The 57,671-nt window shown below is 48.4% G+C and carries 49 protein-coding genes and 1 tRNA gene; 17 read left to right on the forward strand and 33 right to left on the reverse strand.

The window, feature by feature from the left end:
- Positions 1-302: 302 nt before the first annotated feature.
- The 6 genes from JHJ32_RS17465 to ald form a co-directional block, all read right to left on the reverse strand.
- Entirely contained in the window at positions 303-464 is a 162-nt protein-coding gene (locus tag JHJ32_RS17465; protein ID WP_176146088.1) for a hypothetical protein, read from the reverse strand.
- An 11-nt stretch (positions 465-475) separates the two neighbouring features.
- Positions 476-793, reverse strand: coding sequence for a hypothetical protein (locus JHJ32_RS17470; protein WP_139378525.1), 318 nt, complete (start codon positions 791-793; stop codon positions 476-478).
- 143 nt (positions 794-936) lie between these two features.
- The gene (locus JHJ32_RS17475; RefSeq protein ID WP_079715519.1) at positions 937-2,703 is read right to left on the reverse strand and encodes a hypothetical protein; all 1,767 of its coding nucleotides are present in this window, start codon (positions 2,701-2,703) and stop codon (positions 937-939) included.
- A 927-nt stretch (positions 2,704-3,630) separates the two neighbouring features.
- Positions 3,631-6,447: a TonB-dependent receptor gene (locus JHJ32_RS17480; RefSeq protein ID WP_079715518.1), complete on the reverse strand. Its 2,817-nt coding sequence runs from the start codon at positions 6,445-6,447 to the stop codon at positions 3,631-3,633.
- 94 nt (positions 6,448-6,541) lie between these two features.
- Positions 6,542-7,789: a hypothetical protein gene (locus tag JHJ32_RS17485; RefSeq protein WP_079715517.1), complete on the reverse strand. Its 1,248-nt coding sequence runs from the start codon at positions 7,787-7,789 to the stop codon at positions 6,542-6,544.
- A gap of 186 nt (positions 7,790-7,975) precedes the next feature.
- Positions 7,976-9,088: an alanine dehydrogenase gene (gene ald, locus JHJ32_RS17490; protein WP_079715516.1), complete on the reverse strand. Its 1,113-nt coding sequence runs from the start codon at positions 9,086-9,088 to the stop codon at positions 7,976-7,978.
- 420 nt (positions 9,089-9,508) lie between these two features.
- Here ald and JHJ32_RS17495 point away from each other — a divergent pair, with 420 nt between their 5' ends.
- Genes JHJ32_RS17495 through JHJ32_RS17505 form a run of 3 tightly spaced genes read left to right on the forward strand, consistent with a single transcriptional unit; the run spans position 9,509 to position 12,014 of the window.
- Positions 9,509-10,186, forward strand: coding sequence for an ABC transporter ATP-binding protein (locus JHJ32_RS17495; protein WP_079715515.1), 678 nt, complete (start codon positions 9,509-9,511; stop codon positions 10,184-10,186).
- A 24-nt stretch (positions 10,187-10,210) separates the two neighbouring features.
- Positions 10,211-11,527 (forward strand): ABC transporter permease, encoded by a 1,317-nt coding sequence (locus JHJ32_RS17500; RefSeq protein WP_079715514.1) that lies wholly within the window; start codon positions 10,211-10,213, stop codon positions 11,525-11,527.
- A gap of 4 nt (positions 11,528-11,531) precedes the next feature.
- Entirely contained in the window at positions 11,532-12,014 is a 483-nt protein-coding gene (locus tag JHJ32_RS17505) for a hypothetical protein (RefSeq protein ID WP_079715513.1), read from the forward strand.
- A 22-nt stretch (positions 12,015-12,036) separates the two neighbouring features.
- Here JHJ32_RS17505 and JHJ32_RS17510 read toward each other — a convergent pair whose 3' ends face one another.
- From JHJ32_RS17510 to JHJ32_RS17550, 9 genes are all read right to left on the reverse strand, one after another.
- The gene (locus JHJ32_RS17510) at positions 12,037-12,750 is read right to left on the reverse strand and encodes a 16S rRNA (uracil(1498)-N(3))-methyltransferase (RefSeq protein WP_079715512.1); all 714 of its coding nucleotides are present in this window, start codon (positions 12,748-12,750) and stop codon (positions 12,037-12,039) included.
- A 12-nt stretch (positions 12,751-12,762) separates the two neighbouring features.
- Positions 12,763-14,076, reverse strand: coding sequence for a hemolysin family protein (locus JHJ32_RS17515; RefSeq protein ID WP_079715511.1), 1,314 nt, complete (start codon positions 14,074-14,076; stop codon positions 12,763-12,765).
- Positions 14,076-14,627 carry an inorganic diphosphatase gene (locus JHJ32_RS17520; protein WP_079715510.1) on the reverse strand — a complete coding sequence of 184 codons (552 nt, stop codon included), beginning with the start codon at positions 14,625-14,627 and terminating at the stop codon, positions 14,076-14,078. The genes JHJ32_RS17515 and JHJ32_RS17520 overlap by 1 nt, the downstream gene beginning before the upstream one ends.
- Position 14,628: 1 nt before the next feature.
- A complete protein-coding gene (locus JHJ32_RS17525; RefSeq protein WP_079715509.1) occupies positions 14,629-15,300 on the reverse strand; it encodes a DedA family protein in 672 nt (223 codons plus the stop codon).
- A 106-nt stretch (positions 15,301-15,406) separates the two neighbouring features.
- Positions 15,407-15,820, reverse strand: coding sequence for an HIT family protein (locus JHJ32_RS17530; protein WP_079715991.1), 414 nt, complete (start codon positions 15,818-15,820; stop codon positions 15,407-15,409).
- 123 nt (positions 15,821-15,943) lie between these two features.
- The gene (gene greA / locus JHJ32_RS17535; protein ID WP_079715508.1) at positions 15,944-16,417 is read right to left on the reverse strand and encodes a transcription elongation factor GreA; all 474 of its coding nucleotides are present in this window, start codon (positions 16,415-16,417) and stop codon (positions 15,944-15,946) included.
- Positions 16,418-16,546: 129 nt separating this feature from the next.
- The gene (locus tag JHJ32_RS17540) at positions 16,547-17,239 is read right to left on the reverse strand and encodes a winged helix-turn-helix domain-containing protein (RefSeq protein ID WP_079715507.1); all 693 of its coding nucleotides are present in this window, start codon (positions 17,237-17,239) and stop codon (positions 16,547-16,549) included.
- Between the two features lie 40 nt (positions 17,240-17,279).
- Positions 17,280-18,947: a sensor histidine kinase KdpD gene (locus tag JHJ32_RS17545; protein WP_200121845.1), complete on the reverse strand. Its 1,668-nt coding sequence runs from the start codon at positions 18,945-18,947 to the stop codon at positions 17,280-17,282.
- On the reverse strand, positions 18,944-20,788 hold the full coding sequence (locus JHJ32_RS17550) for a S9 family peptidase (protein WP_233632734.1): 1,845 nt from the start codon (positions 20,786-20,788) through the stop codon (positions 18,944-18,946). Before JHJ32_RS17550 ends, JHJ32_RS17545 begins: the two co-directional genes overlap by 4 nt.
- Positions 20,789-20,983: 195 nt before the next feature.
- Here JHJ32_RS17550 and JHJ32_RS17555 point away from each other — a divergent pair, with 195 nt between their 5' ends.
- On the forward strand, positions 20,984-21,283 hold the full coding sequence (locus JHJ32_RS17555; RefSeq protein WP_200121846.1) for a DUF4286 family protein: 300 nt from the start codon (positions 20,984-20,986) through the stop codon (positions 21,281-21,283).
- A gap of 4 nt (positions 21,284-21,287) precedes the next feature.
- Positions 21,288-21,836 (forward strand): dTDP-4-dehydrorhamnose 3,5-epimerase, encoded by a 549-nt coding sequence (gene rfbC / locus JHJ32_RS17560; protein WP_079715503.1) that lies wholly within the window; start codon positions 21,288-21,290, stop codon positions 21,834-21,836.
- Positions 21,837-21,855: 19 nt separating this feature from the next.
- Here the strand turns inward: rfbC and JHJ32_RS17565 are convergent, their stop codons facing one another.
- From JHJ32_RS17565 to JHJ32_RS17610, 10 genes are all read right to left on the reverse strand, one after another.
- A complete protein-coding gene (locus JHJ32_RS17565) occupies positions 21,856-22,263 on the reverse strand; it encodes a DUF983 domain-containing protein (protein ID WP_079715502.1) in 408 nt (135 codons plus the stop codon).
- Positions 22,264-22,272: 9 nt separating this feature from the next.
- Complete coding sequence (locus JHJ32_RS17570; protein ID WP_233632735.1) at positions 22,273-22,551, reverse strand: hypothetical protein; 279 nt, start codon at positions 22,549-22,551, stop codon at positions 22,273-22,275.
- A gap of 35 nt (positions 22,552-22,586) precedes the next feature.
- Positions 22,587-23,282 (reverse strand): RluA family pseudouridine synthase, encoded by a 696-nt coding sequence (locus JHJ32_RS17575; RefSeq protein ID WP_079715501.1) that lies wholly within the window; start codon positions 23,280-23,282, stop codon positions 22,587-22,589.
- A gap of 38 nt (positions 23,283-23,320) precedes the next feature.
- Entirely contained in the window at positions 23,321-24,775 is a 1,455-nt protein-coding gene (locus tag JHJ32_RS17580) for a bifunctional 2-methylcitrate dehydratase/aconitate hydratase (RefSeq protein ID WP_079715500.1), read from the reverse strand.
- A gap of 95 nt (positions 24,776-24,870) precedes the next feature.
- Positions 24,871-26,028, reverse strand: coding sequence for a 2-methylcitrate synthase (gene prpC, locus JHJ32_RS17585; protein WP_200121848.1), 1,158 nt, complete (start codon positions 26,026-26,028; stop codon positions 24,871-24,873).
- Between the two features lie 25 nt (positions 26,029-26,053).
- Positions 26,054-26,941 carry a methylisocitrate lyase gene (prpB, locus tag JHJ32_RS17590; protein ID WP_200121850.1) on the reverse strand — a complete coding sequence of 296 codons (888 nt, stop codon included), beginning with the start codon at positions 26,939-26,941 and terminating at the stop codon, positions 26,054-26,056.
- Positions 26,942-27,006: 65 nt separating this feature from the next.
- The gene (locus JHJ32_RS17595; protein ID WP_200121851.1) at positions 27,007-28,092 is read right to left on the reverse strand and encodes a Gfo/Idh/MocA family protein; all 1,086 of its coding nucleotides are present in this window, start codon (positions 28,090-28,092) and stop codon (positions 27,007-27,009) included.
- Between the two features lie 248 nt (positions 28,093-28,340).
- Positions 28,341-28,760: a hypothetical protein gene (locus tag JHJ32_RS17600; protein ID WP_200121852.1), complete on the reverse strand. Its 420-nt coding sequence runs from the start codon at positions 28,758-28,760 to the stop codon at positions 28,341-28,343.
- A 99-nt stretch (positions 28,761-28,859) separates the two neighbouring features.
- Positions 28,860-29,255: a hypothetical protein gene (locus JHJ32_RS17605; protein WP_200121853.1), complete on the reverse strand. Its 396-nt coding sequence runs from the start codon at positions 29,253-29,255 to the stop codon at positions 28,860-28,862.
- 266 nt (positions 29,256-29,521) lie between these two features.
- Positions 29,522-30,346: a universal stress protein gene (locus JHJ32_RS17610; RefSeq protein ID WP_079715494.1), complete on the reverse strand. Its 825-nt coding sequence runs from the start codon at positions 30,344-30,346 to the stop codon at positions 29,522-29,524.
- A gap of 189 nt (positions 30,347-30,535) precedes the next feature.
- Here JHJ32_RS17610 and panB point away from each other — a divergent pair, with 189 nt between their 5' ends.
- Both panB and JHJ32_RS17620 read left to right on the forward strand, forming a co-directional pair.
- Positions 30,536-31,351 (forward strand): 3-methyl-2-oxobutanoate hydroxymethyltransferase, encoded by an 816-nt coding sequence (gene panB / locus JHJ32_RS17615; RefSeq protein WP_079715493.1) that lies wholly within the window; start codon positions 30,536-30,538, stop codon positions 31,349-31,351.
- A 102-nt stretch (positions 31,352-31,453) separates the two neighbouring features.
- Positions 31,454-32,524, forward strand: a complete 1,071-nt coding sequence (locus tag JHJ32_RS17620) for a mechanosensitive ion channel family protein (protein ID WP_200121854.1) — start codon at positions 31,454-31,456, stop codon at positions 32,522-32,524.
- Here JHJ32_RS17620 and obgE read toward each other — a convergent pair.
- The 3 genes from obgE to JHJ32_RS17635 form a co-directional block, all read right to left on the reverse strand.
- Positions 32,514-33,512 carry a GTPase ObgE gene (obgE, locus tag JHJ32_RS17625; RefSeq protein ID WP_200121855.1) on the reverse strand — a complete coding sequence of 333 codons (999 nt, stop codon included), beginning with the start codon at positions 33,510-33,512 and terminating at the stop codon, positions 32,514-32,516. The genes JHJ32_RS17620 and obgE overlap by 11 nt on opposite strands.
- Positions 33,513-33,515: 3 nt before the next feature.
- Positions 33,516-34,091 carry an adenylate kinase gene (locus JHJ32_RS17630; protein ID WP_079715490.1) on the reverse strand — a complete coding sequence of 192 codons (576 nt, stop codon included), beginning with the start codon at positions 34,089-34,091 and terminating at the stop codon, positions 33,516-33,518.
- Positions 34,092-34,157: 66 nt separating this feature from the next.
- A tRNA-Arg gene (locus tag JHJ32_RS17635) sits at positions 34,158-34,231 on the reverse strand.
- A gap of 157 nt (positions 34,232-34,388) precedes the next feature.
- On the opposite strand from JHJ32_RS17635, the gene JHJ32_RS17640 reads away from it, so the two are divergent.
- Together JHJ32_RS17640 and JHJ32_RS17645 are read left to right on the forward strand one after the other, a co-directional pair.
- On the forward strand, positions 34,389-35,225 hold the full coding sequence (locus JHJ32_RS17640) for an alpha/beta fold hydrolase (protein ID WP_079715489.1): 837 nt from the start codon (positions 34,389-34,391) through the stop codon (positions 35,223-35,225).
- A 74-nt stretch (positions 35,226-35,299) separates the two neighbouring features.
- Positions 35,300-36,421: an MBL fold metallo-hydrolase gene (locus JHJ32_RS17645; RefSeq protein ID WP_079715488.1), complete on the forward strand. Its 1,122-nt coding sequence runs from the start codon at positions 35,300-35,302 to the stop codon at positions 36,419-36,421.
- A 15-nt stretch (positions 36,422-36,436) separates the two neighbouring features.
- Here JHJ32_RS17645 and JHJ32_RS17650 read toward each other — a convergent pair whose 3' ends face one another.
- Entirely contained in the window at positions 36,437-36,685 is a 249-nt protein-coding gene (locus tag JHJ32_RS17650; RefSeq protein ID WP_139378522.1) for a hypothetical protein, read from the reverse strand.
- A gap of 361 nt (positions 36,686-37,046) precedes the next feature.
- Between JHJ32_RS17650 and JHJ32_RS17655 the strand changes: the two genes are divergently transcribed.
- Both JHJ32_RS17655 and JHJ32_RS17660 read left to right on the forward strand, forming a co-directional pair.
- Positions 37,047-37,970, forward strand: a complete 924-nt coding sequence (locus JHJ32_RS17655) for an AraC family transcriptional regulator (protein ID WP_079715486.1) — start codon at positions 37,047-37,049, stop codon at positions 37,968-37,970.
- A 37-nt stretch (positions 37,971-38,007) separates the two neighbouring features.
- Positions 38,008-43,593, forward strand: a complete 5,586-nt coding sequence (locus JHJ32_RS17660; protein ID WP_200121857.1) for an alpha-2-macroglobulin — start codon at positions 38,008-38,010, stop codon at positions 43,591-43,593.
- Between the two features lie 35 nt (positions 43,594-43,628).
- Here the strand turns inward: JHJ32_RS17660 and JHJ32_RS17665 are convergent, their stop codons facing one another.
- Positions 43,629-44,636: a D-alanine--D-alanine ligase gene (locus JHJ32_RS17665; protein ID WP_200121859.1), complete on the reverse strand. Its 1,008-nt coding sequence runs from the start codon at positions 44,634-44,636 to the stop codon at positions 43,629-43,631.
- Positions 44,637-44,890: 254 nt separating this feature from the next.
- Here JHJ32_RS17665 and JHJ32_RS17670 point away from each other — a divergent pair, with 254 nt between their 5' ends.
- The 5 genes from JHJ32_RS17670 to JHJ32_RS17690 all read left to right on the forward strand — a co-directional run bounded on the left by JHJ32_RS17670 (position 44,891) and on the right by JHJ32_RS17690 (position 50,369).
- Positions 44,891-45,649, forward strand: coding sequence for a PASTA domain-containing protein (locus tag JHJ32_RS17670; protein ID WP_079715989.1), 759 nt, complete (start codon positions 44,891-44,893; stop codon positions 45,647-45,649).
- A 37-nt stretch (positions 45,650-45,686) separates the two neighbouring features.
- On the forward strand, positions 45,687-46,733 hold the full coding sequence (gene mltG, locus JHJ32_RS17675; RefSeq protein WP_079715483.1) for an endolytic transglycosylase MltG: 1,047 nt from the start codon (positions 45,687-45,689) through the stop codon (positions 46,731-46,733).
- Positions 46,733-47,140, forward strand: a complete 408-nt coding sequence (locus JHJ32_RS17680; RefSeq protein WP_079715482.1) for a thioesterase family protein — start codon at positions 46,733-46,735, stop codon at positions 47,138-47,140. Before mltG ends, JHJ32_RS17680 begins: the two co-directional genes overlap by 1 nt.
- A gap of 2 nt (positions 47,141-47,142) precedes the next feature.
- A complete protein-coding gene (locus JHJ32_RS17685; protein ID WP_200121861.1) occupies positions 47,143-48,138 on the forward strand; it encodes a YihY/virulence factor BrkB family protein in 996 nt (331 codons plus the stop codon).
- Between the two features lie 101 nt (positions 48,139-48,239).
- Complete coding sequence (locus tag JHJ32_RS17690) at positions 48,240-50,369, forward strand: response regulator (protein WP_200121863.1); 2,130 nt, start codon at positions 48,240-48,242, stop codon at positions 50,367-50,369.
- Between the two features lie 48 nt (positions 50,370-50,417).
- Here the strand turns inward: JHJ32_RS17690 and JHJ32_RS17695 are convergent, their stop codons facing one another.
- From JHJ32_RS17695 to JHJ32_RS17705, 3 genes are all read right to left on the reverse strand, one after another.
- Positions 50,418-52,169: a M14 family metallopeptidase gene (locus tag JHJ32_RS17695; protein ID WP_200121864.1), complete on the reverse strand. Its 1,752-nt coding sequence runs from the start codon at positions 52,167-52,169 to the stop codon at positions 50,418-50,420.
- Between the two features lie 12 nt (positions 52,170-52,181).
- Positions 52,182-53,852, reverse strand: coding sequence for a M14 family metallopeptidase (locus tag JHJ32_RS17700; protein ID WP_200121866.1), 1,671 nt, complete (start codon positions 53,850-53,852; stop codon positions 52,182-52,184).
- Positions 53,853-54,133: 281 nt separating this feature from the next.
- The gene (locus JHJ32_RS17705) at positions 54,134-55,057 is read right to left on the reverse strand and encodes an OmpA family protein (protein WP_370584535.1); all 924 of its coding nucleotides are present in this window, start codon (positions 55,055-55,057) and stop codon (positions 54,134-54,136) included.
- Positions 55,058-55,519: 462 nt separating this feature from the next.
- Between JHJ32_RS17705 and rpsA the strand changes: the two genes are divergently transcribed.
- Complete coding sequence (gene rpsA, locus JHJ32_RS17710) at positions 55,520-57,463, forward strand: 30S ribosomal protein S1 (protein ID WP_079715477.1); 1,944 nt, start codon at positions 55,520-55,522, stop codon at positions 57,461-57,463.
- Positions 57,464-57,671 lie beyond the last annotated feature (208 nt).

Below are 57,671 nucleotides of genomic sequence, written 5' to 3' on the forward strand. Positions count from 1 at the left end.
AAAAAAAAGCCCCGCTTCACAGCGGGGTCTTTCCATTTAACCAAACCTAACAAAATGAATGCTGCTCTATGTTTCTTTTTACATCAGCAAAAGTAGGGTCGACATATTATCCCTCAATTAAATCGGGATTAATTTATTATCAATCCGCTTGCTTCTCCTGCCGTTATCCGTGCGCGATGCGGGTCTCATCCGAGGCGGATCTCAGGATTTCCCAGATCCGCCTCGGATGAGACCCGTATCCAGTCCGCATTACGGTAGAAGAAAGGGTGGAGAAAGGCGGACGGTTTATTTCTGCTTCTTATCTAGGCGGCGCGGACTTTGCGAACCAAGCCGATGGGGACTTCGGCTACATTGGCTGCCCGCTCATCGGATAAGCCAAGTTTGACAATAAGATTCACCAGATTGCTCTTCCATTTTTCAACACCTTTCTTCTCGCTCCGCTTCTTTTCAGTCTCGATTAACAATTGCTCAATTCCTATGGTATCACTGCCTCTGGTAAGTTGTTATTTTTCCATTTCAAAATAGTGTTTGTTTCCTTGAATTCAAAATTTACGTAATAGGTCATAAAGATAACCAGTGACCTAATTTTGTCCTTTGGGATATCCCAGCAGAGCATAGCATACATCAGGAGACGTTTGGTTTCCAGCAACACGTTGTCGCGCTCACGCCGGTCTCCAATCCTTTTCCCTACAAAGGCTGCCTTGGCTACCCGAATATCGTTTGCATCTATTCTATCATATGTCAAATAGAAACCTGCACCTGACCCGTGGGCAATGTGAATCCCTAATTTCATCACTTCTAATTCACGACACGATTGCCTTTTCCTGACAGCAAATTTGCAGTCAACAAAAACAAAAATGGCCCCCGAGAGGCCAATGGTTGTTTTCTATTATGTTTTATACAACGCTAATTATTGGACGTGGGTAATTCCTATGGCTAATAAAAATGTTCAAAAGGTTGTGGACAATAATCTAGCGGACGACCCGTATGTGGCGTAAAGTCAAATGTCGTCAGGTCAACCACTTTAAAGATAACTCTTTCTCTCGAATCCTCCAATGGATAATTCGGATCAATGATTTCGTAATGAATTTCTATTCCGATCTTTGGATGGTTTAACCTGGTAGGGAAAGGGTTATAATTATCAGTTATCAAGGGATGGATATATCTTCCATAGGTGATTTGCGCATCATCAATATCTCGGCGTCTGTCAGCGTTTACAGGTAAGCTATGTGGACTATCGCCAGTGACCCCGCCATTTAAACTTGCATCAGCCCATTGCAAAAAATCAAAAGAGTTATATTCACTGCCTAGTCCAATTTCCGATATAATATTATTGACTAAGTATGTATCGAACTTGACGAGTTTGACTTTTCCAAGCAAGTCTGGATTATGATAAAATGCATCAACGAATTTGTCAAACCTAAAAGCTGTATTATACGTAAACAAGTGCAAATCTCTCATTCGATAAAAATAACAACCCATATCATACAGAGTTCCCCTAGCAAACAAATGAAACCGATCCGGCGCTCCAATTAACCCTGTGTCATATTGGTATATCGGTCTATATCGGTTAGCTGTCAACGGCGCTTTTGGGTCTTGATGAAATTGAATGCTATATAGATTATTTGTAATCGTAGCTGTCCCCGTGGTTTGAACAATACCTGAATACTGGTAGACAGTCTGTGTTGCGACTGTTGACTTCTTTCCACCGGAAAAAGATCTAATTAACCCCACAACGCTTTGTACGACACCTACTGCAGCTGCTACCGTCCCAACCACTGATTGAGGAGCAACGTTTCCTCCTGATGCTGCCTCACTTTGGACAACATATTGACTGGCTGACTTATTAGAATCTCGCTTCCCCAGTAGATCGTTAATAGCATCCAAAAGCGATTTTGTGGAACCAATATATTCATAACCCTTCGTCATGGCATTGTGAAAATCCGAAGTAACGCCTGCCCCTCCCACCGAAGATCTCGCGTTCAACGTAGAGAAATCCGTTCCTAGTGCTAAATCTGCTTGGCTCGCCCCGTATACAGTCAATTTCAATTCGCTGTATTTGGTATCATAAGTCATCACAAAATCAAAATTTAACCACGTATCTGAAGCATCCTTCTTGGTCACAACGATTTGTTTGGTACTTGGGTTGGTATTGTTCTTTACAAATTCGTCCGTAGGAGCAAAAAAGGAAAGCGACGCATTGTAATTAGCTGCGTTGTTAAAACCCAACTCCGCTACGTAATAGGTCTTCGAAGGTTCGCCTTGATTACGAACCCTATAATTATAAACGAAGAAGCGCAACACGCCTGAATATTTATTGTACAATGCGAAGAAAGGAGTTTGCGTTGGCCGTTCGGGGGTACCAAAGTCTTTTAAATATAACACCCAACCTAATTCGGGACGGTAGTCCCTATCTTCATTGTTTGCGGGATTACCAGCAGTAAACCAAGGCAAAGTTACTTCCACACTACTGACGGGCTGGTTATTCGCTCGCTGACCATAATAAATTTGTGTTGTTGTGACATTCGGATCAGAAAAATTCCAGTTTGCATCAAGATTGGGATCATTGGGGTCCGTAATGGACAGCGGAGCTATATCCAAACTTAAATCTTCTTGAATAACATCAAGGCGATCAAACTTTTTTTGACAAGAGCCTAGTAACAGAAGCCCCGACATTGCGAGGAAAAATACATTTCTTTTCATAGTTCCAATACTTATTTGTCGTCTTTAATTTATGCACACTACTTGACTTTTATGTAAAATATTAGTAAAGAAAACTTGAATTTTGAACGCACTCAAATTACCCTTATAGTAAAGCTTTTCCAAACAAGAAGATATTCTATCCTTTAAAAAACAGCGAATCGGCACGAGAAACCGCTACGAATACGTTATATGTCACAACCTAAGCGGAATAGTTTCTTACCCCGAGACAAATGGAAAGTTACTTTTAATCAGCGTAGGAAATACTGTTTAGCACCATGTATCAAATACGTTGCCTGAAGAGTGCCAATACCACATTGGCTTCTATCAACCATTTATTATCGCTGACAGACTCGCCCTTGATTGATCCGTCCGTCGGTCCAATGCAACGAAATTACAATTCGGACACATGGTAATGTGAACCACCTTCCAGTTGCGCATCTCCGATTTCCGCAAGTAAAAGATCTCACCAGCCTGCGACACTTCGAAGAAGAGGACGGGATAATTCGCATCACCTCTCTCAGTTGAATCATCCTTCCAGTAGTATTACATAAAGACCTTGTTTTCTCCGTCTACCGGAACAAACCGTCCAATCGAGTGTTTTCCCGGCACACAAAGTTCCAAGTCTCGCATTCGGTCAGGTCATTTGGAGAAAGCCAGCAATGTTATCATTGAATTTCTCACATGATACCCATGCAATGGTACTTAATGGGGTCAGTACCTCAAAAAGCCTGTCTCGTTTTCTCATAATTCGTGTTTACTGGTAAACGAAGACAACCACAATAATGGACAATCTCAATAACTTTTTATACGATCCACTGATGCTTGGAATACAATAAAAAATACAAGTAAACAGCAAGTAACAAAGACACAAAAAAAGCTGTATCAAAGTAAAATGATACAGCCACTTAACCCATCTCTATTCACCAACTAAAAGCTCCAGCTATATCCCAAGCTGAAATTTCGGCCGGGGTTCCTAAACTGGAATGCTTGTTTAGCTGCCCCATAGGATTCGTATAAGCTTTCTCGATTATCATCCAAAATATTCTCTACTTTTACACTTATCGTCCCCCTTTGACTTCCGAGTTTCTTGGAAAAATTGAAATTTAAACTATGAAAGGGTTGTACGTATACATCGGGGTTTTGTGCGAGTCCAACCACTTCTAATGTCTTCCCCTGAACATTGTAAAACAGCCCAGTTTCCAAGCCGATATCACTATTATTGTAATTCAATCCTGCGTTGATCAAGTAAGGAGATTGCCCCTGTAGTTGTCTGGTATCATCGATAACTTCGCCTTCCCGAGCAAACATCAAACGCGAATCATATTCCATACCTAACCCTTTGCTCATGGCGATACGCGACTCAATAAAAGACACATTTACATTCACACTTAATTTTTCCAAGCCATCGGAAATAAAACCTAGATTTTTTCTTCCTTCTAGCTCGACACCGAACACATCGGCTTCAGGCGCATTTCTAGGTGTCACATTAGTTGGGGCGATATTGGAATAAGCAACCAACTCGATGGGATCTTTAAATCGCTTGTAAAAACCGCTTAAAGCAAACAGTTGTGCGTTGTCGCCAAAAAGCTCATAACGTACATCGATATTATTGATATACGTAGGTTTCAAATCTAAATTTCCTAGAAATGTAAGATCAGTAAGCAGGTCGGCAATTTGTACCGGTGATATTTCCTTAAACGTAGGTCGTGCGGTAGTACGGGAGTAAGCGACCCTTACGTTACTTTGAGCAGTCAACGCATAAATCAAGTTAGCTGAGGGAAACAGATCTAGCTTCTCGATGGTCTTTTCATTGTCGTAATTTATAGTACCGGTACTGTTCTGCCCTGTTAGCAGAGATGTAAATTGCTCAGCCCGAAGGCCAATGACAGTCCTTAATCGGTCGCCTATCTTTGCTTCATTAGATACATAAATTGCTGCAGTTAGTTGCGTAGCGTCAAATGTGTTCGCCGGCTGAAAATTCCCGCGAACAAAGTACCCCGAATTAGTCTCCGGTGTCCACACATTTTCGTCTGCTAATATTGCGTTTGGATCGCCATTCAAGTCTCCTGTACTCACGGCCCTATAAGCTATGTTATAGCTTTGAATCGAATAATCCCGTTGCTTGTAACTATATAAACCACCGAATTTGAGTGAAGCTCCTTGGGCAAACAATTGGTACTTTTTCGTAAAGTCTAGTTTTCCCACCAAATTCATCTCATCTAAATCTCGCCAAACCCGATTGGGAAATCCAGCATCTGAGCCAATAGTATATCCATTACTTCCCACAATAAATGTAGTTAACCGCACATCTTTATCATAAACTTTTGCTAAAGTCGGCGACAGTTTCCATTCGGTTGTAAATGAAGCATCTGAATTTGTATGTTTGCCTCCCAATTGCAAATTCGAAACCGAACGTTGTGTATATTCTAGATTGTTTTTAACTACGTTAATCACATTGGAAATCTCAGTACGCTGATCGAACAATGCTGCACGGCTTTCGCCATTTTGTATATGCAGCAAATTAAGCACGTATTTAGATCGCTCTGTCTTGTAAGATATGCCAGCCAATACCGAGCCCAGCACCCCCCGCACCCCCAGATCCCCCCACCTTGTCCGATCAGAACGGAGTTCGAGCTCACTATTATTCTCGGGCTTTTGATAAACACCATTCCTAAATCCTTCATAGAAAGTAGTCGTGTTTTTATATTCGATGGACGCGATAACTCCTAATTTATTGACACCGATATTGTATTGATTACCATAGTTAGCTCCTATACTAAAATCTGCAAAACTATTTTGCCGGTCTGCCGCCATAATCGGATTAAAGGAACGTGTTATGCCTTCCAACGTGCCATTATCACCTGCAGGGCTCGGAATGGTCATGCTCGACGAAATCGGCAATTTCCTAGTTCCATCATCAAACCCCAGAAAATCTGTCCCACCACCGGCATAACTCAAATAGTTGTTTTTAAAATGCATATCTGGATTGAATCCACCGGAAATTGATATATTAAACTGCCGTTGCGTTGGAAAATCCTTCGTTACAACATCGACTACACCTCCCGTAAAATCAGCAGGAAGCTCAGCAGACGCCGATTTGACAACGACAATATTTTCCAGAATGTTAGTTGGAAAAATATCCATTTGAACAGTATTCTTATCTGGATCGAGCCCCGGAATATCCATTCCATTCAGAATCGATTTTGTATAACGATCGCCTAACCCCCGCACATAAACGAATTTACCGTCCTGAATAGAAACTCCTGGGACCACCCGCACAGCGGATGCGATACTACTTGCCCCGCTACGATTGATACTCTGCAACGACAATCCATCCATTAATGTCGATGCATTACGTTGCATGTTTAACAACGAAATCTCTGTATTTTGCCTAGCTGTAGTAGTAACGACAACCTCCCCCAACATATCTGCACTTACCACCATTGCGACATCTAAATGAACAACGTCTCCCGCTTTGACCTCAACAGACTCAACCTCTTTGGTTTCATATCCGATAAAAGAATAAACGATGGTATAGATACCTGGTGCGAGTTCAAGCGAATAATCTCCCTCAAAATCGGTCGCTACTCCAATAGTTGAACCCTTCACTGCAACACTCACACCCGAAAGGTTTTCGGTAGTTCCGCTTTCCGATACGGTGCCAACAATACGTCCTTGTTGAGCAAACAACATAGACGATAAACATACATTCCCAAATAAAAGGAACAAAATTCTTTTTAACATATTTCGGTTTGGAAAAACTATTTTTTTAAAAGAATGTCCATCCCCTTAAAAGATTTGGAGATGGACATGCTTTTCATTTATTTTTAACTGATAACTAGTATGCGCCCTTGCTCGCAGCGTATGTCCAAGAGAACACTGAAAGATTTGCACCTACAGATGCTTCGTCTGCTGAAGTAATAGCCGTCACGTTGTTTGTAAATTTGGACGCTGACGCTGCGGGAAGCGCCACTCTGTCGTTTGCGGCGATAAGACCATCAATAGTAGCACCCTCCGCCAATACCACCTCCCAATTAGAAAAGGCGATCCGATCATTTACAAGTTCAGCTTGAGAGTCAGCACCGTTCACACGTACCCAAGCATTAGCATTGACGCCGTGCACCAATATGTTATTCAAATTACATAGCACTCCATCACGAAGGTCTGCAATGATATCGCTTTCACTATTTCCAATAACGGTAACATTTTCTATGGTGAATGGAGCCGTAGTTGGAAGCGTTTCACCTTCTGGACCATCAAGCTCCAACGCAAATCCAGGTTCAGATCCTCCTTGAATGACCACCGCATTTGAAATGGTTCCGGAGTATGCCTGATCAACATCCAAACCATCATCCTGTTGTGCCCAAACCAATAAATTCGATGCATTGACGGTACCACCAAACCATTCGATACCGTCATCCTGATTACCTACTACTTCGATATTACTGATGGTTGTCCCGGCACCAACACCTCCTAACGTTAACCCATTGATTTCATTATCCTGGCCGATTGTAATCCCCCCATGGCGAATAGATACAAACTGCAGCGACCCCGAATTGTCATCCGGATCGTCTCCACCATATTGACCATAAGGCTCATTGGCAGGAATACCCTCGATTTGAGCTGTTAAATTTCCACCGGTTACAGAAATTGGAGCCCTACCAAGGATGATAACTCCACCCCACAATCCGAAATCATCTTCCGTTAGGTTGGTGCCGGCAGTTTGCCCTATTTGTATATTATCTTGGATTGAGGTAAAGATAATAGGCCGCTCCGCAGTACCATTAGCGATCAATCTACCGCCTTGGTCAACAATCAACGCAGACGCCAATGTCTCTTGCCCCTCTTCGCCCTTAATTATGGTTCCTGCCTCGATAGTCAATGTCACGCCCTCGCCAACGACAACTCGTCCATCCAAAATATAAATGTTATCTGCAGTCCAAGTCTCATTTTCCGTAAGGACACCTTGTTTTACAATTTCTTCCCCCTCGTTTCCCGGATCTGGTGCCGGATCGTCATCATCACTACAACTCGTCGCAAAACCTAATGCAAACACGGTCAGGAATGGTAAAAATAACTTTTTCATGATTTTTCAATTTAATGTTTGATACCTCAATAATCCTTTTACAAAGGAATTTATTTAATATAAAGGCAACATTTACTGAAAATCATATTTTAATGAAATTAATGTTAATTAATTATAAACGATATTCAAATAGACAACATATAGCATTAGTTACAAGTCATTTAACCCAACGAATAAACGGCTTCATCAAAAAACCTCCACTACGTCATGCAGAGGCAAATCAAATGCCTCGGCAACCCCTTGGTACACGACTTTGCCCTCGACGATGTTAAGTCCTTTCATCAGTGCAGGATCATGCGCACAAGCCGCCTTCCAGCCTTTATTGGCAATGTTGATGATGTAAGGCAAGGTCGAATTGGTAAGCGCAAGCGTTGAGGTGAAAGGTACCGCACCGGGCATATTGGCCACGCAATAATGCAAGACATCGTCAATGACATACGTGGGGTTTTCATGCGTTGTTGGCACGCAGGTCTCTACGCAACCGCCCTGATCGACGGCCACATCGACAATGACCGTGCCCGGCCGCATCGTCTTCAGCATATCGCGCGTGACCAGATTCGGTGCTTTGGCACCCGGTATCAGTACCGCACCGATGATGAGGTCGTGTGTCTGTACCAACTTACGGATGGTATATTGGCTGGAATATTGCGTCACCACATGAGGGGGCAGGATGTCATTGACATAACGGAGCCGATCGGTATTGATATCCAAAATCGTCACATGCGCACCTAAACCGGAGGCCATTTTGGCTGCCTGAACGCCGACAATTCCGGCCCCCAAGATAAGCACCCTCCCCGGAGGTACGCCAGGTACGCCGCCGAGCAACACCCCCCTACCCTTCACCGGCTTTTCCAGGTAACGGGCTCCTTGCTGCACGGCCATCCGTCCGGCTACTTCAGACATCGGCGTGAGCAATGGCAATGACCGGTCCGGTTTTTCAACGGTTTCATACGCGATGCATACGGCTCCACGGCCGATCATTGCCTCTGTAAGCGTGATGCTCGAGGCAAAATGAAAATAGGTAAAAACGATCTGTCCGGCGCGGGCCAGCCGCAATTCTTCATCGATAGGCTCTTTCACCTTTACTATCATCTCCGCCCTTGCCCAAATATCATGTGGATTGGTCACGATTTCCGCTCCTGCGTGTTCATATTCCACGTCTGATATTCCACTTCCCTTCCCTGCACCCTGCTCCACCAAAATATGATGACCATATTGCCTTAATTCAAACACACCCGATGCGGTCAACGCCACCCGACTTTCATTATTTTTGATTTCTTTAGGTATACCTATCGTCATTTTTTTATAATTCGTATAAAATTTCGAACAATTATACACATTTATACGAAAACAAAACCAATATAACAAATAAATAACGCAATACCATGACAATAAAAGAAAAAACAAATAACACAATCAAGCATAAACTTGTATATTTCAAACCAAAACCAACAAAAAACAGAACAAACAAGCCCATAAAACCAAAAAAACCACATTAAAACAAACTTAAAATCAAAAAATTCAATCTTTACACAGACGAAACGCCGATATTTTCATCTTAACCGACTACATTCAGCTCTCGACTCCCGGCCGCTTACTCCCGCCCAAGACAAACAATATCAATAAAGTTGCATGATAAGGATGTATATTTAATCAGAATACGTTAAACTTGCGAAACCTAAAGGGCTATTACCTTTAGATTAACATTAACGCCATGTTATGCAGGATAACTTAGTAAAGACGGTCATTCGTCTAAATAATGTTACTTATCAATATCCTCAGGGGGAATCCCTACACTTTGCTGACCTGGAGGTGCCTTCCGGGCAACATACGCTGATATTAGGTGATTCAGGCAGCGGAAAGACCACTTTGTTGCACATTCTCAGCGGATTGCTCAAACCGACAACAGGCATGGTGGATATTGACGGACAACCGCTTTATGAGTTGCCGGCCCGGAAGCTGGATGAATTTCGTGGGCAACGTATCGGGTTGATCTTTCAGGAAGCGCATCTGGTGAAAAGCCTCACCATAAAAGAAAACATGCAGATTGCCCAGGGATTCGCTGGCGCCAAGGTCGACAATACCCGGATCAACGAAGTGCTGGCATTGCTCAACCTGGACCACAAGGCCGATAGTTACCCCAATAAACTGAGCCGTGGGCAAATGCAACGGGCAGCTATCGCCCGGGCGGTCATCAACAAACCGGCAATTTTAGTGGCAGACGAGCCTACAGCATCACTGGATGACCGCAATACCGAAAGTGTACTGAACCTGTTGCTTACGCAAGCCGACCAACAAGGGGCCACACTCGTCATAGCCACGCACGACAAGCGTGTAAAAAATCGCATAACGCGGGCTTATGAGATGGCCACCCGGCCGGCATTGTCAAATAAATGATTACTTAGCTATAACGACGCGCAAATGAACGCATTGCAAATCGCCTGGAAAAATATTCGCCAGAACCCAGCAACCTCGATATTAGGCATACTGCTTACTGCTTTCGGCACCGGCATATTATGTGTTTTGCTACTGACTTCACACCAAATCGAACAGCAGCTTGGCAACAACAGCCGCGGCATTGACCTGGTCGTGGGCGCCAAAGGAAGCCCCATACAGCTTATATTAAGCAGTATCTACCACATGGACAATCCTACGGGCAATATCAGCCTGACCGAAGCACAGAAGTTAGCCACCAATCCGATGGTTAGGCTGGCAGTACCGTTGTCATTGGGCGATAATTACAAGGGGCATCGCATCATCGGTACCGATAGCACGTTCCTGCAATTATACGGACTCGAACTGTCGGAAGGCCGTATCTGGCAAGCCGACTTCGAAGCAGCAATCGGTGCAGACGTTGCACAGAAACACAACCTGAAAATCGGTGACCAACTGTATGGTGCCCATGGCCTGAGCAGCGAAGGGCACACCCATGATGAACACCCGTACACCATTACAGGCATCTTCAAACCTGCGCACCATATCGCAGACCGCCTGATATTGACCAACCTCAGCAGTGTTTGGCGGATGCATGGCGACCATGATGATGATGATCACGACCATGCGCATGACGAAACACATGACCACGGCGAAGCACATGATCATGACCACGAGCATAACCATGAACATGAACATAAACACGACCATGGCAATGAGCCCCGGCTTGTCAAAAGCATCATGGGCGACATCGGCTCCGGTGAGCGGGAAATCACCAGCATGCTTATCCAATACCGCAATCCCGCCGCCATTGGCATGTTTCCCCGGCTGGTCAATCAGCAAACAGCCATGCAAGCCGCTTCACCGGCCATTGAGAGTGCCCGGTTGTTTTCCTTGTTAGGGATAGGCATTGACTCCTTGCAGGTATTGGCCTATGTCATCATGCTTATGGCGGCCCTCAGTGTTTTTATCAGTTTGTACAATGCGCTTAAAAGCCGGAAATATGATCTCGCCATCATGCGTACATTAGGAGCTTCGCAAGGAAAGCTATTCGGCATAGTGATTGCAGAAGGAATATTGCTTACCTTTGTAGGTGCAATGGTGGGAATCGTCGTTGGCCATATAGCTATTTATTTAATCGGTGTCAGTACCGGCGGCACGGCGACCTTGTTGCAAGCCATGGTTTTATTGCCGCAGGAAGCATGGCTGGTATTTATCGGTGTCGCCATTGGCTTCGTGGCTTCCGTGATTCCTGCTATAAAGGCATACAAAACTTCTATATCACAAACATTGTCAGGAAATTAAAGAAATGTTAAAACAGCTTATCGTTATTGCATTCATCGCGCTTGGCGTACAGTTAGCCAACGCACAACAGGATAACCCATTCGGGGAGGTACCCGACCACACCCCCATGATGAACGATACGTGGGAAACCATCAACAAATTGATGTATAAGGTTACCTATAAAGACAATCAGACCATTTACACCCCCCATTTCCCCGATGAATTGAAGGCAATAGACAAACAAACCGTCACATTGCCCGGGTATTTGGTGCCGATGCAAGGCGGGCGTGACCATGAAACCTTTATGCTTTCGGTGTTGCCCATCATGCAATGCATGTTCTGTGGCCAAGGCGATATCCCGCCCATGGTCGAAATCTTTATGAAGAAGGGCACAAAGGTGCGTTTTACGGAAGAACCGATAAAAATAAGGGGCAGGGTGCGCCTCAACCCCGATACGCAGGAAGGTAATTCTGAAATCCAGATTTTGGACGCGGAGCTGATTCAGTAATCAGCAAGCGCGTGTACCGCGTTCACCGATTTGATATCGCCACCTCCAGGCAAGCCATCAACGCAGCGGTCTCCGTGCGCAATCGTGTATCGCCTAATGTTATCGGATGATATCCTGCTGCCAGAGCGGCTTCTATCTCCGAACCGCTGAAATCGCCTTCCGGACCTATCAAAATGGTATACCGCCCTGCAGGCGGTATGAGCTTGTTCAAATAGTGTTTTTCCCCTTCGGCACAGTGCGCAATAAGGCTATGGGTATCTTGCGTAGCCGCCAATTTCACGAAATCAACAAATTTCGCGGCTTCATTGAGCTTTGGGAGAAACGCCTTCAATGACTGCTTCATTGCGGCGACCATCACCTTGTTCAACCGGTCGGTTTTCACTTCCTTCCGCTCCGATCGTTCACAAATAAGGGGAGTAATCTCATCAATGCCCACCTCGGTAGCTTTCTCAAGAAACCACGCCATCCGATCGATATTTTTCGTGGGCGCTATCGCGATATGCAAATAATAAGGTCTTTTGGCGTAGTCCAGGTTTACCGCGGTGACTTCCAAGGCGGTCCGCTTGGGATGTGCATCTACAACAACGGCGGTATACAGCCCGCCCCGCCCGTCTACCAGATTGACGTGATGCCCCGCCGCCATACGCAGCACGCGTACAGCATGTTTGCTTTCTTCCTCATCGAGCACGAAAGCCCTGTCCTTAGGTTGGATACCGGGTGTATAAAACAGCTGCAAAGCTACAATCGTTTATTCGACCTCGTCACTATCGTCCATTTCCACCAGCTCCAGCTTTACAAATTCAATGTTTTGCTGGGTTTTCTTCATGACGATGAAATTATATCCGTGAAACTCTTTACGCTCGCCCACATCGGGTATCTTGTCAAATAAGTCACTCACCAACCCCGATATCGTATCGTAGTCGTTGCTTTCGGGCAGCTCTCTTGGCAAAAATTCATTGACATCATGCACACTGGCGCTGGCATCCACCATATACTCCGTTTCGGAAATCTTTTCCACAACAGGCGTTTCCTCGTCGTATTCGTCCTGTATCTCGCCCACCAACTCTTCCACGATGTCTTCCAGCGTCACCATCCCTGCCGTGCCGCCAAATTCGTCCAGCACGATGGCAATCTGAATGCGCCGCTGCTGGAATTCAGCCATCAGGTCGTTGATTTTTTTGGTCTCCGGAATGAAATAAGGTTTACGGATGATGTTCCGCAGCACCAGTTCCTTGCCTTTGGCGATGATGGGCAAAATATCCTTGGTATGTACGATTCCGATAATCTGATCGATATTATCGTCATAGATGGGAATACGCGAATACCCTTCCCTGGTGATCCGCTCGATAAACTCGTCGCCCGGGCAATTCATTTCAATGGCGGAAATCTTGGTACGCGGCACCATGATATTTTTGACTATCCGTTCGTTGAAATCAAACACGTTTTTAATCAATTCATGTTCCACGGTGTCCAGTGCTCCGCTCTCTTTGCCCTGATCGAGCAGGTACTGCAGCTCTTCAGATGAATGGTGAGCTTCCCCTACATTGACTTGGAATCCCATCAGGCGGAGAATCAGGTTGGCAAACCCGTTCAATACCCAGATAATGGGTCTGAACACCAGGTAAAAAAACCGCAAAGGCAAGGCGATGTTCATCGTAGTTCCAACCGGACGCTGGATCGCGATGGACTTCGGCGCTAATTCGCCGAAAACAATGTGCAGCACGGTAATGATGCTGAACGCAAGCACATGGCCCAGATTTTTGGCCAACGTCCCGGTGAGCTCCACGTTAAACCAGCCAAAAATACCTGTCACAATTTCGGTCATTACCGCCTCACCTATCCAGCCCAAAGCCAGCGAGGAAATGGTAATACCCAATTGGGTAGCCGCCAGATACCCATCAAGGTGATTGGTGATGTGCTTGGCTACTTGGGCTACCTGGCTACCTGTCTTGATTTTAATTTCGATTTGCGAGGCTCTAACTTTGACAATAGCGAACTCCGCCGCCACGAAAAACCCGTTGGCAAAAACCAGAAAAAATGTCCAGAAAATTTCCCAGCCCATTAAGTCATTGTTAGATTACCAAATTCCTTTTGGTACAGATCGAGGCTATCCTGAATGACTTGATAAGCATACGAACGACCAAAAAGGCGTTCTATCGTAACGTTCTTCCGTTCCAGTGCTTTATAATCCTGAAAGAAACGGACAATTTCTTTCATGGTGTGCGGGGGAAGTTCAGAAAGGTCGTTGATGTAATTGACAGACATATCGTTCTTGGCCACGGCGATAATCTTGTCATCCTGCTCCCCGTTGTCTATCATATGCATGACACCAATGACCTTGGCCTCGATAATACTCATCGGATACACGTCCACTGAACAAAGCACTAAAATGTCCAATGGGTCTTTATCGTCGCAATACGTTTTGGGGATAAATCCGTAATTGGCCGGATACATTACCGACGAAAACAAGACGCGATCCAGTTTAATTAGCCCGCTCTCTTTATCTATTTCGTATTTAGCTTTTGAACCTTTTGGGATTTCAATAATCGCATTGACCGATGACGGAATGTCGTCACCCGGAGATATGTCATGCCAAGGGTGTGATTTGCTCATTCTATATAGCACTATGGTTGTTATTCTTTACTTCGCCCGCTTTCTTGTTGAGGCGCAATTTTCTTCTGATCAACGCTATTAATATCGGTGTAAACGAAATCACTATAAAACCGATAATAATGTATTCAATGTAATTAATAATCTGCGGAAATTCACGTCCCAAAAAAAAGCCGGACAATGTCAGCAGCAAAACCCAAATTGCTGCTCCTGAAACATTATATAGTACAAATTTCCGGAAATTCAGTCGTACGATACCCGCCAATATCGGCGCAAATGTACGGATTATTGGCACAAACCGACCGATAATTAATGCCGGGCCGCCATATTTATGGTAAAACTCCTCAGCCATAACAACATATCGCCGCTTAAAGAGCCAAGTTTCTTTACGTTTAAAGAGCATAGGCCCCGTTCGCCATCCAAACCAATAGCCTGTGAAATTGCCCAACACGCCAGCGCTGAAAAGTCCGAAGCACAATGTCGTGATATCAACGCTTAACAGACCCGACGAGCAAAATAGGCCTGCCAAAAACAGGAGGTAATCTCCCGGAAGGAAAAATCCAAAGAAGAGCCCTGTCTCGGCAAATACGATAAAGATGACAAGATAGAAGCCTCCAGACCTTATCAACGCTTCGGCATCCAGCAATTGCAAAAATGACTCCCAGAACTCTTGCATAAATATCAGTTACAAACTTACACAAATTGCACTTAAGGGCAAAATGCTTTGACAGGCGTTCTTTAAGGCCATAAAGTATCGGGATAAAAGGAATTGCAGCGGCAAGCTATGGTGTATTCGTTATCGATAATACGGCATTTTTGATCGCTTCGGCACTCTCGGCAAGCTCCGCTGGCGTAAGTTTCTGCTTCGGCTTGCTGAAATTAATATCGCCCACATCATTGATGGGCACTAAATGAATGTGCGCATGAGCCACCTCCAAGCCGACCACGGCCACCCCCACCTTTTCACAGGGGAATACCCGCTTAATACCTTGGGCGACAATTTTTGCAAAAATCCAAAGCCCCATGTAATCGTCATCAGCCATATCAAACAAGTAATCCGTCTCGCGTTTGGGAATGACCAATACATGTCCTTTGGCCAGCGGGTTTATATCCAAAAAAGCGAGATAGTCATTACTTTCGGCTACTTTGTACGCGGGAATTTCACCAGCGATGATTTTAGAAAATATGGTCGGCATATTGCTTTCTTGTTGGTATGCACAAAGATAAATAAAAACGGCTGTTTTTGATAAACAGCCGCTGGATAAATATTGTTTGTTATGTGCGGTTATGGCAGACCCGCACATAACCGACATTCATCTTTACCTGGAAATATCCAAAATTTCCAATTCTACCTGGCCCGCTGGCACCTGTATCTGTGCCTTATCGCCAATTGATTTACCCAGCAATCCCTGAGCAATGGGCGACTTTACGGATATTTTGCCCGCTTTAAGATCGGCTTCCGTCTCTGACACCAGCTGGTAGGTCATAACGGCCCCGTTCTTTACATTTTTTAGCTTAACAATGGATAACGCCAACACTTTTGAAGTATCCAACGTCGACTCGTCGATAATCCGGGCATTCGCCAAACTTTCTTCCAATTTAGCTATTTTGGCCTCATGTAAGCCTTGGGCTTCCTTTGCTGCATCGTATTCGGCGTTTTCAGACAAATCACCCTTGTCACGTGCTTCGGCGATAGCCTTGGCAATCTTTGCTCTGCCCTCTGTTTTGAGATACTGCAATTCTTCCTTGAGTTTCTCTAATCCCTCTTTGCTGTAATACGTTACTTCTGCCATAATAATTATGAATTAAAAAAATAAAGTCAAAAAAAGAAGCAAGACCATACCGTTCGAAGTGGCATGGCCTTGCTCATTGTGACGAAGATAGGCAATGTTTTTGAATAAAGCAAAAAAAGCCGGCAATAATCAAGGATTATCCACAAACTTATACCCCATCCCCCTCACGGTCTGCAAATATGCAGGCTTATCAGCGTTGAGTTCAATTTTTTTACGCAAGCGCACGATATGCATATCCAATGTCCGGGTGTTTACATTGGAGCTGTAGCCCCAGACCACCTGCATCAATTCGTCGCGACTGATGACCCGCCCCACGTTTTGAAGGAAATATAGCAGGATACGGTTTTCCAAAATCGTCAGCTCAATTTTCTTACCATTACGCACCAGCGAATGGACGTTGGGGTGATGCTCGGTATCGCCGAATGTATATAAGTCCGCGTTTTGGCTATTGACAAAGTACTTGACCTTGTTTTCTATCATGGCCACCAGGACGTCCATGCTGAAAGGCTTGGTGATGTAATCCGACACACCAAAGCTGTAAGCATCAATTTTATCGACATCTTGGGATTTTGCCGTCATCATGATGATCAAGTTGGCAAACCCCTCACTCCTCAGGCTGGCACAGATATCCGAGCCCTGCTTCCCGGGCAGCATCCAATCCAATAAGACAATATCGGGCTTTTGCTCCAATATCAGCTTTTCTGCATCATCACCATTGCCAGTCTGTATAACCTGGTAATTTTCCGATTCAAGGCGGTGGGCAACTAAGAAACGTAAATTCTCGTCGTCTTCAATGACGGCTATTTTGATGTTTTTTTGCATATCTTGAATACGATTTATGGGTATATTTATAATCCACTTGTCAGTCTACCGGGAAAACAATGATAAACGTCGTGCCTTTATCCAGCTCACTTTCCACCCGGATCTCCCCGCCCATGAAATTAACCAGTTCTTTGCAGAAAGCAAGCCCCAGCCCCACACTGCCTTGTTGGTTGTACTGGTTTTGTACACGGTAAAATTTTTTAAAAATGTGTGCCAACTCTTTCTTGGCAATGCCGATGCCTTTGTCCGCGAACCGCATGGTCACTTGTTTTTTCGTCTGTGTAATATAGATATCCAGCACCTTATTATCGGGCTTGGAATACTTGTAGGCGTTATCTATCAAGTTTTGGAATATACTGCCCAACAATACCGGATCAATGTATAAGGCCCGGTTTGCATCCACTTGACACTGAATAATTAAATCGCCATACTTAATTCTGGAGGCAGCCAACACTTTATAACAAAATTCGTGCAAATCAACCTCTTCGCGTTTTATTTTTATTGATTTATTTTCAATTTGTGTAAAGGAAAGCAACGTATTCATCAGGTTATTGAGTTTATCCGCTTCCTCATCCAATATTTTCCCGTAGTGGACGCGTTCTTTGTCCGATAGTTGCTTCGCACTCTTGATGTTATTGCCCGCAATCTTGATAACACTTACCGGTGTCTTAAATTCATGGGTAAGGTTATTGATAAAATCGTACTGCAACTTAAACATGCGTTCGTTTACGTATAAGTTGCGATAAATCAGATAAGCGATGATTGCCAGCAGGAGATAGATCGCAACCACACCGGCCAATACCGGCAAAAATCGCCGGTTGATTTCGGTCAGTAAAAACGAACGGCTTGAGCTGAAGTAGATTTTGTAATCGGCCAACGCCCCGGGCAAGGGGGTTTCCGTGGTCAGTAAATCCGGGTCCGTATCGATGGATTCATAAACCAACGGTTGTATTTGTATATGCTGATATAATTCGGGTACGGTATTGTTTAACGACAGCTTATTGGGGTTAATAAAATACGTAAAAATATCCTGTTCATAGACGGCATCATGCAAATGCTTCCCGTACATAAGCTCCTTATAGGCTTTTAGGTCATCCCGTCTGGGGATATTCATATAAGATATCTTACCGGGTGTTACGGCATAGAACACTTTGAAGATATCCTCGTCCCGCAATGCTTTGGTGGTATCCACCCGTTCGATGAATGCCGCAAATTTAACCGCCATGTTATTGAAATCATCCGACAACGACAGCGGCAACTGTCCGCTGTGGTTGGCTGTTGATGAAGGCTGGCCGGTTTGGTTTGGCTGACTGAACTGGTAGATACCCTTTGGGTATACTACCAGGTTATTCGCCGAGAACCCATAATCGACAGACTCGCTGTTGCTCAAGGCTACATCATAAAATACGATGCGCTCGACAAACGGATACGTTTGCAATACGCTATCGGCATAGGAAGCAACGCCCGCCGAATCCAGATAACCCTGATAGAATGATATCTCTGGAATCCGATTCTGGAAAAAATCATTGAACGGGCCGATGTTGTACTCCAGCACCTCTACTTTCCTGGACGCAAATTCATTTTCGACATACGTAACGGTCAAATCACGGGCGAGGATGATAGCCAACACGAATGAAGCGATGCCGACAACGATAAAAGCGCTTACCAATACATAGGTTACGCGATAGGTATTGCGACGGTGCGTCATTTCAGGTATTTGTCAAAAAATGCGCCCAATTCCCTGTAAAACAGTATCCGGTTTTCCTCATCACGAAAATACCGGCCTTCTTCTTCCCGCAGGATATACGTAATGGGGATCTTCCGCTTTTTTAGCTTCTGCACAAATTGATTCGTCTCGTTTACCGTGCTCCAGCTATCCTTCCCTCCCTGTGCGATGAATACCGGTATATTGATATTGTCGGTGTGGAATACCGGAGACATTGCCTTGATTAAATCAGGCTCAGATTCCGGATTACCGATGATTTCATAATACATTTGTAAGTAAGGCTTGAGATGCGGCGGGATCTCTTTGAGGTAGGTAAAAAGGTTGGCAAATCCGGAGTAAGAGGCGGCACAGGCGTAGAGATCAGAGTTGAAACAGGCACCATGCAGTGCGGCATATCCTCCAAAACCAGCGCCATAAATACCAATCCGTGACGAGTCTACGACACCTTCCTCAATCAACCAGCGTACACCATCGGTAATGTCATCCTGAATCTTCCCTCCCCATTCCTTAAAACCGGCAGACCAAAATTCCTTTCCATATCCGGTCGATCCCCTGAAGTTCATTTGAAAAACGGCGAATCCACGATTGGCAAAAAATTGCACTTCGGGATTAAACCCCCATTGGTTCCTGCCACTCGGCCCATTGTGCGGGTATACGATCACCGGGGTCTTTTTGCCTTTTGACTTTACCGGCATGGTCAAATACCCCTGTATTTGGCGTCCATCGCGTGATCGATAGGTAATGGGTGTCATTTCCGCAAGCAAACAATCCTTCAGGGCGGGGCTGTTATCCGCCAACTTTATCAACTGATCTGCAGTGATGTCGTAGTAGTACGTCGCGCCCGGATCTTTATCGGTATAAGAACGCACGATAAACCGCGTGCGCGCGGTATCCCGATCCAATATACTCACTTCATAGCCATTTAGCTTCTCGCTGATTGCCCGGTAAACCCGTTCGGTCTGCTTGTTCAGAAAATGCCGTTGTTGCTTCCACGTGGCGTAGGTCGCATAGGACATTTCACCGCGGTCGCTCGAATAGCCACCGTTGTCCATATCCACGTCCGGATGGCTATAGATCATCCGCACTTCCTTGCCCGTGTTCATGTCGATTTCCACCAAGGCCAGTTTGTCCCGGTTGATGTTGGAAAGGGCAAACACGTGGCTCCTATTTTCGCCCGAAAACCCAATCGGCAAGATCGAATTCCTGAAGCTGTTGCTCATCACCGGCCTAAAGGCCTCCTTTTCGCTATCCCGGTATAACACGGTCTCTTTTACACTGTCGCTGGCCAGTGCCAGCCGCAACTGCCCGTCTAAATCAGCAAACCATTTGATAATATTTCCAGGATTTTTGGCCACCAATTCTTTTTTGCAGGCGTCCGTACGGAGGCGGTATACATCAAATACAGACGAGTCCCGCTCGTTGAGCGAAATCAAGAAACCGTTGTTTATCACCTTCGAAGGCGGAATCCAACGCAACTTTACCGAAGCAGCCGGCATAAGATGCCTCACGGCCAGCGTAGCCCGGTTAACGGCAAACACCTGCAGGCTATCATTTTTTCTATCCTTCGTAAATATCAACTCACTGTCATTGGCCCAAAAATATGACTGGATGCCCAATTCTGTTTCCGATGTAATACGTTGCTCACCGCTTTCTTTGCCTGCCTCCAAGACGAAAATGTTCTTCTGCCCTGCATAGGTACTCAGGTAAGCGATGTACTTGCCGTTAGGGGATATCTTGAAATTGGTCTTTTCAGGTTCGGAAAAAAAATCCTCTACAGGTATAATACGTGTCTTATGGTTGTCACAGCGCGTTAAACACGCCATGAAAACCACCCCGAATAATAAAACTATACGACGTACCATATTAACAGTATTCCCTCTCCATTCTTTCAAAGGTGGAAAAATTTAGCGTAAAAGCTCATTATGCAACCTTAATTTTACACGTCTCACCTATCATTGCCGGCAACTCGCCAAGTCATTTTGTCGCGGCTATTTCGATGGATTGCTTATCTTCGCCCCATGTATCTGTATAATGTGACCATCATCACCGAAGACGATATCCGGGAAATTGTCCGGCAGTATATTGAAGAACACCTGAAGCACTACCGGGAGGCAACCGCATCGGTTGCTTTGCTGGAGCTGTTGGACTCACCACATGAAGGGACGACTTACTGCCTTCAACTGCGTGCGGCGCACAACGAAGAAATCGCACTGTTTCAACAGCAGTATCTGGCCCCGATACAAGCTTTTGCAAACCAACAACATACCGGAAAAGTTCTCTTCTTTGACAGCGTCATGAAGTACCTTAGCAGCTATTGATATCATGAAATTTTCATCCACAACAATACCAGGCATCGTCGTTATCGAGCCACAAGTGTGGCGAGACGAGCGCGGTTTTTTTATCGAAACCTATAATGAAAAGCCTTTTACGGCAAATGGCATCACCGCAACGTTCGTGCAGGACAATCTTTCCTCTTCTCACCGTGGCGTATTACGCGGGATGCACGCTCAGGCGGGCCCAAACGCACAAGGCAAGCTCGTGAGGGTGCTGCGTGGCCGTGTTTTGGACGTCGCGGTCGATATCCGGAAAGCTTCCAAAACCTACGGTCAGCACTTTTCCATCATCCTTGACGCGCAGGAAGCGAAGTCACTCTGGATACCTCCGGGTTTTCTCCATGGATTTGTGGCGCTTGAAGACGACACCTTATTCGCCTATAAAGTTACCGGATTTTACGACAAGGCTGGTGAAGTAGGCGTCAGGTGGGATGATCCCGACTTAGGTATCGATTGGCCGTTGGCCAGCGATGAGCTTATCATTTCCGAGAAGGACCGCCAATTGCCGTTTCTGAAAGACATTGCCAACCCCTTTTGACTGATTTTTCCCAGTACCACTAAGGCGTGTCTTCGTGGAGCTGGTCTTCGTACTTGGGGTCATACTTTACCTTCGGTGTAAGGTAATGCAACAGAATCAGACGTGAATAGCGAAAATTGAAGGGCGCAAAAATCACGATGGCCGCTACTAAGACAGCGAGGTACACCCACGGCGATTCGCTTTTGGTGATTTGATAGGTCAATAAGCCTGCCGTCACGACCTGCGCCACGGACATTGCATAGCTTACGTACATGGCGGCATAAAAATAACCCGGCTCAATCTCAAACCGGAAGCCGCAGTGCGGGCATATATCATTCATCCGCTGCCGCTTAATCCCATAAGTACTCCCTACAAACATGTTGCCCACCCGGCATTTCGGACATTTAGATGTGATTACCGCTTTGATTCGGGAAGTATGTGCAGCCATGAAGACATACTAATTCAACACAATCGGATCATTGTCCACATTCACGGTCTTTTTGCTCCGGTATTTTTTATACCACAATACGCCTATTCCAACCGCCGCCAGATAAGGGATAGCCAGCAAGAACAATATGCCCTTGTTCAGCCCCTTTCCCTGTGTATTCCCGTGTTCGGTCGCGTTTTCGGCCGTGAGTGAACACATGGCACATTGTGCTTGGGTATCACTTGGCGTTATCGCGAACAATACGAGTGTGACCATGATGGCCCCCAGAAACCGCTTTATCCTGTTCATAAATACAAAGATACAAAATGTTCTGCCATATTCACTTATTCACCGTCGAATACCTCGAAGCGATCCCAGAAGCCATCTTTGGGCAGTCTTGCAAACAACACTATGGGTTCTTTTTTGATAGGATGCACAAAAGACAGCTTCTTAGCGTGAAGGCAGATCGATCGCCTCAGGCTTCCCCTTGGGTAACCATACTTATGGTCACCTACGATCGGGCACCCCATGGAAGCCAACTGCGCACGTATCTGGTGCGTACGTCCGGTCAGCGGATACACCTCAAGCAAATAATACCCATCCAATTCGCCCAATAACCGGTAATCCAATTCGGCATATACCCTACCGTCCGCGGCTTCACGATGTACCTTTGTGACGTTTTGCGTACGGTCACGTGAGAGCCAGTGCACCAGTTTAGCTTCCGGCTGCTCAGGAGGGTTCCGCACGACCGCCCAATAGGTCTTCTGAATTTCCCTATCTTTAAAAAGCTGCTGCATCCGCTCCAGCCCTTTGCTCGTCTTGGCAAAGAGTATCAGCCCGCTTACGGGGCGATCAAGCCGGTGTACCACGCCCACGAAAGCACCGTTGGGTTTACTATATTTTTTGGTTAAATATTTGTTAACCATGTCTTCCAACGGTTCGTCGCCACCCGGATCGGCCTGCACAAGGTACCCCGCGCGCTTATTTACAGCAAGCAAATGGTTATCTTCATAGATGATATCGCTGTCGGAAATAGGCATATTCAAGTATCTTCACGTTACGCCGCAAAGATAATAATTTAGGGAATGACCATCAAATCCACAAATTCATTAACGGGCATTGCGGCCAACTTATCGATATCCAGCGACGCATCAAACACCTGTTGCTGCTGTTTTGGCGAAAATATACGTGCGAGATTGGTTTTGTATTTCTCTATCAACACCGGCATCCCTTCTTCCCGACGGCGCTTATGACCAATGGGATACTCCACGACCACCTCATCCAGCACCGTTCCTTCGGCCAGTGTCACCGTGAGCGCATTGGCGATGGACCGTTTTTCGGGGTCGTGGTAGTCCGACGTAAATTGCGCATCCTCTTCGGTTTCCATCACTTCACGCAACCGATCAATACGCGGGTCGGATGCCACCCTATCCTCATAATCCGCAGCTGTCAGTCTCCCAAAGATTAGGGGTACGGCAATCATATATTGGATACAATGGTCACGATCGGCCGGATTATGCAAAGGCCCCTTCTTATCAATGATGCGGATAGCCGCCTCGTGCGTGCGAATGCGGATATGTCGGATATCAGCCGCCGTCTTGCCCAATTCGTTGAGCTTACGGTACAACACCATGGCGGCTTCCACGGCCGTCTGTGCATGGAATTCAGCCGGAAATGAAATTTTGAACAACACGTTTTCCATCACATACGAACCGTAATCCCGCTGAAAACGGAACGAATTGCCCTTAAACAACACATCGTAGAAGCCCCAGGTCTTAGCGGTAAGCACCGATGGATAGCCCATCTCACCGGTCTTGGCTATCAGGGCAAGCCGCACGGCCCGGGAAGTGGCATCACCTGCGGCCCATGATTTACGGCTCCCCGTATTGGGGGCATGCCGATAGGTACGCAGCGAATGGCCGTCAACGAATGCAAGCGATACGGCATTGACCAACTCCTCGCGGCTTAACCCCAACAGCTTGCCCACCACCGCCGTGGAAGCCAGCTTCACAAGGAGCACGTGATCAAGCCCCACTTTGTTGAACGAGTTTTCCAGTGCCATCACGCCCTGGATTTCATGGGCCCTAATCATCGCATCGAGCACGTCATGCATGGTCAATGGCGCTTTGCCGTTGGCTGCCGCTGTACGGGAAAGCCAGTCAGCCGTGGCCAATATACCGCCCAGGTTGTCCGAGGGGTGGCCCCACTCGGCAGCCAACCACGTATCATTGAAATCCAACCAACGAATCATCGCCCCGATGTTAAACGCCGCATGTACCGGATCCAGTTGGTAAGAAGTGCCCGGAACCTTGGCCCCATGAGGCACGATAGTACCGCTCACGACGGGGCCGAGCAATTTCGTGCAAGCGGGATAAGTCAACGCTTCGAATCCGCATCCAAGGGTATCCAACAGGCAATAATGCGCTGTTTTAAAGGCCAAATCACTGGAGATTTGATAAGTCAATGTATAATCTACAATATCGGCAATGACGTTATCCGTTTCGGGACGTACGTTTGAAATCGGTGATGACATGTTTTTTATGTTGATTTATGTTTATGCATTAGCTTGTTAGGCGGCAAGCTATAAGCCTAAGCCCAAAGCTTACCGCCTCTTGCTTTGCTTACAGCTTATATCCTATCGGTAAGCGGAACAAACGCCCTGGGGTCCGGTCCGGTGTAATTAGCACTCGGTCGGATAATTTTCCCGTCCTGCCGCTGTTCAATGATATGGGCGCTCCATCCCGTCACCCGCGCAATCACAAACAAGGGCGTAAAAAAGGCCGTGGGTATTCCCATCAGGTGATAAGAAACCGCCGAAAACCAGTCCAGGTTCGGAAACATCCTTTTTTCCTCCCAAAGCAATGTCTCCAACCGCTCTGCAACGGTAAACAGCGTCATATCACCCGATTCCTCGGACAATTGCCGGGCAATCTTTTTAATAACCACGTTCCGAGGGTCGGAAATGGTGTATACCGGGTGGCCGAAGCCAATGATGACCTCCTTACGTTCCAGCCGCTGTTTAATATCCTGAGCTGCCTCGTCTGCACTGGCATACCGACTTTGGATTTCATAGGCCACCTCGTTGGCCCCGCCATGCTTCGCCCCCCGCAAAGCTCCGATGGCCCCCGCAACGCAGGAGTAGATATCCGACCCCGTGCCGGCGATCACACGCCCGGTAAAGGTGGAAGCGTTGAATTCATGCTCCGCGTACAAGTTCAGCGAAATCGCCATAGCCTTGTTCCATGCGGCCGACGGCTCCTTGCCATGCAGCAAATGAAGAAAATGGGCGCCAATCGTTTCGTCGTCAGTCTCTACCTCAATACGCCGTCCGTGTTGCGCATAGTGATACCAGTATAGCAAAGCCGATGCATACGAAGCCAGGAGTTTGTCTGCAATGTCACGTGCGCCGACAGGGTTATGATCATCCCTTTCCGGATAAATGGTTCCCAGTACCGATGTGTAGGTACGGAGGACATCCATCGGATGCGCTGCCGCACCGATCTGTTCCAACACATTTTTCGCAATCTGGGGTAATCCACGAAGCGCCTTCAATTTCGCACGGTATGCCTGCAGTTGCGCCTTGTTTGGCAATTTCTCATGGATAAGCAGATGAGCCACTTCCTCAAAGGAAGCGCCCTCCGCCAAATCAAGGATATCGTAACCCCGGTAATGCAAATCATTGCCACTCCGGCCTACCGTACATAGCGCGGTATTACCGGCCGAAACCCCCGAAAGGGCAACCGATTTTTTGGGCTTAAACGTTGATTGCTGATTATTGTCGCTCATAATTTAGTTGTTGTATGCTGTCCCGCTACTTCCCATACAGCGCGTCCAATTTGCTTTCGAAATCGTAATAACCGATGCTGTCATATAATTCAGCACGGGTTTGCATGGTATCCAGCACATGCCGCTGGGTACCGTCCTGCCGGATATGGGTAAAGACATTCAGCGCTGCCTTATTGGCCGCACGGAATGCGGATAGTGGATATAACACGATGGAAACCCCTGCTTGAGCCAGTTCAGCGACCGTCCACAGCGGGGTCATGCCGAACTCGGTGATATTGGCCAGCACCGGAAGACCCGTCGTCTCTGCAAAAGCGCGATATTGGGTGAGCTCGGATACTGCTTCGGCAAAAATAAAATCAGCCCCCGCTTCGGCATAGGCCACAGCCCTGACCAACGTAGCTTCCAACCCTTCGTTGGCCAGGGCATCGGTACGTGCACCGATGGCAAAATGGCTGTCCGTGCGGGCATCTACTGCCGCTTTCAGCCGGTCTACCATTTCCCCGGCACTCACCAGTTCTTTATTGGGGCGATGCCCGCAACGCTTCGCACCTACCTGATCCTCCATGTGCAGAGCTGCTGCACCGGCTTTGATTAAGCTCTTCACCGTACGGGCCACGTTGAATGCCGAAGGGCCGAATCCGGTATCAACGTCCACCAATAAGGGAGTGTCGCATACGTTGGTCATGCGTTCGACATCAATGAGCACGTCCTGCAATGATGAAATACCCAAATCGGGCACCCCCAAAGAACCCGCAGCCACTCCCCCACCGGAAAGGTAGATCGCCTTGAAACCGGCTTGCGTGGCCAACAAGGCATGGTTGGCATTAATAGCCCCTACGATTTGCAGGGGCTGTTCGGCTTTTAAAGCCGCACGCCAGCGTGCGCCCGCAGATGATGGATTCCCGTCTATCATGTTTTATTCTTGTGAATTGCGTAAATATACGGGATATCCGCCACGTAGGCAAACGCGATGGTAAACTACGCCAGCCGGACGACCTCGCCGGTCTTTACCGACTCGTCGCAGGCAAACGCCACCCGAAGGCTGCTGATGGCATATTCGGTTTCCGCTGTCAAGTCCAGATCCTCCCGGATGGCCTTCAAAAAAAAGCGCTGTTCGCGATTGCACAATTCCTGATGGTCCGGCTCATCCTTGAGGTCTATCCAGCTATCCGGCTGGGTGAAGTTGTTCGCGTCATCGATATCGGCATGGTGGAAACGCAGTGATTCTGTCTTAGTATGTGCCGCCACGGAATCCGATTTGCCGCTTGTCCCCGCTTCCCTGGCCACGATGGATACGGAGCCTTTGGGGCCGATCACATCTTTCACGAAAAATGCTGTTTCGCTCATCATCGGCCCCCAGCCTGCCTCATACCATCCTACCGAACCGTCTTCGAAACGTATCTGCAATTGGCCGTAGTTGTAGTTGTCCGGGGGGATATCGTCCGTAAGTCGGGCGCCGATGGCATTCACCTGAACCGGTTTGCTGCCCGTCATCTGGCACATCACGTCAATGTAATGCACGCCGCAGTCAACAATCGGGCTCAGGCTTTTCATCAGGTTGCGGTGCACATCCCACATCACCCCATGGCTCTGCTGGTTCAGGTTCATCCGCATGACCAGTGGCTTGCCGAGCTCCCCGCTGAGTTCAATAAACCGCTGCCAGGAAGGATGGTACCGCAGGATGTATCCGATAACCAGCTTCTTTCCGGTTTTTGCGGCAACGGCTGCCACACGCTCCGCCCCTTCTACGCTGTCAGCAAGCGGCTTCTCGATAAACACGTGGCAACCTGCTTCCAGTGATTGGATGGCATACCGCTCATGCGTATCGGGATAGGTGGAGATGCACACGGCATCCGGGTGGGTGGCAGCCAGCGCCGCTCCAAAATCATCGTATAGCGAATACCCACCACCCAGGAGGCTGTTCAGTTTTACTTTGCTCTCGCCGGTAGATACCAGACCGCATATCTCAAATCCGTCGATTTCATGATAAGCGCTGGCATGGGAAGCCCCCATGTTGCCGCATCCAACTACCAGCACCCGTATCGGTTTTTCTTGTGTGTTCATCTATTTATTTATCGTTTGCTTGCTTTATTTTCCTTAAAGATCAACAAAAATAACATAAAAATCAGTACGGAGATTTCCGTAGAGGATTGGAGTATTGCCTATTCATGAGAAAGCTGTATCGCATCGCTTTACTAACTTTATCCACCTGGCGTTGGATGCCATTCAAAAAGTACCAAAGATTTGCGGTGGAAGAAACGCATATTATTCCTGAAATACCAGACTGTATGAATAGATGGAAATGATTGCCGTTACGGACTACCCGGAGGCCCCATTTGGCAATATGCATCACACCCGCAACCATAACGGATTTCATGGTCGGGGTACGTCCCCACCACGGTTACCGTAGGGACGCAACAAAATGTTCCAAAACACGTCCACGACATTTCGTCCTCAGGGGGCAGGTTCATCAATTGGTACTCATTATCCCCGAGGTCGTCATTAGCGATAAATGCAGCAAACGAAGAGTTTCTGAAACTATCCAATTGTGACCGAGGAATAAAAAAGGACGTACTTCTGGCATAGGCCACAATCCTACCTTCACCGGTTTCAGACGCGGTGAGAAAGATCAAGGCAGCAATTCCATCACCCGGGTCATAGTCCTTTACACTATCTACCGTAAATGCGCCACTCCATCCAAGTTGGTTCTTTATAATATCCCGAATTTTCAAAATAAGCGCGCTTTCGTCATCCGCAATTACAAATTAGGATGAAGAAGCGGTAAAATTAGTAGATAATGAAATTCTATCGCCCAAATCCGGCCGTTCGGTTTATAGATATTTGTACGCACGGCTGCTACCATGGTTCCTATATTTGGTTAATGTCATTTGTTTTCCTGACATTTTCAGCTGCTGATAGTCTTCAACGGGGGTAGAAGTCGCTTTTCCAATGCCTGATGGATCAAGGATAAAAAACTTGATGCTTTCACTTTCCTTCGGCAACGTATTTATTACCGAATCGACAGTTTCCGGTGAAAGATAAGTCTTCAGTTCAGGGGCTTTCATCGCCTTCACTTCTTGTTTCCAATCTTGCTGAAAATTTTTTACTGTGCTACTTCGATCGGTTGGGAAGAGTCCTAGTGTTCTGGATGGACCCACAGATGTTAAAATAAGAAGCGGCATAACAAACATGCTGAATCTTCGGATTAAACAAACAAGCCTTTCCATGATTCTGCTATTACGTTAGTTTATCAAGTATATCAAAAAACACATTGCTGCATCTAAGCCGGGCGGCACCTAGATATAAAAGGTAAACTAAAAATTCTTTACAAGTGGTGACGTAAATAAACAAAATTGCCCTGCTTATTACTTGTGACAATAAAATGACAAACATATGGGTTCTACATTTATCTCGTTTCCGCACCAACTTTACTATGTAGGCGCTATCCGTGTCAAAGCACCAGATAAGCGCCCAACGAACTGTCGGACTACGGCTAAACCCGAATAAACAACGACGGGATTGCCGGATAGTTGGCTACCGCCTTGGTCAGGCTGGGCGTGAAAATTTTTTGGAAAAACGACTTTTGCGGCCTCACAAATACGAGCAAATCCAAACCATCGGCCATCGCTTCCTGCACGACCGCATTGATATCCACCTTATCTACAGGCATGGCCTTGCAAGAGATACCCCAGTCGGGGTAAGCCTCCTCGACCTTTCGCCGCCACCGCTCCAAATCCTTATCCGGCGCTTCCTCCCCTGCCTTGTAAAAATGCAGCATAGAAAGATGCGGCCTCAGGTTAATAGCCTGCTGAAAAGCAAGCAGTGCGTCCAGCTCATGATCATCGTAAGCCGTAAAAAAGCCCACGCGCTGGAACGCAAAATCTGGTGTATCGATCGGCACGACCAGCACCGGAACGGGCGATTTTTTAATCACTTCATAGGTGGTACTTCCCAAAATACTTTCCGTAATGTTGGTTACGCCTTTAGTACCCATCACAACCAACGAATGCGCGCCATTTTTGAGCTTTTCCGTTACCACCTCAATCATGAATCCCTTGACACATTCGCCCTCGATGCTTACTTCCGGAAACTGCCTGCTTAGGTTTTTCACCAAGTTCTTCATGGCCTCGGCTGATTCCGTCTCCGCCCAACGGATTTGTTTTACACTATGCCCTTCCTCGCCATACCCCGAATATAGGGCGATGTACACGTGCAGCAATTGGACTTGCTGTTTAGAAGCTTTGGCCAATGCGCACGCATATTCAGCCGCGACATACGCGTTCTCCGAAAAATCGGTGGGGACTAATATCGTTTTCATAATACTAATTACAACTAAATGGTGAGCTTTGTGTTAACAAAGATACTTGAAATTGTTGGGCAACCCGTGATAACCGTCACTTTAAAAAATAATTGGAAGCTACATCCGTCATGCGTACGCGAATAGCCGCCCTGATTATCCGGAAGCTTGACCCGCTATCATCTGTTTAAAATTTCCTACATTTGCTTCATGTCAGTAAACAAAGAAATCAAGCGCGTCACCACGCATACCATCCGTCAAATGAAGGCCAATGGCGAGAAGATCGCCATGCTTACAGGCTATGATTATTCCATGGCCCGGATATTGGATGACGCCGGCATCGATATCATTCTGGTGGGCGACTCCGCAGCCAATGTCATGGCGGGCTATGAAACCACCGTCCCTATCACCCTGGAAGAAATGATGTTTCATGCCGCCGCGGTGGTGCGCGCAGCCAAACATGCGCTGGTCGTCGTCGATTTACCTTTCGGCACCTATCAAGGCGACAGCAGTGATGCGCTGAAGGCCGCCGTGCGGGTGATGAAGGAAACCGGAGCCCATGCGCTGAAGGTCGAAGGGGGCATTGAAATCCAGGACACCGTCAAGCGCATTGTGAATGCAGGCATACCTGTCATGGGCCACCTCGGCCTTACGCCTCAATCGATATACAAATTCGGCACATACACCGTACGCGCCAAGGAGGAAGCAGAAGCCAACAAACTAAAAACTGACGCCAAATACCTGCAAGACGCTGGATGTTTCGGTATTGTGCTCGAAAAAATTCCCGCACAGCTGGCTACGGAAGTAACTGCCAGCCTCGCCATCCCAACCATCGGTATCGGTGCCGGGGCTGGTTGCGATGGACAGGTGTTGGTGGTTCATGATATGTTAGGCCTCAATAAGGGCTTCAAACCAAAATTCCTGCGGCAATACCTCAACCTTTATGAAGCAATCGGCGAAGCCGTGGGCCACTATATCCGCGATGTAAAATCTTCGGCGTTCCCGAATGAAAACGAGCAGTATTAGGTTGGCATTAGCCTGACGCCCGGCGCTTGCACTTAAGCGGCAACCGACTTCATAAATCGAGTTTCCATACAACAATTTACGCCAACGGATTGTTAGCTGGCTATGGAAACCGTCATTTTTGGAAATACACTGCAGGCATACCTTATCGTACTGGCCGTCATACTCGCGGGCATATTGATCATCCGGCTATTCAAACGCGCGATATTGACTTGGCTCAGGCGGGTTGTCGACAAAACAGCATCTACTTTTGACGATTTCCTGTTGCAGGGCATCAGCTCCACCCTCTTGCCTCTCCTTTATTTTGGCGTTTTTTATTTTGCTTTGAAAAGCCTCATCCTGCCCGCTTGGCTTAATCGGGCACTGGAGATCGCTGGCATGTTCCTCTGGACTTTCCTAATCACGCGGCTCATCATCTTCGCCATCCATTATTTTCTCAGAAACCACCTCCAACGAAGGGGACAGGGAGATGCGAGCTTTCAGCAAATACGGGGCATCACGCTCATCCTATCGGGCTTGATCTGGATCATAGCCATCCTTTTCTTTATCAGCAACCTGGGATACAACGTAGCAACGCTGCTGACCGGCCTGGGAATCGGCGGCATAGCCATCGCCCTGGCGACCCAGAATATTATTGCCGACTTATTCAACTACTTTGTACTCTTTTTTGACCGTCCATTTGAAGTGGGCGATTTCGTGGTCGTGGAAGACAAAAGCGGGACGGTGGAATCCATCGGCATCAAAACCACCCGGATCAGGGCGCTTACGGGCGAACAGCTGGTCTTCTCCAATACCGACTTAACGAATTCGCGCCTGCATAATTTCAAGCGCCTGCAAAGGCGGCGCATCGTTTTTTCCATCGGGGTTACCTACGATACACCGAAGGATAAGTTGACAAAAATACCACAAATCATACGCGATGCCATTGCCAGCCAGCCGGAAACGCTCTTCGACCGGGCGCATTTCGCGTCTTATGGCGATTTCAGCCTAATTTTTGAGGTGGTATATTTTGTCCTGAGCGATAATTTCAACAAGTATATGGACATTAACCAGGGAATAAATCTATATATCTACGAAGCTTTCCAGAACGAAAACATCGAATTTGCTTACCCCACGCAAAGCCTCATCGTACGGAATCCGGCTGTGCCAAACGAATCCGACGATATCAGCCGGTGATCGCTTGCCAAATCAGATCTTTGAGTTGCGGTATATTTTTTCCCGAAACCGCAGAAATAAACACAGCGGGAATACCTGCCGGGATTTCCTGCCGCATTTCGGTCTGCAGCTCATCATCCAGCAAATCCGATTTGGTGACAGCGAGGATGCGGGGTTTGTCCTTCAACTCGGGGTTAAAGGCAATCAGTTCATTCAGCAGTATCCGGTATTCTTCAGCTATCGTGCGCTGGGTATCCGCCGGAACCATAAATAACAATACGGAGTTGCGCTCAATATGGCGCAGGAAACGGTGGCCCAGTCCCTTCCCTTCGGAAGCGCCTTCAATAATGCCGGGGATATCGGCCATCACGAACGATTTATTGTCGCGATAAGAGACAATACCCAGGTTGGGCACCAGCGTCGTAAAAGGGTAGTCGGCAATCTCGGGCTTCGCGGCTGACACCACGGAAAGCAAGGTGGATTTGCCGGCGTTGGGAAAACCGACCAGCCCCACATCCGCCAGCACTTTGAGTTCGAGAATGATCCACTCTTCCTTACCCGGTTCTCCCGGTTGAGCAAATCGCGGTGTTTGCTGTGTAGCGCTTTTGAAATGCCAGTTGCCCAGTCCGCCGCGTCCGCCGGCAGTCAGCACCTTGGTCTCCCCATCTTCGGTGATATCAAACAGGATCTCATCGGTATCCGCATTGCGGGCTACCGTCCCCAGCGGCACTTCCAGCACCTCATCCTTACCGTTGGCTCCATGCTTCAGCGCGCTGCCGCCAGGTTGACCATCCTCAGCAATGACATGCTTGCGGTATTTTAGGTGAAGCAAGGTCCAAAGCTGCGCGTTTCCTTTCAGGATAATATGCCCGCCCCGGCCGCCGTCGCCACCGTCTGGACCGCCTTTGGCCGTGAATTTATCCCGGTGCAAATGCGCAGATCCTGCACCGCCGCGGCCAGACCGGCAGCACACCTTCACATAATCAACGAAGTTCGATCCCTGTGGCACTGGCTAAACCGGCAATCCGTCAACAATCCCTTTAATTTCCCTGAAAATAGCATCAATATCGCCGATACCATTGACTTTGGTCAACTTTCCCTGCTGCTCATAGTAAGGCAGCACGTGGATAGTCTTATTGAAATACTCCTCAATGCGTTTTTTCAATTTTTCACTATCATCGTCCGCGCGGTTGCTGATGGCTTTGCGCTTGGCAATGCGTGCCGTCAATTCCGCTTCGGTTACATCAAGCGCAATGACTCCACCGATGGTCGTTCCCTTTGATTCAAGAAAGCGATCCAATGCTTCGGCTTGTGCAACGGTACGTGGAAAGCCGTCAAAAATGAAACCTTTTGCCTGAGGATTTTTATCGATTTCTTCCTCCAACATGGCGATCGTAATGGAATCCGGAACCAATTCGCCGTCTGCAATCAGCTTACTTACGCGCTGCCCCAATTCGGTCTGGTTGCTGATATGCGCCCTGAACAGATCGCCAGTTGAAATATGCACCAATTGATAATGATCAATAAGCTTCTGCGATTGGGTACCCTTCCCTGCCCCGGGAGGGCCAAACAAAACAAGGTTTAGCATATAAGTCTATCCATAAAAAAATATAGCCTAACCGGCATATTGATTAGGCTATATAAGTGAAACATGTGCGCTTGAAGGGAGTCGAACCCCTAACCTCCTGATCCGTAGTCAGGTGCTCTATCCAATTAAGCTACAAGCGCATTCCCGAATCGGTTTGCAAAGATAGAAATCTGATCGATATAACCGAAATATTTTTTGGAAAAATCACAAAATATACGTGCCTGATTGCATTATTGCATTGATTTCATTACTTTTAAAAATCAAAACTTATCACCGTATCGGTTTGTTACTGCATATATGGAATACAATAAAAGCCTAATCAAAAGAAAACGAATCCGCATTGGAGATATTAGTATCAGCTACCTGTCGAGCGATGTAACACCATCACAAAAAAACGTCGTATTTGTCCATGGATTTCCGTTCAACAAAAACATGTGGATACCCCAGTTGGAGGCATTGCCCGCCAATACGGGCGGCATCGCCGTAGACGTACGCGGCCACGGCAACAGCACCATGGGCCACGGATTCTTCAGTGTGGATGTTTTTGCGAAAGACTTATTGGTTTTCCTCCGGAAACTGGGTATTACCCAAACCGTGCTTTGCGGCGTATCCATGGGCGGATACATCGCCCTGAGGGCCTACCAAATCCAACCGGAAATTTTTTCAGGCCTGATATTGAGCGATACCCACTCCTTGGCAGATGACAATACCGCTAAGCTCAAGCGGTTTGACAGCATCCAATCCGTATTGAAAAATGGTAAACGTGCCTTTTCCATCGGTTTTGTCAACAATGTATTTTCAACCAGGAGCCTCGCTGAAAACCGCGAAGCAATCGATCTCATCAAAAGCAGCATACGCCGCAATACGGAGACCAGCATTTGCGCGACCCTGCTGGCGCTGGCTTCCCGTACCGACACTACCGATAGCCTTAAGGATATATCCGTCCCAACGCTCGTCATCCGCGGTGCGGAAGACCGGATAACTACCCAGGAGCAGGCACAACTTCTGGTATCCAATATACCGGACGCCGAATACGTGGAAATCCCCGAATGCGGGCACTTACCTAACCTCGAGGATGCCGAACGCTTCAATTCGGCAATGAATACGTTTTTGAACCGTATCAAGCCATTGTAAAAATCCATGCCGGGGATTGCATTATTGCATGCTACATGGTTACTTTGCTGCGTTGTCCCTTACCGACACCCCGCATGAAGAAAATCATTAAGCGCATGTTGCTAGCTCTCATCATCATTTTGGCCGTATTTGCCATTGCTATTGCCGTATTCATTCAACAACCGCCGTTTGGGAAAGCACCTGCCGGCGAACGCCTCGAACGCGTGAAAAACTCACCCAACTATAAAAACGGAAGTTTCCAAAATATTGAAGATACGCCGGATCTGGCAGAAGGTGTGAATATGCTTACTGTCCTGTGGAGTTTCCTTTTTAATAAAACACCGAGGCAGGTTCCTACCGATCACATTCCTAGCGTGCAGACCGACCTCCGTACGCTCGATATCCAGACGGACGTATTGGTGTGGTTCGGCCACTCATCGTATTTTCTGCAAGCCGATGGCAAACGGTTCCTCGTTGATCCGGTGTTCAATGGCAACGCTTCGCCCGTCTCGTTTACAACGAAGAGCTTCCCCGGCACTACCGGATATCATGCATCGGACATGCCAGCCATCGACTATCTTATCATTACGCATGATCATTGGGATCACCTCGACTACAACACGGTCAAAAAACTTGAGCCTACGGTAAAACAGGTGATTTGCCCCTTGGGCGTCGGCGCGCATCTTGAACATTGGGGATATCCGCCAACCAAGATCACCGAACTAGATTGGCATGAGTTGGCACCGCTGGCCGAAGGCTTCACGCTACGAGCAACCCCCGCACGCCATTTCTCCGGCCGCGGCCTCAAGCGCAATGGCACACTCTGGGCATCGTTCGTGCTCAACACCCCGTCCCGGCGCATTTTTATTGGCGGAGACAGCGGCTATGGCAGTCATTTTCAAGCAATCGGCAACCAATACGGGCCGTTTGATTTGGCCATCCTTGAAAATGGGCAGTACAATGCTTACTGGATATACATCCACATGCTGCCCCATCAAGTGGTACTCGCGGCCAAAGATCTGGGAGCAAAACGCCTGCTGCCCGTACATAATTCCAAGTTTCCACTGGCCATGCATGCGTGGGACGAACCCTTAATTCTTGTATCCGAAAGCAGTAAAAACACGGATATGCCACTGTTGACACCCCAGATCGGCCAGCCGGTCTACTTGAGCGATAGCACGCAGGTATTCAACCGCTGGTGGGATGGGGTAGAATAGGACGCAAGCCCGCCGTTATAAAAGCTCACATTCAAACCCATGATCGCGAAACAGCGATACGACCTCAGCATCGATATTTGTTGTGGATTCCATCCTCAGCACCCGATCGCTGTCCCATAGATCAAAACTAAAACAGCTGCCCGGAAATCGTAAAGCCAGCATTTCCAGTATGGGTTTTGCCTGCCATTCTTCAACCACATTAGTCCGGTACACGGTAATCAGTAATTTGCCATCCAATGAAGGCTGCATATAAACACTTTTCATCCCTTTCGGTAGACCATTAACGTATTGAATTCGACCGTGCAAAAATGAACGACAACGATCAAAAACATCCCGTGCAAAACGGATTAAAAACCCGCCAAAAATTACAACAAATTGATTATCTAATATTTAACCTCCTGTTTCAGGCAATATAAGCCGTGAACCTAAGACAAATTTCAGGTTTTGCGGCAGCCACGACGTCTCCGGCTGTTTGATTTCGGACATAGGATCGCAGCGAAGTGAGCGTTCCAGCCAGAATCAAACAGCTGGGGATAAACGGAAATTTGTCGCACAACTTTAGGCTATTTCGCGCTAAAAATTTATTTTTGGAATCAAACATTCTTGGCATCAATTTCCGTGAAACATGGATTTTTACCAACACTTTCCACTGACGAATATCCAGGGTATCGGTCTCGAAAATCCGGATGATATGTCCGCCACCATCCATCTCTCGCATGACGGATTGGGCGTGTTCTCTGCCAGCAGCCAGCGTTACCAGCACGCGTGGGTGACGGACTGCCAGACAGAGCCGATATTGACGATGTACTTTTCGATGGTCGGAATCTGCCAGGCCAAGGAAAAACACTGCCCAAAAATCTACGAACTGCGACACAATCACCATATCCTTAGCTTTTCGCCATACTTCGAAGGCATGTATTCCGTGAAAGGCGAGCGTATCGATACCTTTGGCGTGAGCATGACGGAGCGCCACTTCAAACGGCTGATGGTTAGTGAGCTGGATTGCCTCCAACGGTTTTGGGAGAAAGTAAGCCGCAGCGAAGAGGCCGATATTGCCCCTTTTCCTTTACCCATTACGCCCTTGCAGAAGATACTAATCCACGAACTTCAGCATTGTGCGTATACGGGCGAAATGAAAAAATTGTTCTACGAGTCGAAAATCGCTGAACTCTTTTTAGCCCAGGCCTTACAGGCGGAAACCGCTTACGGCATGACTACTCAGGACTTATCGTCGCCTGATCGGGCTCGATTGCATGCGGCCAAAGCATTTATCGAGAAAAACATGCTGGAACCGTTAAACATGCGGCGGATATGCCAGGAAACAGGGCTCAATGATTTCAAGCTAAAAAAGGGCTTCAAGGAACTTTTTGGCACCACCGTGTTCGAATATTTCACCAGACTCCGGATGGAATATGCGCGCAAATTACTACTTGACACGTCGCACCATGTGAATGAGGTGGCCTACACCCTGGGATACGGCGACCCCTACAACTTTACGAAGGCATTCAAGAAGCACTTCGGCTACTTGCCCAGCAAGCTCAAAGTATAAAAAATCCGTACCTTCGCTTCCATAAACCCTATCACCCATGGACAACGCCTATCGGATCCCGGCGCGTAGAACAGTTATCATCGCAACGACAGGGATCATCATCGCAGTAGCCACCTTTTTTATTTGGAAAAATTACCAACCGGTGGCCGTGAACGCCAGCAACATCGCCTTTGCTAAATACATTGAAGGGTACTCAACCGGTGTGATCTCCCGGAAAAGCACGATACGGGTACGCCTCGCCGCACAGGTCAGTACCTTCCAGCAGACCAATCAGGAAGAAAATCGCCGGCTGTTTACCTTCACCCCTGCCCTAAAAGGCAAAACCTACTGGGTTGATGCCCGTACCGTAGAATTTAGACCCGACGAACCCTTAACCCCCGGAGCGGCATACCGCGCAAAATTTGAGCTTGGCCAAGTAGCGGAAGTCGCCGAAGAACTGCAGGCCTTCGTATTCGACTTTAAGGTCATCGCCCCCGCCTATAGCATCGAAATGGATGGGCTGAAGACACAGACCTCCAGTGCAATGGACCGGATGAAATTTACGGGACGCATCCGTTTTTCGGACAATGAACAGCCGGAAGCCATCGAAAAGATATTGACCGCCACCCATGAAGGGGACCCCCTGCGCATCAAATGGGCACATGACGGCGCCGCCCGTGTTTCGGCATTTACCATTGACTCCGTCTTACGTGGCGAGCAAGCGACCAAGCTGACATTGCAGTGGGATGGTACGCCCATCCATGCCAGAAAAAAGGATAAGCAGGATGTTGAGGTACCGGAAGTCGGCGCATTTAAGGTGCTTGACATCCGCGCAATACATGAACCCGATCAGCATGTGTTGATACAGTTTTCAGATCCGCTGTTGGTAGCCCAGCAACTCCATGGCCTGATTGGCGTCAGCGGTGTCAGCGACACGCGCTACACCATTGATGGTAGCGAAGTGAAGGTCTATGCACCCAACAGGCTTGAAGGCAATTATTCGGCGACAATAAACGAAGGTGTAGCGAACATCAACGGGCAAAAAATCACAACGGCCTATGCGGCCAACCTCAACTTTGAAAACAGGTTACCGTCCGTAAGTATCCCGGGAAAAGGCACTATTCTGCCCGGTTCAGGCAAGCTTACGATGCCCTTCGAGGCGGTTAACCTCCGCGCCGTAGACGTAACCATCGTGAAAATCTACGAAAACAATGTGCCCCAGTATTTTCAGAACACCTACGACAGCAAATTCGAACTCCGCCGCGTGGCTAAACCGGTCGTGCAGAAAACCATCCCGCTGGACACGGACAACGGACTCAATCTGCGGCGCAAAAATCGATTTTCATTAGACATCGACCAATTGCTGAAAGCCGAGCCCGGCGCTATTTACCGTATCCTGATTGGTTTTCGCCACAGCTACTCCGTATACCCATGCGGCGAGGCCAGCGTCGGCGAGGCCGGCGAAGAAGAGGGGCGCCAATATTATTACGCAGACCATATCGATGAAGACGACGAATTCTGGTCACGGTACAACAATTACTACCCTTACGATTACGATTGGAACGAACGCGACAACCCCTGTCATCCTTCATACTATACCACCGAACGGTGGGCAAGCCGGGATATGCTCGCTTCAAACATTGGGCTCCTTGCCAAGCGCGGCAACGACAACAGCATGACCGTCATTGCAACCAGCATTCTCTCCGCCCAACCGCTGGAAGGCGTGGAAATCAAATTACTGGATTATCAACAGCAGGTCATCCAAACCGGCACGACAAACCGTGATGGTTTCGTTGAAATAGCGGCTATCCGGAAGCCCTTCATGCTCATCGCCGCGAAGAATGACGAACGGGGTTATCTCAAACTCGACGATGGTTCGGCGCTTCCGCTCGGGCGATTTGACGTGGGCGGCGACGTGGTGCAAAAAGGAATCAAGGGATTTATCTATGGCGAACGCGGTGTCTGGCGGCCTGGTGATTCGCTTTTCATCAGTTTCATCATGGAAAACCAATCAGCCAACCTACCGGCCGGCCATCCTGTCACGTTGGAATTGTACAACCCCAAGGGCCAGCTGGCCAGCCGTTTGGTGGAATCGAGGCACACAAATGGCTTTTATACCTTCAAGACGCAGACCGCATCCACCGCACCTACCGGCAATTGGCTGGCCAAGGTCAGTGTCGGCGGCGCCGTATTCCAGAAAACACTGAAAATAGAAACCGTCATCCCTAACCGCCTCCGCATCGCGCTTGACTTCGGCGATCACAAGGTACTGCGTAAAGGCAGCAACATTCCCGTACGACTTGCTGCCCAGTGGCTCTTCGGAGCCGATGTGCAACACCTGAATGCGCGTGTCGAGGCCGTTGTATCACCCGTGGCTACGTCTTTTGCGGGCTACCCGCAATACACGTTTGACGACCCCACACGTAGCTTCACCACGGAAAGTGAGGTGCTTTTTGACGGCACGTTGGATGGGCAGGGGAAAGCCTCCTTCCCTGCGGATATCACCGCTACCAATGAAGCCCCCGGTATGCTGCGCGCCAGCTTCACCACCCGGGTTTTTGAGCCGGGTGGCCATTTTAGTATTGATAACGTCAACATGCCATATAGCCCATATGACAGTTACGTGGGTTTGCGCACGCCGCAAGGCGACCGCCTGTCGGGCATGTTGCTGACCGACCAGGACCATGAAGTGGAAATCGTGGATGTAGATGCCAATGGCAAAAAAATCGCCGGCAGCCGCCGCGTTCAGCTCGAACTTTACAAAATCCGCTGGCGATGGTGGTGGAACCAGGAGGGAGAATATTTCGGCAACTTCACGCAAGACCGGTATAACCAACTACTCAAAAAAGAGACCATCACACTCAACAATGGCAGCGGCAAGTGGAATATCCGCATAAATTATCCCGATTGGGGCCGTTACCTCATTCGGGTGGTTGATCTTTCCAGTGGCCATGCTGCCGGAAAGACCTTGTATATCGACTGGCCCGGCTGGGCACAGCGCGAACAGCAAAATAATCCTACTGAAGCAGCCATGCTGTCGTTTACTGCCGACAAGCAAACCTATCGTGCGGGCGATGAGATTACGCTGACCATCCCGTCCTCGGCGGGCGGACGAGGCCTCATCTCTGTTGAGAGCGGCAGCCGCGTACTCCAACGTGAGTGGATAACCACCGAGCAGGGGCAGACCGTTTATAAGTTTAAAGCAACGGCGGCGATGGCCCCTAACGTATTTGCAAATGTCACCCTGCTGCAACCGCACGCGCAAACGGCCAACGACCTTCCCATCCGCATGTACGGCGTTATCCCGCTGAACGTTGAAAATCCGCAAACCGTCCTCAAGCCCGCCATAACGTTGGCCAAAACGCTACGTCCTGAGACAAAATCCAGCATCACGGTTTCCGAAGCTTCGGGCAAGGCCATGACCTATACGGTAGCCCTGGTCGATGAGGGACTGCTTGACCTGACCCGCTTTAAGACGCCCGACCCACACGCCAGCTTCTACGCGCGCGAAGCATTGGGCGTCAAATCATGGGATCTTTTTGATCAAGTGCTCGGGGCGTGGGGCGGCGACCTGGAGCGTATCCTCAGTATCGGTGGCGACGGTGAAATCGACCGCAACGTAAATCCCGCTAAAGCGAACCGCTTTCAGCCTGTGGTCAAGTTCCTGGGGCCGTTCACGCTGCGTAAGGGCGGCAAAAACACCCACACCTTTACATTGCCCCCATATGTCGGGTCGGTACGCGCCATGGTGGTCGCCGGACAGGATGGGGCATACGGATTTGCCGAAAAGGCAGTAGCCGTCAAAAAGCCCCTGATGCTGTTGGCTACCCTGCCGAGAGTTATTGGCCCCGGGGAATCCTTCAGGCTCCCCCTTACGGTCTTTGCCATGGAAAACCACGTCAAACAGGTAAACCTTGAAGTGACCGCATCCGGCGGATTGTCCGTACAGCAAGGAAGGCAAACGCTCGCATTTGCCGAGCAGGGCGAACAAATGGCATATGCAACGGTCACCGCGGGAAATCATACCGGAGTGGGCAAGCTCCGGGCCGTGGCGAGCAGCGGTAATGAAACGGCCGTATACGAAGTGGAAATCGATGTCCGCAATCCCAACCCCTTTGTTACCTCGGTGGATAAAGCCGAAGTCAACGGCGGTGCTTCGTGGCAACGGGATATTACGCCGCTCGGGCCGGGCAACCGCAATAGCGCGATGGTGGAGGTATCTTCCCTGCCTCCCATCAACCTCAGCAAACGGCTCAACTACCTCATCCGCTATCCCTATGGATGTGTGGAGCAGGTCACCTCAAGCGTTTTCCCCCAGTTGGTGCTCGATCGGCTTGTCGAACTCAGCGGAACGGACAAGACTGCTATTGACCGAAACGTCAAGGCGGGAATCAATCGGCTCCGCAATTATCAGTTGCCCAATGGCGGACTGGGATACTGGCCGGGCGCCAATGACGCCGATGAATGGAGCACCAATTACGCAGGCCATTTCCTGCTTGAAGCGCAGGCCAAAGGGTTTGCCCTGCCCGCCGGCTTTTTAGACGGGTGGTTGCGCTACCAGCGAAACATGGCACAAAACTGGACGCCCAATCAATACAATTGGCGCGGGGGCGATCTTGTACAGGCTTACAGGCTGTATTTGCTGGCCTTAGCCAAAGCGCCAGAAATTGGTGCGATGAACCGGCTGAAAGAATTTCAATACCTGTCTGACGAGGCAGCATGGCGCCTTGCGGCCGCTTACCAACTGGCGGGCCAGGGCATCATCGCCAATCAATTGGTCAAGAACAAGCCGACCGATGGCAAACCTTATGGCCAAGCCGGACGTACCTTCGGATCGGCGCTGCGCGATCGTGCGATGATACTCGAAACGCTGGCATTGGTGGGGCGGCGTGAGGAAGCTGAACGCGTACTGACCGCAGTAGCCGCTAAGCTGGGAGACGACAACTGGTATAGCACGCAAACCACGGCTTATGCCTTGCTTGCCATCGGCAAATTTAGCGGCGCCCCCCAACAAGGCACCCCTTTTTCCTATACACTTAATGGCAAGTCCAATACCGTCAAGATGGCCACCTACCTGCACCGCATCACGTTGGACATGAAGACGCCTATTAATCAATTGCGCATCCAAAATGACAGCAACCGCAAATTGTATATCCGCGTTGTACGCGAAGGCCAAGTGCCTGCAGGCGAAAACCCGCCCGTGGCCAATCATGAAGGTTTGCTGGCGATGGACGTGCGTTATACCGACAACAAGGGGGAAGTCATCCATCCGGCAAGACTCATGCAGGGCACGGATTTTATCGCCGAAGTGACCCTTAAAAATATCGGAAACATGGGCACATATGAACATATGGCACTCGCGCAGATTTTTCCGTCGGGCTGGGAAATCATCAACACCCGGCTAAACGACACGGAGTCGGCGTTGCGCTCCTCCCCCGCTGCGTTCAAGGACATCCGTGACGATCGTGTGCTTACACATTTCAACATCAGGCAGGGCGAAACGCTGACGTACCGCGTATTACTTAACGCCTCCTATGCAGGCCGTTATTTCCTGCCAGCAGTAAGCGCCGAGGCGATGTATGACGACCGGATTCAGGCCATCGTCCCCGGAAACTGGGTAGAAGTTGTGGACGGCGGTCAGTGAACGGTGGCCGGTGGCCGCTGATCGCTGTCCGCCGATCACCGAACTGCAGTCAATGCCTGCTCAATCAATTCGCCATAAAATTCGGTTTCGGTCATTCCTGCCGCACGAACCTGCTGGGGGATGAAGCTTTGAGCCGTCTGCCCCGGCACGGTATTGATCTCAATGAAAAAGAAACGCTCAGTGTCTTTTTCGAGGAAAAAATCGACGCGGACCATGCCCCGGCAGTTCAGCCGGATATAAATAGCCTTCACCAGCCGCTCGATACGGTCCCGCTGTTCGGCAGAAAGGGCTGCCGGGGTAATTTCCTGCGTCAAACCTGCCACATATTTGGCCTCGAAATCAAAAAACTCGCGCTCCGTGATGACCTCCGTCGCCGGTAACACAAACAACCCGTCCGCACGCCGGTAAATGCCTACCGAAAATTCCCTCCCTTCCACAAACGCTTCCACAATCACTTGCCTGCCAGTATTGGCTGCATTGAATGCCTTTTCAATCGCTTCGGCCAGTTCGGTTTCGGCTTTCACTTTGGTCATCCCAATGCTGCTTCCGCCGCCATTCGGCTTTACGAAACAGGGCAATGCCAACTCCCGCAAGACGATATCTGCTGCCTCTCCCCGCTGTGACTCGAATAGCTGTACCGACTTAGCCAGATACAAGTCTGGTATGCCCGCCAATACCGCTTTGGTATACGCCTTGTTCATCGTCAGCGCCGAAGTAAGCGCATCGCACGAGGTGTAAGGCAGACCTATCATATCAAAATAGCCTTGCAGCCGGCCATCCTCCCCCGGGGAGCCGTGCACCATGATAAAGGCCAGGTCAAAACGGACGACATTTCCGTCCATCGGTAATGTAAAATCTTCCCGGTTAATCGCGTGTTTCACGCCATTATCAGCCACGAAAAACCAGCTGGTGGCCGTGATGGTGATCAAATATACATCGTATTTGGACTTATCAAGTTGCTGGTAAACAAATTCCGAGCTCTTCAGCGAAATCTCAGCCTCCGCTGTATATCCCCCAGTAACCAATGCAATTTTCAGTTTCATATGCAGCAAACTTAGTTAAAATCGGGCACTTTTTTTACCGGATGCTTCGCGGTGCATGATAAGTTTCGGATGAGGCCGTTCACGATTTCACCGTAGGCCCGCATCGCCGCGCCACCTCTCTTGCATATGAAAGCAAGTTTGGCTAAGTTTGTCCGGCATATCCGATTTTGATTGACAGGATGCAAAGTGTGGCGCTAATATTGCGGAGCCACCTAATAAACAGGGCATTCAACACCGATACGACAGATGACAACATGGTAAAATTTTTTCAGTACCTAAGAACAGACACATTTAGAAAAAACCTTATAGGTGCACTTATCGGGCTGACCGTCTTTTTTCTAATCATCGTTTTCAGCCTTCGCCAATACACGCGCCACAGCGAGTCCGTGGCGGTCCCCGAACTCAAAGGGTTACTGATAGATGATGCCGTAAAAAAATTGCAGTCGCAAGGGTTTGAATACGATCTGGACTCGGTGTATCAAGTAGATGCAAAACCCGGCTTGGTGATTGAACAGGATCCAGATCCCAATACGAAGGTAAAGAAAAACCGGACCCTTTACCTAACCATCATTACGCGTACGGCGCCGGAAGTGGCTTTTCCGGACCTCGTAGAAAAAACGTTTGTGGAAGCGCGGGCCGTACTGAATAGCTATGGACTGAAACTGGGAGATACGACGTATATTCCCGATATCGCGCGTGACGTCGTGCTCGATGTCAAGTTCGGTGGCGAACGGCTCAATGCCGGGCGCCCCGTGCCGAAGGGATCGACCATCGATTTGGTCTTGGGCGACGGACGGGGTGCCAATGAGGTGCAAGTACCGGACCTCACCGGCCTCACGTTGGCCGAAGTACAGTTTGCACTGCAAGGCGCATCGCTGACGTTAGGCACGGTCAACTATATGGGCATGGTGACCGATAGCCTCACTGCTGTGGTCATTACCCAAACGCCAGCACCGGATGATCCGATGGTAAGCATTGGGACACCAGTAAACATCGCATTGGCGAATCAGTGATAGGTGGTCGGTGATGGTACGTTGAGGAACAATACATATGGAAAAAACAAAAAAGAAAGGGCTTTTTAGGCTACTGCTCGTGATTGCCAGCGTGGCGGCAATCATCGGAATCATCTTCGCTTATCGATTTTACAAAGGTTTTTTTGCCCCGAATGTCACTGCCGAAACCGAATACTTGTATGTTTATACGCATTGGGATTTTGAGGATGTCATGACCAGCATCGGAGAACTGCATATCGTCGACGATACCGCTTCATTCCGCTGGGCCGCCAACAAGATGGAATACCCTGACCGTATCAAACCGGGGAAGTACAAACTGGAGCCGGGCATGAACAACCGCACGCTAATCAATAAATTAGGCGGAGGCTTCCAAGAACCCGTCAAGCTCCGATTTGAAAACATCCGGCTCAAGGAAAACTTCGCCGCCGTACTGGCCAACCATCTTGAACCGGATTCCATCGCCTTTATTGACCTGTTAAACAACGATAGCCTCGCTACGCGATACGGGTTCAACCGCGAAAACTTCTTTAGCATGTTCATCCCTAATACATACGAGCTGTACTGGAATACCTCCGCAACGCGTTTTGTGGAACGCATGCATGAAGAATACCAGAAATTCTGGAACCCTGCGCGTAGGGCAAAAGCGGAAAAACTCAACCTCACGCCCCAAGAAGTCAGCGTACTGGCGTCCATCGTCAAAGGTGAAGCTTTGCATACCGATGAAATGCCTACCATTGCTGGACTTTACCTCAACCGCCTGCGGAAAGGTATGTTGCTACAGGCCGACCCCACGGTTATCTTTGCCAATCAAGATTTTACCATCCGCAGAGTGTTATACAGGCATCTCCGCACAGACTCGCCGTACAACACGTACTTGTACCGTGGCCTGCCTCCCGGACCCATTATGATGCCCAGTATCGCGGCGATTGATGCTGTGCTGAACTACCAACAGCACGACTACCTGTATATGGTTGCCAAAGAGGATTTCTCGGGGTACCACAATTTTGCCGTGTCACAGGCTGAACATAGCAGGAACGCGCGCAAATTCCAACAAGCATTGAACGAACGAAATATCATGCGCTGATGTACACGTTTGAAACGAAAGTAAGAGTTCGCTATGCGGAAACCGACCAGATGGGATACGTCTATTACGGCAATTACGCCACGTTCTACGAGGTAGGGCGCGTGGAACTTTTCCGCAGCCTGGGATTCTCATACAAAGCACTGGAAGACAGCGGCATCATGCTTCCGGTATTGGAGCTGCACTCCCGTTTTATAAAACCGGCCAGATATGATGAAGAACTTACGGTACGGGTTTCTTTAAAAGAAAAGCCGGCAATCAAAATCCGGTTTGACTATGAGCTGTTTAATTCAGAAGGCGAGTTACTTAATACAGGGACAACCACCTTGGTATTCGTCAACATCAAGCGCAACAAGCCATGCATGGCGCCCCCTGAATTTCTGGACCACTTGCAACGCTACTTCCCATAACGATGAGCTGGGCACACCGTATACTACTGAAATTCAAACCCTACAACCATTTTGTAGAATGGACCAAAGTGGTTGTGCTTCCCGGATTTGGATCGCTGCCCCTATATACGGTCGCTACGTTTTTTTTTCAGGAAATAGCGCGTGAATCCATTCTCAATAAAGCTTCCTCCTTGGCTTACAACTTCATGCTGGCTATTTTCCCGGGCATTATTTTTTTATTTACGTTGATTCCTTATATTCCCATAAACAATTTTCAGCAGCAATTGCTTGACTTCATGGAGGTGGTCATGCCCGAAAACGCCTTTCTTACGGTGGAATCTACGTTGGAAGACATCGTGAAGAACCAAAACAGCGGCTTGCTCTCCGTTGGTTTTATCTTAGCAACCTTCTTTGCAACGAATGGCGTCAGTTCACTGATGCTGGCATTCAACAAATCATCGTTACTTATCGAAAGCCGGAGCTGGGGCCATCAACGGTTAGTCGCTATAGGCCTGACCTTGATGATCATCATCGCGCTCACGGTAGGGATGACCGTCTTTACCGCCGCCGGTTATGTCATCGGTTATTTGCGGAAAAACCTCGAATTCAACGCGGCGTTCTGGGGCTTCGTCATTACGGCATCCCGGTGGCTGATTCTCTTTGGCATCTATTTTTTTACGGTAAGTGTGCTGTATAAGTTCGGCCCGGCATCGTCAAGGAAGTGGAAACTTTTTAGCCCCGGTGCCATGCTGGCGACCATTCTTGCCATATTGACATTTTCGGGATTTGCGTTTTACATCAACAACTTTAACGCATACAACAAACTTTACGGCTCCATCGGCACCTTGATTGTCATCATGATCTGGCTTTATCTCAACTCGCTGATTTTACTGGTAGGCTTTGAATTAAACGCCAGCATAGCCCTTTCGAAGCAAAGCATCAAGATTGTACGTCCCCGTAGATTCAACACATTCAAATCCAACGACGCCGTTACGGACGCTGTGCGCACGACAAAATAAGAACGAACCGATTAATTTTTTTTCCGCTGAATGAACTCTGGCACACTTTTATCGGATAAGCTGCCATATGGCCGTGCCTGTTGCACCTCTGCCAATTGACCATGAAAGAAAACACAAAAAAAACGCCTGCAGTAAGAATCGTATTGTTGTGTTGTTTTATTACCCTTTTTCTGTTTATCGGAGCCGTCTTTATTTATCAGTATCGGCAATACCGGACACTTGAAAAGCGGTTGACCAACGCATATGAGATTCGCCAAATGGGCTTGGAAAACCTCAACTACCTGTTTTCGACGTATAGTGAAGTCGAAAACACCTTTCGCCTTTATACGCTGGACTTTGCTGACAGCAGCTACCATGCATACCTTGACAAGATCAACCTGCTCAAGAGCTTCATCGATTCGCTGGCGTCCCTTCCCGTCGGCGACACCTCGGCGAACAATCCTGCTTTGAAAATAACGGCACAACAACAAATCGCAATGGAATTCGCTACGCTCAAAAAGCGGCTGGACCATTTGGTGTTGCATACCAGTGATTCCCTCTATTTGCTGAACACCTCGGTTCGCCAAAAGCGGGTTAGTCCACGAAAAATGGAGTCCATTGTCAATCAGGTGCTGATCGACTCCACAAACAAACAAAAAGTCGACACCATCGTACGGAAACGGCCCGGGTTGCTCCAGCGGATTTTCAACACGAAGGACGATACGATTGTAATAGCCAACGAGCAGCACCAACTCGACATCGAGCGTGTGACCCTACTCAAGCAAAACCTATCAGCCGCGCAGCAAGACATCACCCAGTTGTATAACCATAATTTCAACGAGCTACGAAATACGTTCGTGCAGCTTCAAAAGAAAGAACGGCAGCTGGTCACCACCAATCTTAATCTATTAAACGGACTTAAAGAAAACGTGGAGGCGATTAAAGAGCTCAATATTTATGTGCTGCGCCAGGCAGAAGAGCATGATTTCGCGCTTTACAAAGAAAATATCGAACGTTTTGGTAAGCAATTGATTTTTGCGTTGATCCTGATGTTTGTGATGATCATCGCATTGGGTTATTATCAAGTTTATGCAACGTCATACGAACGCAGGCTCCGGGAAGAAAAAGACTATGCTGCTAAGCTCGCCGAGGAAAAAACCAGTGTATTGGCTAATATCAGCCATGAGATCCGTACGCCGCTCAACTCGCTCCTGGGCATCATTGACCTGTTTAAAAACAGAACAGCGTCCGGCAATATCGACGCAAAACTCATCGACTCCGCATATTACAGCATCAACATCGTCAGCAATAACATCACCGATATTCTGAGTTTAAGCAAACTGGAGGCGTCCAACAAAGGCGACATCGCATTGGAATACTTCGATCCGAACAGGTCGTTTCAGGAAGTCGTCTCCCTTCACCGACACCAAGCCGAACTCAAAAACCTGCGCTTAGGCACCGAAATCGATATTAACGAACAACTGAATATACTAAGCAACGAATTCAGAATCCGGCAAATCGCTTCGAATTTTTTAAGCAACGCTATCAAGTATACGCAGAAAGGTGAGATTATTTTCCGTGCATCGGTATCCAATCCAGCCGGCAGTAATTCTTGGCTGCACATCGAAGTGGAAGACACCGGCATTGGCATCAAGGAGCAGGATCGGCGCCATGTTTTTCGCAAATACTTCACAGCCAGCCCGAACTCAGGCGGCATTGGTCTGGGACTCTACATCACCAAAATCATGGTCGAAGAACTGGGCGGTACAATCGGGTTGAAAAGCAAGCATGAGCAAGGGTCTATCTTTTTCGCGGACATTCCATTTTTTCAAAGCAAAACCGAAAAACTTGAACAGCCAAAAACCAAGCTGTCTGATTTGCCTGCCGACCTGCGTTTGTTGGTTGTGGATGACAATCCCATCAATATTCTGCTGATGAAACAGTTTTTCAAGGGGATCGGGAGCATTCACACCGTCAATAACGGAGAGGATGCATTAGCATCACTGCAAGAACAGCCTATCGATGTGATCATTACCGACATTAATATGCCCGGTATAAGTGGCGTCGAATTACTGGAAAAAATCCGAAACGACGACCGCTACAGGTCTATCCGCGTACTGGCCATCTCGGCCGACAGGTCCACCTTGAAATATGCCGAAGAAAGTCCTGCTGAAGCATCGTTCGACGGTTTCATAGAAAAACCATTTACAGAAGGCGAAATCGTGAAAACGATCTTAAAAACGCTTGCTTAATGTACATCAAGCTGACAGGATGGCATTCCCGCCAGCTTGATGTAGGTATTAAAGTGATTTGGAGGCCGTACCGCCCTTTTTGCTATCCACGGTCACCGTAAATTTACTTCCGCCTTTCACCAGCCACCGTACCGTCGCTATGCCATTACTTGGGATATTGGTTACCCGGATGTTTGCCGGATCGTTACGTTGTTCTTTGGTTATGCCGAGGTCGCGGTTTTCCACCACCATCCCGGCCACCACTTGCCCCCCACGCAATGACACCACATCCGGCACTTCTATTTTATTTGCGATGTCGTGCGCTGAATGCGTCGGGATGAGGCGATCGTTCCTGATGATCGCCGTCACCTGCTTGAGCCCGCCACCTATGTCGACCACTTCAACGTCAGCCACCTCCAATTTGGGTGTATGGTACGCATGGTAAATGACGAACGACGCATTCCGGTGGGCATCGCTTTCGAGCAGAAACCCGGGGTGCAGGCGTCCGTAATTTTTCTTGAAACCGCCGATTTCAATCTCACCGTACTGTGGGTGGTTATACGGTGTCCATTCGACAAATCCATCGCCGAACATGAGGTATTGATCAAACGCATATTGATCGGCTTGAGCGGCCCCGAATCCGCCGCCCTGCTGCTGCCTGTTGAAGTAAAAATTCGCATTCCATAACTCATTACTCATCGCGAAGACACCCCGTGCGCCGTGCATCCAATCAAATTCGCCGCCATATACCGAATACAAATCTTTATACGTGACGATATAGCGGTATCCGGGGATAAGCTCCTCCCCTTTTTTGCCAAGCGCATCATACACCGCGATATCATCACGGGTGAAGTTAGGTTCATCTTCCTGTGCCCCCGGCCCACGCAACAGAAGCCCTCCCGTGTTGTGAAAGCTCTGCGCTGCCGCAATATTGGGGTGACTCAGGAAAAAATCGGCTACCGCACGGTTTTCGGGAAGCGAAAACGGGTATTTGTAAGCCCCACCCTGAATGTAGTTGGGCTGCCAGTTCCATCCCCAATCCCGGTTGGGGTCGTATCCGCCGGCACCATCCTCGTTGACCAGGCCATCACCGTCATTGTCTATACCTTCGTAGCCCAGCAGCTCGTATTCGCCCCGTTGTCCTTCCTCGGCGCGGATAAGCCTGCGCGGATCCTTCGGGTCCGGGATGTACTCGCCATACGGACTTTTCCTGCGCATCTGCGTGATATGTCCGTCGCCGTTGAGATCATCGAAATCATCCTCATCGACCAAGCCATCGCGGTCGTTGTCTACCGGCTTTTGCCCAGAGCGCGAGGAGTTTTGCGTGTTGGGGTTATGGATGAAATGATCACGCGAATCAGGACTGATACTGGGTGCAATATAAAACGTTTTTTCTGCCAGCAATTGCTTAAAAAACGGGTTGCCGGCCGCGTGCATCTCCGTAATATACCAAGCGATGTACAAGGCAAATTCGACGCCTTGTATTTCATTAGCATGGATACCGCCATCGATATATGTAGCAGGCTTGCGATCAGCTTCGCCTTGTCCTTTATCGGTAATGGTCAGCATCCAAAGGTCACGCCCCTGCACTGTTTTTCCGATGGATGACAACGACACGAGGTTGGGATGCTCGGCCGCCATTTTGCGGTAGATTTCTTCCAGCAACGTATTGTCGTGATACCGGTTCCAACTAATAGGCACTTTGGGATTCGCCGGCGATCCGGCCGCCGCCAGGAAATGCTCCGATTGCTGGGCCATCGCTGTAAAAGCCATGATCATCGCGATGGAAAGAGCAAGTATATATCTTTTGTTTCTTGTCATCGTTGTAAAAATTTAAAGGGTTACCTCCACTGTCTGCGTCCCGGTAGAAACGCTCCCTGCTGTGATGTTCAGTTTACCGCTGCCTTGTACCAACCAGCTCAACTCGACCGCTTCGCGGCCCCCAATCGCGTCAAGGGTTTGCGTTTTACGGCCGCTCACCACCTGCTGGCTACCGGTGGTCTGTACATTTACGGCGATACGCTTAAGAAAATAGCTCCGCTCGCCCACCTGGGTTAGGTTGGGCAACAATCCAGCATTGAACACTTTCAGCGACACGCGCGTGAGTCCGTTGTCCAGCTTTTCGGTTTTTAAATCCACCACTTCCAGTTTCGGAGCCATATTGGCAAGAGCCACGACAAAGTCCGTGTGGCGGTCGACGATATCGCTGACCAACGCATAGGGTGGGTTGGTCAACACAAACGGATGGATTCCGCCAACTTCTACGCGCTTACCGGGGAAATCGGGATGTTCGATAGCCTTCCATTCCGAAAACGTATTGGTTATCCCTTCCGCAGCGGCCCATTTCAGGTACGTGGCTACCGGATCCGCGGCACTGTTATTTGCACTCCGATTGCGGCCCGTTGAGTCCGGCTTGGGGGCAGGCACCCACCATCCCGGGGTACTGAAGCTAAACCGCCCATAGTGATAATATGCCCATTCGGCAAAATTGCCCTCTCCGGCGGCTGTCTTGGGAGCACCGGCCGTTCCCGTTATTTTGTTATATTGTTCAGACACGAATGCATTTGCTTTAACGTCCTGTGCCGACCAGCTGGTAATTTTCCGACCGCCCGGACGCCGTCCCAATTGCGGCTGCTCCTCACCTCCCCGCCCAGCTTGCTCAGGCACGGAAAGGTTGTTGTAGGGGCCGAATGAGACCACGGCATAAACATTGAATGCATCGTACAGAAAGTCAAATAAGGCCCGGTTTTCCACTTCTGATACGGCATGTTCGCCAGCGCCAGGCACAAAATTCTTGTACCTATAGGTAGCGTTTTTGTTGAAATGGATTCCCTCTTCGCCATCCTCATTGAACGCACCATCTTTATCGTTGTCGATCCCTTCCGTAAAAAGCAGGTATTGTCCGGTTTGTCCTTTCGACAAATCTGCCGGGATCAGCGACCGCGGCTCGTCCGGGTTGATGATATGCGTACCTATAGCATCTTCCACACGGATAAACGTGATTTTGCCATCTCCATCCAGATCGTCGTAGCCATCCTCTCCCACCTGGCCATCCCTATCATAATCAGCCTTGCTCGCGTTTCCGCTGCGCTCGTATTGCAGTGCAGCAAAATATTGCTCTGTCGCATCGGGGCTCATATTGGGGAATACATAGAACGTCTGGTCGCCAAGAAGCCCTTGGATGCGGTCTGACTGAACGTCGGCCAATAGTTTTTCAGCAAACCCGATGGCAAGCTCAACGCCGAGGAGGTGTTTGCCTTCCACCCCACCCACTACGGCAACAGCCGGCTTCTGGTCCGTCTGCCCGGTGCCGATGGTGATCAGCCAGATATCCGAGCCACCTGCAGTTTTGGCCAGTGACTGGGTTTTGACATACTTGGGGTGACTTTTTGCAAGAGCAGCCACCCGTTGCGCAAGCTGCTGCCTGTTGCTGTAATCGGACTGTGCATGAAGGCTTCCTCCACACACCAATGCCACACATAATGATAGTAAGATTTTTTTCATCTACATAAATCGTTTTTTTAATGGCGATGAAGCCCACTTAGCTACCGCCCACATAGAAGCCACGGCATGACTTTATTCAGGAACACGAGCTAATTAGATTCATTCAGTCATTGGGTTTGATTTTTTCGCGCAATTTAGGCAAAAAGCGCAAACCGTCACGATTCAGCAATTCATGTGATATAAATGTTACAGGCAACAGCTGCAGCAAAAAAAACACAGCCCCGATCAGTGAGCTGTGTTTGCATTCGTTGGTTTTCCAACGATCGAATGACAAATGTAGCCTATTGGCGTATAGGTGATACGGCTGTCGTATCCGACGGTGTGGATTCGCTGCCGGTAGCTGCGCCGTTCTCGGGTGCTTTGTCGATGAGCTCCATGAATTGATCGAGCTTTGGCGTGATAATGATCTGTGTGCGGCGGTTGCGGGTCCTTCCGCTTTCCGTGTCATTGCTTGCAATCGGATTGTACTCACCCCGTCCCGCTGCGGTAAGGCGCTTAGGATCCACACCATAGTCGTTTTGCAAAGCCTGCACGACAGACGAACCACGCAACACACTCAGATCCCAGTTATTGCGGATATTGCGCTGCGAAATCGGCACGTTATCTGTATTACCCTCTACCAACACCTCATAATCGCTGTAGTCCATAATGATCTTGGCTATCTTGCTAAGTGTTTCGCCGGCCCTTTCGGAAATCTCATAGCTTCCTGACTTATACAGCATGTTGTCAGAAAGCGAAATGTAGACCACCCCTTTCAGGACCTGTACGTCCACATCCCGCATTTCTTCACGGCTCAACGAACGTGTCAGCCGATTGGTAAGCACCATATTCAGCGAATCACTCTTATTTTTCGTATTGACCAAATGCTGGATGTACCGGTTGGAAGCATTGATCTCGTCCACCAGCTTAGCAATATTTACATTGCCCTGATTGGATGAAGTAAGACACTGGTTAAGCGCTTCCTGTAGCGACTTCACATTGGCCCGTTCCGAAGCAATCTGGTCTTCCAGACTTGTTACCCTGGTATTCGCGGAAGAAAGCTGCTGCTGCGCCTCTTGGTACCGCCGGTTCAGTTCCTGTTCTTTTGCGCGCATCTCTTCATAGTTCGCTTGCAGCGATCGGTATTTTTTATTACTCACACACCCAGGTAAGAGTAATACCATGGCCGCAAAGGCCATTCCTGTGTATAATGACAACTGTCTCATAACATCTCCTTTTTTGTTATTCAACGGATATTATGCCAACTTAATGCCAAAAATACGGTGTTGCCGTCATCGCCTTAGTTCAGTACCGCACATCGCCTACCCCTTCCCTACCGTTCGGTTACTACAGGGGTAAGAAAAGGGTAAAGAAACGGTATGGAATCGGTATGGAAACGGTATGGAATCGGTATGGAAACGGTATGGAAACGGTAAAGAAACGGTATGGAAACGGTATGGAAACAGTAAGCCAGCAATAAACAACGGGTAAGGAAGAAGTAAACGAAGGGTAAGCAAATCATAGGCAACGAGTAAGCCAGCAGTAAACAATCGGTAGGCACGGCGCAATCAAATGCCGTCCAAATCCGCCAAAAAAACAGAAAATTAAAATAATAACTCCCTATAAATAAAAGTTTTCGTACCTTTGCAGTCCCGATAAAAATCGGGAAAAAGGAGAAAAATGAATTAATGGCAAAAAAACAAGAAGCAGAAAAGGAACTAGCAGCAAAAAAAGCTGAACTTCAAGACGCTGAGGACACCTTGGTGAAAGAAAAAGAAGACATCGAGTCGGAAGCCGATTCGAAGTTCATTGACGAAATCAAATCGACCACTTGGAACACTCCTGACGATGATTTTGATTGGGATAAGGACGAAAAAGGATTTGGCAACTACAGCGACGAAGAACGCACGAAGTTGGAAAACCTCTACGCCGGCACCTTCAATTCCGTCAACAAGGGGGAAATCGTACAAGGCACCGTTGTATCCATCAATAACAAAGATGTGGTGCTCAATATCGGTTTCAAGTCGGACGGCTTGGTATCCCTTTCTGAATTCCGTGACACCCCTGATTTGAAAGTGGGTGATGTGGTAGACGTATTTGTCGAATCACAGGAAGACGCCAATGGACAGTTGGTACTTTCGCGCAAACGCGCCAAAACCCAGAAATCATGGGAAGAAATTAATGAAGCGCTTGAAAATGACACCATCATTGATGGCTTCGTGAAAAGCCGTACCAAAGGTGGTCTGATTGTAGACATCAAAGGTGTGGAAGCGTTCTTGCCTGGCTCACAGATTGACATTAAACCTATACGCGACTATGATATCTACGTGGGTAAAACCATGGAATTCAAGGTAGTGAAAATCAACCATGAATTTAAGAACGTCGTTGTATCCCATAAAGTACTTATCGAGGACGATTTGGAAAATCAAAAAACCGAAATCGTTTCCAAACTCGAAAAAGGGCAGGTATTGGAAGGTACCGTCAAAAACATCACCGACTTTGGTGTATTCATCGATCTTGGTGGCGTAGACGGCCTCCTGCACATTACCGACATTTCTTGGGGCCGCATCGAGCACCCCAAAGAAGTTTTGCAGCTTGACCAGACCATCAATGTGGTGGTATTGGATTTTGATGACGAAAAGAAACGCATTGCGCTTGGCTTGAAGCAACTGACCGAACATCCTTGGGAATCGTTAGATCCTGCCTTGGAAATAGGTTCTAAGGTAAAAGGCAAGATCGTGACCGTGGCCGATTACGGCGCATTCCTCGAAATCACCCCCGGTGTGGAAGGACTGATTCACGTATCGGAAATGTCTTGGTCGCAAAACCTTCGCAGCCCGCAGGAATTCCTGAAAGTAGGTGACGAAGTGGAAGCCCAAATCCTTACCTTGGATCGCGACGAGCGCAAGATGAGCTTAGGCATCAAGCAATTGACGCCTGATCCTTGGAAAAACATCGCTGACCGCTATCCGATAGGCTCTAAGCAAAAGGCTGTCGTGAAAAACATGACTAACTTTGGCGTGTTTGTGGAGCTTGAAGAAGGTATCGACGGCTTGATTCACATCTCTGACCTTTCTTGGTCGAAGAAGATCAACCACCCAAATGAATTCACCAAAGTCGGTGAAGAACTGGAAGTGGTTGTATTGGAGCTTGACGAGGAAAACCGCAAGTTGAGCCTTGGCCACAAACAATTGGAGGAAAATCCATGGGATACCTTCGAAACCATTTTCACCCTTGATTCTATCCACCAAGGAACCGTCATCAAGGTGGGCGAAAAAGGTAATATCGTGGCATTGCCTTACGGCGTTGAAGGCTTCTGTCCCGCTAAGCACAGCGTGAAGGAAGACGGAAGCGTATTGAAACTGGACGAAACCGCTGATTTCAAGATCATCGAGTTCAACAAGGAAAACAAACGCGTCGTGATCTCACACTCCCGCATCTGGGAAGACCAACGTGCGGAGGCACGGATGGAAGAGTTCAACAACCGTAAGAAAGAGGCAAAAGCAGCGTCTTCTGCTGTGAAGAAAGTGAAAGAATCGGTAGAGAAATCCACACTGGGCGATCTCGATGTTCTGGCACAACTGAAAGAGCAACTGGAAGACGAAGAAAGCGCTAAAAGAGCCAAAAAGTAAGTTGACTGCGTAAGCAGGTTTAACTAACAACTACTCCCGCTGCATAAACGTGCAGCGGGATTTTTTTGCTTAATCGCTCACCGCATGCGCCGATGGGCTGGCCCGCTGTCAGCCTTACAGCTGGTAGGCAGCGCCCCATAAAAGACCCATAAAAGAAAAGCCGTCTCATTGCTTTTGAGACGGCTTCTTTTGATTGGTGCCGTTTCCG

Source organism: Parapedobacter sp. ISTM3 (assembly GCF_016533505.1).
Lineage (GTDB): Bacteria > Bacteroidota > Bacteroidia > Sphingobacteriales > Sphingobacteriaceae > Parapedobacter > Parapedobacter luteus.

Excerpts from the sequence above, each read along its gene's own strand:
- greA (WP_079715508.1), bottom strand. The coding sequence starts at position 16,417 with ATGGCAGAAGTAACGTATTACAGCAAAGAGGGATTAGAGAAACTCAAG.
- mltG (WP_079715483.1), top strand. The coding sequence starts at position 45,687 with ATGGAAAAAACAAAAAAGAAAGGGCTTTTTAGGCTACTGCTCGTGATT.
- prpC (WP_200121848.1), bottom strand. The coding sequence starts at position 26,028 with ATGAGCGACAATAATCAGCAATCAACGTTTAAGCCCAAAAAATCGGTT.
- JHJ32_RS17650 (WP_139378522.1), bottom strand. The coding sequence starts at position 36,685 with ATGAAAAGTGTTTATATGCAGCCTTCATTGGATGGCAAATTACTGATT.
- JHJ32_RS17685 (WP_200121861.1), top strand. The coding sequence starts at position 47,143 with ATGAGCTGGGCACACCGTATACTACTGAAATTCAAACCCTACAACCAT.
- JHJ32_RS17485 (WP_079715517.1), bottom strand. The coding sequence starts at position 7,789 with ATGAAAAAGTTATTTTTACCATTCCTGACCGTGTTTGCATTAGGTTTT.
- JHJ32_RS17695 (WP_200121864.1), bottom strand. The coding sequence starts at position 52,169 with ATGACAAGAAACAAAAGATATATACTTGCTCTTTCCATCGCGATGATC.
- JHJ32_RS17500 (WP_079715514.1), top strand. The coding sequence starts at position 10,211 with ATGAACGCATTGCAAATCGCCTGGAAAAATATTCGCCAGAACCCAGCA.
- JHJ32_RS17555 (WP_200121846.1), top strand. The coding sequence starts at position 20,984 with ATGTATCTGTATAATGTGACCATCATCACCGAAGACGATATCCGGGAA.
- JHJ32_RS17550 (WP_233632734.1), bottom strand. The coding sequence starts at position 20,788 with ATGGCGTGTTTAACGCGCTGTGACAACCATAAGACACGTATTATACCT.
- JHJ32_RS17630 (WP_079715490.1), bottom strand. The coding sequence starts at position 34,091 with ATGCTAAACCTTGTTTTGTTTGGCCCTCCCGGGGCAGGGAAGGGTACC.
- prpB (WP_200121850.1), bottom strand. The coding sequence starts at position 26,941 with ATGATAGACGGGAATCCATCATCTGCGGGCGCACGCTGGCGTGCGGCT.
- JHJ32_RS17605 (WP_200121853.1), bottom strand. The coding sequence starts at position 29,255 with ATGGAAAGGCTTGTTTGTTTAATCCGAAGATTCAGCATGTTTGTTATG.
- JHJ32_RS17705 (WP_370584535.1), bottom strand. The coding sequence starts at position 55,057 with ATGAGACAGTTGTCATTATACACAGGAATGGCCTTTGCGGCCATGGTA.
- JHJ32_RS17680 (WP_079715482.1), top strand. The coding sequence starts at position 46,733 with ATGTACACGTTTGAAACGAAAGTAAGAGTTCGCTATGCGGAAACCGAC.
- rpsA (WP_079715477.1), top strand. The coding sequence starts at position 55,520 with ATGGCAAAAAAACAAGAAGCAGAAAAGGAACTAGCAGCAAAAAAAGCT.
- ald (WP_079715516.1), bottom strand. The coding sequence starts at position 9,088 with ATGACGATAGGTATACCTAAAGAAATCAAAAATAATGAAAGTCGGGTG.
- JHJ32_RS17655 (WP_079715486.1), top strand. The coding sequence starts at position 37,047 with ATGGATTTTTACCAACACTTTCCACTGACGAATATCCAGGGTATCGGT.
- JHJ32_RS17665 (WP_200121859.1), bottom strand. The coding sequence starts at position 44,636 with ATGAAACTGAAAATTGCATTGGTTACTGGGGGATATACAGCGGAGGCT.
- JHJ32_RS17640 (WP_079715489.1), top strand. The coding sequence starts at position 34,389 with ATGGAATACAATAAAAGCCTAATCAAAAGAAAACGAATCCGCATTGGA.
- JHJ32_RS17495 (WP_079715515.1), top strand. The coding sequence starts at position 9,509 with ATGCAGGATAACTTAGTAAAGACGGTCATTCGTCTAAATAATGTTACT.
- JHJ32_RS17520 (WP_079715510.1), bottom strand. The coding sequence starts at position 14,627 with ATGAGCAAATCACACCCTTGGCATGACATATCTCCGGGTGACGACATT.
- rfbC (WP_079715503.1), top strand. The coding sequence starts at position 21,288 with ATGAAATTTTCATCCACAACAATACCAGGCATCGTCGTTATCGAGCCA.
- JHJ32_RS17570 (WP_233632735.1), bottom strand. The coding sequence starts at position 22,551 with ATGAACAGGATAAAGCGGTTTCTGGGGGCCATCATGGTCACACTCGTA.
- JHJ32_RS17515 (WP_079715511.1), bottom strand. The coding sequence starts at position 14,076 with ATGGGCTGGGAAATTTTCTGGACATTTTTTCTGGTTTTTGCCAACGGG.
- JHJ32_RS17480 (WP_079715518.1), bottom strand. The coding sequence starts at position 6,447 with ATGTTAAAAAGAATTTTGTTCCTTTTATTTGGGAATGTATGTTTATCG.
- JHJ32_RS17575 (WP_079715501.1), bottom strand. The coding sequence starts at position 23,282 with ATGCCTATTTCCGACAGCGATATCATCTATGAAGATAACCATTTGCTT.
- JHJ32_RS17660 (WP_200121857.1), top strand. The coding sequence starts at position 38,008 with ATGGACAACGCCTATCGGATCCCGGCGCGTAGAACAGTTATCATCGCA.
- JHJ32_RS17505 (WP_079715513.1), top strand. The coding sequence starts at position 11,532 with ATGTTAAAACAGCTTATCGTTATTGCATTCATCGCGCTTGGCGTACAG.
- JHJ32_RS17475 (WP_079715519.1), bottom strand. The coding sequence starts at position 2,703 with ATGAAAAGAAATGTATTTTTCCTCGCAATGTCGGGGCTTCTGTTACTA.
- JHJ32_RS17700 (WP_200121866.1), bottom strand. The coding sequence starts at position 53,852 with ATGAAAAAAATCTTACTATCATTATGTGTGGCATTGGTGTGTGGAGGA.
- JHJ32_RS17580 (WP_079715500.1), bottom strand. The coding sequence starts at position 24,775 with ATGTCATCACCGATTTCAAACGTACGTCCCGAAACGGATAACGTCATT.
- JHJ32_RS17545 (WP_200121845.1), bottom strand. The coding sequence starts at position 18,947 with ATGACGCACCGTCGCAATACCTATCGCGTAACCTATGTATTGGTAAGC.
- panB (WP_079715493.1), top strand. The coding sequence starts at position 30,536 with ATGTCAGTAAACAAAGAAATCAAGCGCGTCACCACGCATACCATCCGT.
- JHJ32_RS17690 (WP_200121863.1), top strand. The coding sequence starts at position 48,240 with ATGAAAGAAAACACAAAAAAAACGCCTGCAGTAAGAATCGTATTGTTG.
- JHJ32_RS17645 (WP_079715488.1), top strand. The coding sequence starts at position 35,300 with ATGAAGAAAATCATTAAGCGCATGTTGCTAGCTCTCATCATCATTTTG.
- JHJ32_RS17525 (WP_079715509.1), bottom strand. The coding sequence starts at position 15,300 with ATGCAAGAGTTCTGGGAGTCATTTTTGCAATTGCTGGATGCCGAAGCG.
- JHJ32_RS17470 (WP_139378525.1), bottom strand. The coding sequence starts at position 793 with ATGAAATTAGGGATTCACATTGCCCACGGGTCAGGTGCAGGTTTCTAT.
- JHJ32_RS17620 (WP_200121854.1), top strand. The coding sequence starts at position 31,454 with ATGGAAACCGTCATTTTTGGAAATACACTGCAGGCATACCTTATCGTA.
- JHJ32_RS17530 (WP_079715991.1), bottom strand. The coding sequence starts at position 15,820 with ATGCCGACCATATTTTCTAAAATCATCGCTGGTGAAATTCCCGCGTAC.
- JHJ32_RS17670 (WP_079715989.1), top strand. The coding sequence starts at position 44,891 with ATGGTAAAATTTTTTCAGTACCTAAGAACAGACACATTTAGAAAAAAC.
- JHJ32_RS17595 (WP_200121851.1), bottom strand. The coding sequence starts at position 28,092 with ATGAACACACAAGAAAAACCGATACGGGTGCTGGTAGTTGGATGCGGC.
- JHJ32_RS17540 (WP_079715507.1), bottom strand. The coding sequence starts at position 17,239 with ATGCAAAAAAACATCAAAATAGCCGTCATTGAAGACGACGAGAATTTA.
- JHJ32_RS17565 (WP_079715502.1), bottom strand. The coding sequence starts at position 22,263 with ATGGCTGCACATACTTCCCGAATCAAAGCGGTAATCACATCTAAATGT.
- JHJ32_RS17610 (WP_079715494.1), bottom strand. The coding sequence starts at position 30,346 with ATGAAAACGATATTAGTCCCCACCGATTTTTCGGAGAACGCGTATGTC.